This window comes from Streptomyces lydicus (assembly GCF_000717345.1).
GTDB classification, from domain to species: domain Bacteria; phylum Actinomycetota; class Actinomycetes; order Streptomycetales; family Streptomycetaceae; genus Streptomyces; species Streptomyces lydicus.
In genome coordinates, this window is the sequence record NZ_JNZA01000042.1 from 1 (window position 1) to 55,867 (window position 55,867).

53 protein-coding genes and 3 pseudogenes (1 of these 56 cut by a window edge) are annotated in these 55,867 nt (G+C 70.4%); 25 read left to right on the top strand and 31 right to left on the bottom strand.

What is annotated here, in order from left to right:
* Positions 1–409: 409 nt before the first annotated feature.
* Positions 410–1,032 (top strand): annotated as a pseudogene (locus OO62_RS38480) (hypothetical protein); the annotation flags it as partial.
* 66 nt (positions 1,033–1,098) lie between these two features.
* Here OO62_RS38480 and OO62_RS30915 read toward each other — a convergent pair.
* The gene (locus tag OO62_RS30915) at positions 1,099–1,791 is read right to left on the bottom strand and encodes a TetR/AcrR family transcriptional regulator (protein ID WP_033270965.1); all 693 of its coding nucleotides are present in this window, start codon (positions 1,789–1,791) and stop codon (positions 1,099–1,101) included.
* Between the two features lie 143 nt (positions 1,792–1,934).
* Here OO62_RS30915 and OO62_RS30920 point away from each other — a divergent pair, with 143 nt between their 5' ends.
* Positions 1,935–2,861 carry an alpha/beta fold hydrolase gene (locus OO62_RS30920; RefSeq protein WP_051733759.1) on the top strand — a complete coding sequence of 309 codons (927 nt, stop codon included), beginning with the start codon at positions 1,935–1,937 and terminating at the stop codon, positions 2,859–2,861.
* Positions 2,862–2,967: 106 nt separating this feature from the next.
* Here the strand turns inward: OO62_RS30920 and OO62_RS30925 are convergent, their stop codons facing one another.
* The 5 genes from OO62_RS30925 to OO62_RS30945 all read right to left on the bottom strand — a co-directional run bounded on the left by OO62_RS30925 (position 2,968) and on the right by OO62_RS30945 (position 7,673).
* Positions 2,968–4,341 carry a dicarboxylate/amino acid:cation symporter gene (locus tag OO62_RS30925; RefSeq protein ID WP_033270966.1) on the bottom strand — a complete coding sequence of 458 codons (1,374 nt, stop codon included), beginning with the start codon at positions 4,339–4,341 and terminating at the stop codon, positions 2,968–2,970.
* Between the two features lie 434 nt (positions 4,342–4,775).
* Positions 4,776–5,066 carry a DUF4229 domain-containing protein gene (locus OO62_RS30930; protein WP_033270967.1) on the bottom strand — a complete coding sequence of 97 codons (291 nt, stop codon included), beginning with the start codon at positions 5,064–5,066 and terminating at the stop codon, positions 4,776–4,778.
* Positions 5,067–5,200: 134 nt separating this feature from the next.
* Entirely contained in the window at positions 5,201–5,725 is a 525-nt protein-coding gene (locus tag OO62_RS30935; RefSeq protein ID WP_033270968.1) for a GNAT family N-acetyltransferase, read from the bottom strand.
* Positions 5,726–5,769: 44 nt separating this feature from the next.
* The gene (gene mqnE / locus OO62_RS30940) at positions 5,770–6,933 is read right to left on the bottom strand and encodes an aminofutalosine synthase MqnE (RefSeq protein ID WP_033270969.1); all 1,164 of its coding nucleotides are present in this window, start codon (positions 6,931–6,933) and stop codon (positions 5,770–5,772) included.
* A 278-nt stretch (positions 6,934–7,211) separates the two neighbouring features.
* A complete protein-coding gene (locus OO62_RS30945; RefSeq protein WP_033270970.1) occupies positions 7,212–7,673 on the bottom strand; it encodes an Lrp/AsnC family transcriptional regulator in 462 nt (153 codons plus the stop codon).
* Positions 7,674–7,794: 121 nt separating this feature from the next.
* On the opposite strand from OO62_RS30945, the gene OO62_RS41430 reads away from it, so the two are divergent.
* Complete coding sequence (locus tag OO62_RS41430; protein ID WP_266105133.1) at positions 7,795–7,929, top strand: hypothetical protein; 135 nt, start codon at positions 7,795–7,797, stop codon at positions 7,927–7,929.
* On the opposite strand, the gene OO62_RS30950 is transcribed toward OO62_RS41430, so the two are convergent.
* A complete protein-coding gene (locus tag OO62_RS30950) occupies positions 7,926–8,651 on the bottom strand; it encodes a UbiX family flavin prenyltransferase (RefSeq protein ID WP_051733760.1) in 726 nt (241 codons plus the stop codon). The two genes, OO62_RS41430 and OO62_RS30950, sit on opposite strands and share 4 nt — an antisense overlap.
* Before the next feature lie 184 nt (positions 8,652–8,835).
* Here OO62_RS30950 and OO62_RS30955 point away from each other — a divergent pair, with 184 nt between their 5' ends.
* Positions 8,836–9,456, top strand: a complete 621-nt coding sequence (locus OO62_RS30955; RefSeq protein WP_033270971.1) for a rhomboid family intramembrane serine protease — start codon at positions 8,836–8,838, stop codon at positions 9,454–9,456.
* A gap of 357 nt (positions 9,457–9,813) precedes the next feature.
* On the opposite strand, the gene mqnP is transcribed toward OO62_RS30955, so the two are convergent.
* Positions 9,814–10,716, bottom strand: a complete 903-nt coding sequence (mqnP, locus tag OO62_RS30960; RefSeq protein ID WP_033270972.1) for a menaquinone biosynthesis prenyltransferase MqnP — start codon at positions 10,714–10,716, stop codon at positions 9,814–9,816.
* Complete coding sequence (locus OO62_RS30965; RefSeq protein WP_033270973.1) at positions 10,713–12,173, bottom strand: menaquinone biosynthesis decarboxylase; 1,461 nt, start codon at positions 12,171–12,173, stop codon at positions 10,713–10,715. The genes mqnP and OO62_RS30965 overlap by 4 nt, the downstream gene beginning before the upstream one ends.
* Positions 12,174–12,262: 89 nt before the next feature.
* On the opposite strand from OO62_RS30965, the gene OO62_RS30970 reads away from it, so the two are divergent.
* The 6 genes from OO62_RS30970 (at position 12,263) to OO62_RS30990 (ending at position 16,948) form a co-directional block, all read left to right on the top strand.
* A complete protein-coding gene (locus OO62_RS30970) occupies positions 12,263–12,685 on the top strand; it encodes a PLD nuclease N-terminal domain-containing protein (protein ID WP_033270974.1) in 423 nt (140 codons plus the stop codon).
* Between the two features lie 28 nt (positions 12,686–12,713).
* Positions 12,714–13,256: a nucleoside deaminase gene (locus OO62_RS30975; protein ID WP_033270975.1), complete on the top strand. Its 543-nt coding sequence runs from the start codon at positions 12,714–12,716 to the stop codon at positions 13,254–13,256.
* Positions 13,257–13,282: 26 nt separating this feature from the next.
* The gene (locus OO62_RS30980; protein WP_033270976.1) at positions 13,283–13,540 is read left to right on the top strand and encodes a hypothetical protein; all 258 of its coding nucleotides are present in this window, start codon (positions 13,283–13,285) and stop codon (positions 13,538–13,540) included.
* 321 nt (positions 13,541–13,861) lie between these two features.
* The gene (locus tag OO62_RS39750) at positions 13,862–14,299 is read left to right on the top strand and encodes a hypothetical protein (protein ID WP_129322983.1); all 438 of its coding nucleotides are present in this window, start codon (positions 13,862–13,864) and stop codon (positions 14,297–14,299) included.
* Positions 14,300–14,522: 223 nt separating this feature from the next.
* Entirely contained in the window at positions 14,523–15,191 is a 669-nt protein-coding gene (locus OO62_RS30985) for a hypothetical protein (protein WP_033270977.1), read from the top strand.
* 329 nt (positions 15,192–15,520) lie between these two features.
* Positions 15,521–16,948 carry an alkaline phosphatase family protein gene (locus OO62_RS30990; RefSeq protein WP_033270978.1) on the top strand — a complete coding sequence of 476 codons (1,428 nt, stop codon included), beginning with the start codon at positions 15,521–15,523 and terminating at the stop codon, positions 16,946–16,948.
* A gap of 136 nt (positions 16,949–17,084) precedes the next feature.
* Here OO62_RS30990 and ccsB read toward each other — a convergent pair whose 3' ends face one another.
* From ccsB to hemL, 7 genes are all read right to left on the bottom strand, one after another.
* Complete coding sequence (ccsB, locus tag OO62_RS30995; RefSeq protein ID WP_033270979.1) at positions 17,085–18,167, bottom strand: c-type cytochrome biogenesis protein CcsB; 1,083 nt, start codon at positions 18,165–18,167, stop codon at positions 17,085–17,087.
* Positions 18,164–19,903 carry a cytochrome c biogenesis protein ResB gene (gene resB, locus OO62_RS31000; protein WP_033270980.1) on the bottom strand — a complete coding sequence of 580 codons (1,740 nt, stop codon included), beginning with the start codon at positions 19,901–19,903 and terminating at the stop codon, positions 18,164–18,166. Before resB ends, ccsB begins: the two co-directional genes overlap by 4 nt.
* Before the next feature lie 3 nt (positions 19,904–19,906).
* The gene (locus tag OO62_RS31005) at positions 19,907–20,674 is read right to left on the bottom strand and encodes a cytochrome c biogenesis CcdA family protein (protein ID WP_033271016.1); all 768 of its coding nucleotides are present in this window, start codon (positions 20,672–20,674) and stop codon (positions 19,907–19,909) included.
* A gap of 11 nt (positions 20,675–20,685) precedes the next feature.
* Positions 20,686–21,294 carry a TlpA family protein disulfide reductase gene (locus OO62_RS31010; protein ID WP_033270981.1) on the bottom strand — a complete coding sequence of 203 codons (609 nt, stop codon included), beginning with the start codon at positions 21,292–21,294 and terminating at the stop codon, positions 20,686–20,688.
* Between the two features lie 78 nt (positions 21,295–21,372).
* Positions 21,373–22,599, bottom strand: coding sequence for a polysaccharide deacetylase family protein (locus OO62_RS31015; protein ID WP_033270982.1), 1,227 nt, complete (start codon positions 22,597–22,599; stop codon positions 21,373–21,375).
* A 146-nt stretch (positions 22,600–22,745) separates the two neighbouring features.
* Positions 22,746–23,426, bottom strand: a complete 681-nt coding sequence (locus OO62_RS31020; RefSeq protein WP_033271017.1) for a histidine phosphatase family protein — start codon at positions 23,424–23,426, stop codon at positions 22,746–22,748.
* Positions 23,427–23,434: 8 nt separating this feature from the next.
* A complete protein-coding gene (hemL, locus tag OO62_RS31025) occupies positions 23,435–24,760 on the bottom strand; it encodes a glutamate-1-semialdehyde 2,1-aminomutase (RefSeq protein WP_033270983.1) in 1,326 nt (441 codons plus the stop codon).
* Between the two features lie 304 nt (positions 24,761–25,064).
* Here hemL and OO62_RS31030 point away from each other — a divergent pair, with 304 nt between their 5' ends.
* Entirely contained in the window at positions 25,065–25,625 is a 561-nt protein-coding gene (locus OO62_RS31030; protein ID WP_077192803.1) for a hypothetical protein, read from the top strand.
* 234 nt (positions 25,626–25,859) lie between these two features.
* Here OO62_RS31030 and OO62_RS31035 read toward each other — a convergent pair whose 3' ends face one another.
* Both OO62_RS31035 and OO62_RS31040 read right to left on the bottom strand, forming a co-directional pair.
* Complete coding sequence (locus OO62_RS31035; RefSeq protein WP_051733764.1) at positions 25,860–26,669, bottom strand: SDR family NAD(P)-dependent oxidoreductase; 810 nt, start codon at positions 26,667–26,669, stop codon at positions 25,860–25,862.
* A 158-nt stretch (positions 26,670–26,827) separates the two neighbouring features.
* Complete coding sequence (locus tag OO62_RS31040; RefSeq protein ID WP_033270985.1) at positions 26,828–27,328, bottom strand: cupin domain-containing protein; 501 nt, start codon at positions 27,326–27,328, stop codon at positions 26,828–26,830.
* Between the two features lie 144 nt (positions 27,329–27,472).
* Here OO62_RS31040 and OO62_RS31045 point away from each other — a divergent pair, with 144 nt between their 5' ends.
* Positions 27,473–27,889, top strand: coding sequence for a MazG-like family protein (locus OO62_RS31045; protein WP_063739075.1), 417 nt, complete (start codon positions 27,473–27,475; stop codon positions 27,887–27,889).
* Positions 27,890–27,938: 49 nt separating this feature from the next.
* On the opposite strand, the gene OO62_RS31050 is transcribed toward OO62_RS31045, so the two are convergent.
* The gene (locus OO62_RS31050) at positions 27,939–28,631 is read right to left on the bottom strand and encodes a TetR/AcrR family transcriptional regulator (RefSeq protein ID WP_033270986.1); all 693 of its coding nucleotides are present in this window, start codon (positions 28,629–28,631) and stop codon (positions 27,939–27,941) included.
* Positions 28,632–28,771: 140 nt separating this feature from the next.
* Between OO62_RS31050 and OO62_RS31055 the strand changes: the two genes are divergently transcribed.
* Complete coding sequence (locus tag OO62_RS31055; RefSeq protein WP_078617444.1) at positions 28,772–30,535, top strand: FAD-dependent oxidoreductase; 1,764 nt, start codon at positions 28,772–28,774, stop codon at positions 30,533–30,535.
* On the opposite strand, the gene OO62_RS31060 is transcribed toward OO62_RS31055, so the two are convergent.
* Positions 30,489–31,232: an AAA family ATPase gene (locus OO62_RS31060; RefSeq protein WP_033270987.1), complete on the bottom strand. Its 744-nt coding sequence runs from the start codon at positions 31,230–31,232 to the stop codon at positions 30,489–30,491. The two genes, OO62_RS31055 and OO62_RS31060, sit on opposite strands and share 47 nt — an antisense overlap.
* A 110-nt stretch (positions 31,233–31,342) precedes the next feature.
* Between OO62_RS31060 and OO62_RS31065 the strand changes: the two genes are divergently transcribed.
* Positions 31,343–31,678, top strand: a complete 336-nt coding sequence (locus OO62_RS31065; protein ID WP_033270988.1) for a YnfA family protein — start codon at positions 31,343–31,345, stop codon at positions 31,676–31,678.
* Positions 31,679–31,958: 280 nt separating this feature from the next.
* Complete coding sequence (locus OO62_RS31070; protein WP_033270989.1) at positions 31,959–32,708, top strand: SDR family oxidoreductase; 750 nt, start codon at positions 31,959–31,961, stop codon at positions 32,706–32,708.
* A 498-nt stretch (positions 32,709–33,206) separates the two neighbouring features.
* On the opposite strand, the pseudogene OO62_RS41805 reads toward OO62_RS31070, so the two are convergent.
* Positions 33,207–33,443, bottom strand: a pseudogene (locus tag OO62_RS41805) (amino acid permease); the annotation flags it as partial.
* Here OO62_RS41805 and OO62_RS36695 point away from each other — a divergent pair.
* Positions 33,442–33,846: a Shedu anti-phage system protein SduA domain-containing protein gene (locus tag OO62_RS36695; RefSeq protein WP_078617445.1), complete on the top strand. Its 405-nt coding sequence runs from the start codon at positions 33,442–33,444 to the stop codon at positions 33,844–33,846. The pseudogene OO62_RS41805 and the gene OO62_RS36695 overlap by 2 nt on opposite strands.
* A 141-nt stretch (positions 33,847–33,987) precedes the next feature.
* On the opposite strand, the pseudogene OO62_RS38490 reads toward OO62_RS36695, so the two are convergent.
* Positions 33,988–34,223: pseudogene (locus tag OO62_RS38490) on the bottom strand (RtcB family protein); the annotation flags it as partial.
* Between the two features lie 349 nt (positions 34,224–34,572).
* Between OO62_RS38490 and OO62_RS36700 the strand changes: the two are divergent.
* Positions 34,573–35,517 (top strand): pentapeptide repeat-containing protein, encoded by a 945-nt coding sequence (locus OO62_RS36700; protein WP_051733762.1) that lies wholly within the window; start codon positions 34,573–34,575, stop codon positions 35,515–35,517.
* A 196-nt stretch (positions 35,518–35,713) separates the two neighbouring features.
* Here OO62_RS36700 and OO62_RS31090 read toward each other — a convergent pair whose 3' ends face one another.
* Positions 35,714–36,907, bottom strand: a complete 1,194-nt coding sequence (locus tag OO62_RS31090) for an RtcB family protein (RefSeq protein WP_033270991.1) — start codon at positions 36,905–36,907, stop codon at positions 35,714–35,716.
* Positions 36,908–37,069: 162 nt separating this feature from the next.
* On the opposite strand from OO62_RS31090, the gene OO62_RS31095 reads away from it, so the two are divergent.
* From OO62_RS31095 to OO62_RS31105, 3 genes are all read left to right on the top strand, one after another.
* Positions 37,070–37,960 (top strand): hypothetical protein, encoded by an 891-nt coding sequence (locus OO62_RS31095; RefSeq protein WP_033270992.1) that lies wholly within the window; start codon positions 37,070–37,072, stop codon positions 37,958–37,960.
* 176 nt (positions 37,961–38,136) lie between these two features.
* On the top strand, positions 38,137–38,856 hold the full coding sequence (locus OO62_RS31100; RefSeq protein WP_033270993.1) for a DUF3558 family protein: 720 nt from the start codon (positions 38,137–38,139) through the stop codon (positions 38,854–38,856).
* 217 nt (positions 38,857–39,073) lie between these two features.
* Entirely contained in the window at positions 39,074–40,279 is a 1,206-nt protein-coding gene (locus OO62_RS31105; protein WP_033270994.1) for a DUF2637 domain-containing protein, read from the top strand.
* 129 nt (positions 40,280–40,408) lie between these two features.
* On the opposite strand, the gene lysS is transcribed toward OO62_RS31105, so the two are convergent.
* Positions 40,409–42,169, bottom strand: a complete 1,761-nt coding sequence (gene lysS, locus OO62_RS31110; protein WP_323135823.1) for a lysine--tRNA ligase — start codon at positions 42,167–42,169, stop codon at positions 40,409–40,411.
* Positions 42,170–42,351: 182 nt separating this feature from the next.
* On the opposite strand from lysS, the gene argS reads away from it, so the two are divergent.
* Positions 42,352–44,115, top strand: coding sequence for an arginine--tRNA ligase (gene argS / locus OO62_RS31115; protein ID WP_033270996.1), 1,764 nt, complete (start codon positions 42,352–42,354; stop codon positions 44,113–44,115).
* Positions 44,116–44,231: 116 nt separating this feature from the next.
* On the opposite strand, the gene OO62_RS38495 is transcribed toward argS, so the two are convergent.
* The 6 genes from OO62_RS38495 to OO62_RS31145 form a co-directional block, all read right to left on the bottom strand.
* Positions 44,232–44,414, bottom strand: coding sequence for a CsbD family protein (locus OO62_RS38495; RefSeq protein ID WP_033270997.1), 183 nt, complete (start codon positions 44,412–44,414; stop codon positions 44,232–44,234).
* A gap of 147 nt (positions 44,415–44,561) precedes the next feature.
* Positions 44,562–45,551: a porphobilinogen synthase gene (gene hemB, locus OO62_RS31125; protein ID WP_033270998.1), complete on the bottom strand. Its 990-nt coding sequence runs from the start codon at positions 45,549–45,551 to the stop codon at positions 44,562–44,564.
* 186 nt (positions 45,552–45,737) lie between these two features.
* The gene (locus tag OO62_RS31130) at positions 45,738–47,387 is read right to left on the bottom strand and encodes a bifunctional uroporphyrinogen-III C-methyltransferase/uroporphyrinogen-III synthase (protein ID WP_033270999.1); all 1,650 of its coding nucleotides are present in this window, start codon (positions 47,385–47,387) and stop codon (positions 45,738–45,740) included.
* Positions 47,384–48,406: a hydroxymethylbilane synthase gene (gene hemC / locus OO62_RS31135; RefSeq protein ID WP_033271000.1), complete on the bottom strand. Its 1,023-nt coding sequence runs from the start codon at positions 48,404–48,406 to the stop codon at positions 47,384–47,386. Before hemC ends, OO62_RS31130 begins: the two co-directional genes overlap by 4 nt.
* Complete coding sequence (locus tag OO62_RS31140) at positions 48,403–49,770, bottom strand: glutamyl-tRNA reductase (RefSeq protein ID WP_033271001.1); 1,368 nt, start codon at positions 49,768–49,770, stop codon at positions 48,403–48,405. The genes hemC and OO62_RS31140 overlap by 4 nt, the downstream gene beginning before the upstream one ends.
* Positions 49,767–50,561 (bottom strand): redox-sensing transcriptional repressor Rex, encoded by a 795-nt coding sequence (locus tag OO62_RS31145; protein WP_033271002.1) that lies wholly within the window; start codon positions 50,559–50,561, stop codon positions 49,767–49,769. Before OO62_RS31145 ends, OO62_RS31140 begins: the two co-directional genes overlap by 4 nt.
* 332 nt (positions 50,562–50,893) lie before the next feature.
* Here OO62_RS31145 and OO62_RS31150 point away from each other — a divergent pair, with 332 nt between their 5' ends.
* The 4 genes from OO62_RS31150 (at position 50,894) to OO62_RS31165 (ending at position 54,862) form a co-directional block, all read left to right on the top strand.
* On the top strand, positions 50,894–51,172 hold the full coding sequence (locus OO62_RS31150) for a glutaredoxin family protein (RefSeq protein ID WP_033271003.1): 279 nt from the start codon (positions 50,894–50,896) through the stop codon (positions 51,170–51,172).
* Positions 51,173–51,310: 138 nt separating this feature from the next.
* Positions 51,311–52,252 (top strand): HAD family hydrolase, encoded by a 942-nt coding sequence (locus tag OO62_RS31155; protein WP_033271004.1) that lies wholly within the window; start codon positions 51,311–51,313, stop codon positions 52,250–52,252.
* Positions 52,253–52,582: 330 nt separating this feature from the next.
* Positions 52,583–53,368, top strand: a complete 786-nt coding sequence (locus tag OO62_RS31160; RefSeq protein WP_033271005.1) for an ECF subfamily RNA polymerase sigma factor, BldN family — start codon at positions 52,583–52,585, stop codon at positions 53,366–53,368.
* Between the two features lie 282 nt (positions 53,369–53,650).
* Positions 53,651–54,862 (top strand): DUF5667 domain-containing protein, encoded by a 1,212-nt coding sequence (locus OO62_RS31165; protein WP_033271006.1) that lies wholly within the window; start codon positions 53,651–53,653, stop codon positions 54,860–54,862.
* A gap of 29 nt (positions 54,863–54,891) precedes the next feature.
* Here OO62_RS31165 and OO62_RS31170 read toward each other — a convergent pair whose 3' ends face one another.
* Positions 54,892–55,867, bottom strand: partial view of a lysophospholipid acyltransferase family protein gene (locus OO62_RS31170; RefSeq protein ID WP_033271007.1) — the 3' portion only. 17 nt of this gene lie beyond the right edge of the window; 976 of the gene's 993 nt are visible here — the last part of the coding sequence; the start codon falls outside the window, past its right edge; its stop codon occupies positions 54,892–54,894.

Below are 55,867 nucleotides of genomic sequence, written 5' to 3' on the forward strand. Positions count from 1 at the left end.
GAGTCTCGTGGGCTCGGAGATGTGTATAAGAGACAGGGCGTGGGGGCGGGTGCACTTTCCTGGTGGGACACGAGCGGCTCCTCGTTTCTCCTGTGGAGTGCGGTCTGCTCCTGCGGAGTGCGGTCTTCCCCCGCCGGTGCGCGGACTTCTCCTGAGCGCGGGCTGACTGCCTGCCGGGATCGCGGAGTTCACCCCCGAATCTCCTGACCCGGCAGTAACCTTACTGCGAAGTAAATTTACGTGAGGTGACGCAGGGAAGGGAACTCCCCTGCCGGTGACGGACGTTGAATCCGCCGGGGACGTGTTGCTGCGCAGGGCGCCGCGACTGCTGCCGGCGCTCGCCCGGGGCGTGCTGAACGGCATCGGCAAGCGGCCGCGGCCGGATGCCGTGCTGGACGTCACCGAGGTACTCGAACTGAGCGTGTACGGCGAGGAGTTGCGGGCACACCGGCGCGGCACGGAAGTGGTGGTGGTGACCGAGGCGCGGCGGGCCGGGCGGCTGGTCCGGGTGGACCGGAGCAGTTATCTGGCGCGGCACCGGACGGCGGCGGGCGCGGGCGGCCCGGATCCGGCCGAGCCGCCCGCCGATGACGCCGCGGGGCCGGTCCCGCGGCCACGGGAGTGGCGGCTGCCCGCCGACCTCGGCCGCCGGCATGCCGCCGTGTCCGGCGACTACCACCCGATCCACCTGCACCCGCTCGCCGCCCGACCGCTCGCCGCCCGACCGCTCGCCGCCCGACCGCTCGCCGCCCGACCGCTCGGCCGCTCGGCTTCCCGCGCGCCCTCGCGCACGGCATGTGGACCTTCGCCCGCTGCGCCGCCGAGGCGGTACCGCCGGGAACCGCGCCCGTACGCCTCACCGCCGCCTTTCGCGCACCGGTGCTGCTGCCGGCGACCGTCACGTACACCCGGCGGGACGCCCCGGACGGCACGGGCAGCACCCTCCAGCTGCGGGGCGGCCCCGCGGCCGGGCACCCAGAGGGCCGCGTCCACCTGTACGGGACCGTCACGTACGGGACCGTCACGCGCTGACGACGCACCACCCGGGCCCGGGCCGACCGGGCGGACGGCCCGGGCCGAAGGCGACGACCGCCCGCGTCAGCCGCGGCTCTCCCCGCCGCCGACGCCCCCCGGCGTCCACCGTTCGCCGCCCATCAGGTGGCCCAGGCCGGTCCAGGCGAAGTTCATCATCGTGGCCGCGGCGTCCTTCGCCGTCGGATGCTCCCGGTCGCCCGAAGGCCCCTCGTCCGTACGGGCGTTGGCCCACTCGGCGAGCGACTCGGCCGCGCCGACCAGGGCGTGCGCGAGGCCCGCCACCTCCCGTTCGGCCAGCTCACCGACACAGCCCGCCTCCTTCGCGGCCATGCCGATCAGCTCCGTGACAAAGGCGACGATCTCCGCCCGCATCTCGGCGACTTCGAGCGCGAAGGGCTCGCCGTGCGTGCGGGCCTGCTGGTGCAGTACGGCCCAGCCCTCCGGGTGTTCCGCGGTGTGCGCGAAGAAGCCCTGCAGGCCGCTCCACAGCTGGCGGTCGGCCGCCTCCCCCGGCTGGACGGCCGCCGTCACAGCCGCCACCAGCGCCGCCCGCTCCCGCCGGATCACCGCGCTGAACAGTTCTTCCTTCGAGTTCAGGTAGAGATAGACCAGCGGCTTGGACACCCCCGCGACCTCGGCGATCTCGTCCATCGAGGCCGCCCGATAGCCGCGCCGCGCGAAGGTCAGCACCGCGGCGTCGAGCATTTGCTGCTCCCGGACCGCCCGCGGCACCCGCTTGCTCTTCACTGCTCCCACCCTGAATACCCCTCCATCCCGCCCCTTTACTGCAAAGTAAGTTTACGATCTTCGGCCTCCCGCCCCCTCCTTTCTTGACAGCCGCACCGGCATAACGAGACGATACGTCTCGTCACGTTGTCGTAGCTTCCGGAGGTCAGACCGTGCAGCAGTTCATCGACGCCGCCCCCGGCATCCGCCTGTGGACCGAGCAGCGCGGTGCCCCCGGGGCACCCCCGCTGCTGCTGATCATGGGAGCCCAGGCCACCGGCGTCGGCTGGCCCGACGCCCTGGTCGACGCGCTGGCCGCGCACCACCGGGTCATCCGCTACGACCACCGCGACACCGGCCGCTCCACCTGGCCGTTCGAGGAGCATCCGTACCGGATCGCGGACCTCGCCGCGGACGTGATCGCGGTCCTGGACGGGCTGGGCATCGAGCGGGCGCACATCGTCGGCATGTCATTGGGCGGCATGCTGGCCCAGATGGTGCTCGCGGACCACCCCGACCGCGTACTCAGCGCCACTCTCATCGGCACCAGCGCCCTCAGCACCACCCCCTACACCCGCCCCGACGGCAGCACCGTCCCGGTCGGCGAACTGCCCGGTATCGCGCCCGAGGTCCTGGAGCTGTGGGCCCGCCCGGTCGAGGATCACGGCCCGGCCGCGGAGCTGCGCCGCCGGATCGAACACTGGCGGGTACTCGCCGGTGACCAACTCCCCTTCGACGCCGGGTTCTTCCACGCCCTCGAAGAGCGCGTCATCGAGCACACCGGGCACCACCGGACGGGTACCGCGCACGGGCGGGCCGACAGCGACGGCATGCTGCGCACCGAGCAGCTCGCACGGAATCAGGTGCCGACGCTGGTCGTCGCCGCGCCCGCCGAGCCGGTGTTCCCGCCGCCGCACCCCCAGCACCTCGCGCAGTGCGTGAACGGCGCCCACGTGGTCGAGATCCCGGGCATGGGACATGCACTGCCCCCGGCCGTCCTCGGCTCGCTGGCCGACGCGATCCTCACCCACACCGGGGCAACGGGTGCCACAGGGACCCCGGAAGCCACGAACGTCACGGGCACGGGCACGCCGGGCTGACGGTGCCCGCACACGGCGACGCCCCCACCGGCCAGTGCGTGCCTGGCCGGCGGGGGCGCCGTACGGGGTCTCGCCTGCCGCCCGGGGGCGGCGGGTGCGCCGAGGGTCAGCTCGCGGCCCCGGCGGGAACCGGCTCGGCCTGGCTGCGGCTGCCGGCCTCGCTGCCGGTCTCGCTCTCACCGATGCGGATGCTGGTGGCGCGGGCGTACGCGTCGCGGTCCAGGATCTTCTCCTTGGCGGAGACCAGGATCGGGATGACCGACTGGCCGGCGACGTTGGTGGCCGTACGCATCATGTCCAGGATCGGGTCGATGGCCATCAGCAGACCGACGCCCTCCAGGGGCAGGCCCAGCGTGGAGAGGGTCAGCGTCAGCATGACGGTCGCGCCGGTCAGGCCGGCGGTGGCGGCGGAGCCGATGACCGAGACGAACGCGATCAGGATGTAGTCACCGACGCCGAGGTGGACGCCGAAGATCTGGGCGATGAAGATCGCGGCGATCGCCGGGTAGATCGAGGCGCAGCCGTCCATCTTGGTCGTGGAGCCGAACGGCACCGCGAAGGAGGCGTACTCGCGCGGCACGCCGAGGCGCTCGGTGACCTGCTGGGTGACCGGCATGGTGCCGACCGACGAGCGGGACACGAAGGCCAGCTGGATGGCGGGCCAGGCGCCGCGGAAGAACTGCAGCGGGTTGACCTTGGCGACGGTCGACAGCAGCAGCGGGTAGACGCCGAACAGGACGATCGCGCAGCCGACGTAGATGTCGAGGGTGAACGTCGCGTACTTGCCGATGAGGTTCCAGCCGTACGTCGCGATGGCGTTGCCGATGAGGCCGACGGTGCCGATCGGGGCGAGGCGGATCACCCACCACAGGGCCTTCTGCAGCAGCTCCAGCACCGAGCGGCTGATGTTGAGGACCGGCTCGGCCTTCTCCCCCAGCTGGAGCGCGGCGATGCCGGCGACGGCCGCCATGAAGACGATCTGCAGGACGTTGAGCTCGGTGAACGGCGTGATGATGTCGGTGGGGACGATGCCGGTCAGGAAGTCGATCCAGGAGCCGGCGTGGTCGGGGAGCTTGCCGTCCTTGGGGGTCAGGCCGGTGCCCGCGCCGGGGTGGGTCAGCAGGCCGATCGCCAGGCCGATGGCCACCGCGATCAGCGAGGTGGCCATGAACCACAGCAGGGTGCGGGTGGCCAGCCGGGCGGCGTTGTTGACCTGCCGCAAGTTGGTGATCGACACGAGGATCGCGAAGAACACCAGCGGGGCGACGGCCAGCTTCAGCAGCTGGACGAAGAGATCGCCGATGTGCTGGAGCGTCGAGGTGAGCCAGCCGAGGTCACCGTTCTTGGCGATCCCTCCGAGCAGCACGCCCAGGGCGAGGCCGATCAGGATCTGGGCCCAGAACGGGACCTTGGGTATGCGGGAGGACTTCGGGGTCTGGGGGGCCTGTGAGGACTCAGAGGTCTCGGCAGACGTGGACAACGGACACACTCCGGGGACAGGTGAAACGTCGGAAAACGGCGTGGACGAGCGCCAGGAGGTCCGTACTTCCGTCAGGATCTCCGGCCGCTGGATCAGATCGGTCAGCGGCGACGACAGGCCGCGGACATACAGCGGCAAAGATCGACGTGCAGGCGCGCCACGAGCGGAACGCTCATGGGGAACGGGGGCGCGGCTGCTGTCTGCATGACGAGTACGTTAACACTTGAACTTTGAGGAACCCAAAGAAAATCTTTGGGATCGGGGGGAGTGGACCGGACGAACACACCGCCAACAACGCGACAGGCGCCCGTTCATGGAGCGGAACTCCATCAACGGGCGCCTGTGGCGCATACGGCGGCTGTGAGGCGTCTTACAGAAAAGCGGCGCCTGCCGAGAGGCGGAACGGGCTGCGCGGTCCGCGCGGGCGGACGGCCCTACTGCAGGCCGTCCTCCTGGCTGGCGCTGGCCGCGAGCCGCTCACGCTGGCGGTCGACCTTGGCGACGATCTGCTCGGACATCGCGTCACGCTGCTTGCGCAGCAGCACGAAGCTGAGCGGCGCGGAGATCACGATGGCGAGCAGCAGCAGCCACACGGTGTTGGCGGCGCCCACCGCGAGCGGGATGACGTGGACGTAAGCCAGCCCCCACACCACGGCGAAGCAGGCGACGAACAGGCCGATGCGAAGGGCGGTGTAGCGGAGCGTGGCGAACTTGGGGCTACTCACGGACGGGACCTTCTTCTCAACGGCAACCGAAAGGGTCGCCCTCCAGTCAAGCACACGGCACACGCGATCTTCCGGGCCCCCGGGCTCCGGGGCCCCGGCTCACGGGCGCCGCCGCCGGGCCGCCCCGTCGCGGCTCAGCCGAGCTCCAGCCACAGGGTGATGTCGTCGCGGAAGTCACCGTCGGCGACCTTGATCGCGCCGGGCACCCGGCCGACCTCCTTGTAGCCGCAGGCTTCGTAGAACCGGCGGGCGCCGGTGCCGCCGCGGCAGGTCAGGCGGATGGCCGTGACGCCGTCGAAGGTGCGGGCGGCCTCGGCGACGGCCGCCATCAGCTGCCGGCCGATGCCCTGCCCCTGGAGCGAGGGGTGGACCATGACGGTGTAGACCCAGATCCAGTGCTGCATCAGGCGGTGGGCGCTGGGCGCGAGGTACGCGGTCGCCAGCACCCGGCCGGCCTCGTCGCGCCCGACCAGCAGCCGCTCGCGCCCCTCGGCCAGGGCCGTCAGCTTCCTGAGCAGGTCGGGGCGTATGTCCTCGCGCGTCACCGGCGGGACGAAGCCGACCGCGCCACCCGCGTTGGACACATCGGTCCACAACTCGCACAGGCCGTCGTGGAGTTCGGGAGTGACGGCGGGGTCCAGGTCGAAACGCACGTTCATGACCCGGACCCTACGCCCGCCACTGACAGACGGCTCCGACCTGGTCAGACGCGCATCGGCTGGGGCGACTCGCGGCGCTCGGGGTCCGGGCCCGGGTACTCGCGGATGGCCTCGTAGCGGGTGTTGCGCTCGACGGGGCGGAAGCCGGCGTCGCGGATCAGCTCCAGCAGGTCGTCCCGCGTCAGCTTGTTCGGCGTGCCGTAGTTGTCCGCGTCGTGAGTGATCTTGTACTCGACGACCGAGCCGTCCATGTCGTCCGCGCCGTGCTGGAGGGCGAGCTGCGTGGTCTGCAGACCGTGCATCACCCAGAAGCACTTGACGTGCGGGACGTTGTCGAAGAGGAGACGGGAGACCGCGAAGACCTTGAGCGCCTCGGCGCCGGTGGCCATCGTCGTGCGCGCCTGGAGGCGGTTGCGGACCTTGCCGTCCTTCATGTCGACGAAGTCGTGCTGGTAGCGCAGCGGGATGAAGACCTGGAAGCCGCCGGTCTCGTCCTGGAGTTCACGCAGCCGCAGCACGTGGTCGACGCGGTGGCGGGGCTCCTCGATGTGCCCGTAGAGCATCGTCGAGGGCGTCTTGAGGCCCTTTTCGTGCGCGAGGCGGTGGATGCGCGACCAGTCCTCCCAGTGGGTGGCGTGGTCGACGATGTGCTGCCGGACCTCCCAGTCGAAGATCTCGGCGCCGCCGCCCGTGAGCGACTCCAGACCGGCGTCGATCAGCTCGTCGAGGATCTCCGAGGCGGACAGCCCCGAGATGGTCTCGAAGTGGTGGATCTCGGTGGCGGTGAACGCCTTCAGGGAGACGTTCGGCAGCGCCTTCTTCAACTCGCGCAGCGAGCGCGGGTAGTAACGCCACGGCAGGGTCGGGTGCAGACCGTTGACGATGTGCAGCTCGGTGAGGTTCTCGTTCTCCATCGCCTTGGCGAGGCGGACGGCTTCCTCGATGCGCATCGTGTACGCGTCCTTCTCCCCCGGCTTGCGCTGGAAGGAGCAGTAGGCGCACGACGCGGTGCACACGTTCGTCATGTTGAGGTGACGGTTGACGTTGAAGTGGACGACGTCGCCGTTCTTACGGGTGCGCACCTCGTGCGCGAGGCCGCCCAGCCAGGCCAGGTCGTCGGACTCGTAGAGGGCGATGCCGTCCTCGCGGGTCAGCCGCTCCCCGGCGTGGACCTTCGCCTCCAGCTCCCGCTTGAGGCCCACATCCATCGACGCAGCCATCCGGTCGCCTCCCGTCTCCGCCCTGTCGTCAGGCGTCTCTAGCCGTTTCTTCAGCCGTGTCTCTAGCCGTTTCGATGCGTAAAACGAGCTTTGCCGAGCCTACTCCCCCGCCCTGACGGCGGACGGGGCGCCCTGACGGGCGGCCGGCGGGACGCCCGGACGGACGACGGACGGGCGGCGGACGCGCCACCCACGGAGGCGGACGGGCACCCGTGGCGGGCCCGTCCGTCGCGCGTCTCCGGCCGCTGCCCGGTGGCCTGTTCGGCCTATTCGGCGGCCTCTTCGGGCAGCTCGCCGACGCGGTTCTCCCACTTGGTGGAGAGCACGATCGTGGTGCGCGTACGGGAGACGCCCTTGGTGCCGGAGAGCCGGCGGATGGTGCGCTCCAGCCCGTCCACGTCGCCCACCCGGACCTTGAGCATGTACGAGTCGTCGCCGGCGATGAACCAGCAGTCCTCGATCTCGGCGAGGTCGCGCAGCCGGCGCGCGACGTCCTCGTGGTCGGCGGCGTCCGAGAGGGAGATGCCGACCAGTGCGGTGACACCGAGGCCGAGCGACGCGGCGTCGACGGTCGCGCGGTAGCCGGTGATCACGCCGGCCGCTTCGAGGCGGTTGATCCGGTCCGTGACGCTGGGCCCGGAGAGGCCGACGAGCCGGCCGAGCTCCGCGTACGAGGCCCGCCCGTTCTCGCGAAGTGCCTGGATGAGCTGCCTATCCACCGCGTCCATGCCCTCAAGCCTTCCAATCTTTACGCATTTTCGGGTTCTGCATGTAGAATCTAAGGCATACAGGGCCTAGACCCTGCGAATCTTTCAAGCGATCAAAGACGATCTCACAGGAGTTGTCACCGTGTACTCGATCGAGATGGCCTACGCCCGCATGCGCGAGCTGCAGGACCAGGCCAATCGTTCACGTGTCCACAAGCTCGCCGCCGAGCCGCGGGCCCGGCGCCGCTTCGGCCGCGCCACCGCGAAGAAGCGCTAAGGAGCGTCCGGGGCCTCCTCGTTCCTGGAGCCTCCCCGGAGCTCCCCCTCCCAGCGCCGGTACAACCCGTGCGGCACCTCGGCCGCATCGAGCACCCGGCCCGCGACGAAGTCCACCAGATCCTGGATGTGCGTCGCCCCCGCATAGAACGCCGGAGAGGCGGGCAGCACCACGGCGCCCGCCTCGTCCAGCGCCACCAGATGCTTCAGCGTCGGCCCGTTCAGCGGCGTCTCACGCACCGCGACCACCAGCCGCCGGCGCTCCTTGAGCGTCACGCTCGCCACCCGCTGCAGCAGATCCTTCGACAGCCCGAGCGCCACCCCGGCCACACACGCCGTACTCGCCGGGACGATCAGCATCCCCTTCACCGGATACGAGCCCGACGACGGCCCCGCCGCCAGATCACCGGCGGCCCAGTAGCGCACCTGCGCCAGCTCCGCCTCCGTCACCGGAAACGTCGCGGGCTTCCCGTCCGCCCCGCGCGCCAGCCACTCCCGCAGGTCGGCACGCCAGTGCGCGTCCCGGAACGCGATCCCGGTCTCGTCCAGCAACGTCAGTCGCGACGCCCGGCTCACGATCAGGTCCACCGCCTCCCCGGCGGCGAGCAGCCCGCGCACCACGGAAGCCGCGTACGGCGTCCCGGACGCGCCGGAGATCCCCACGACCCACGGACGGCGCCGTCCGGAGTCCTGCTTGCTGGTGTCGATGTGCGGCGGCTCCACGCATCGAGCCTATCCGGCGGAACCACGGACCCCGTCACGGCCGTTCTTACCTGTGCGCCCTCCCCGGGCCCGCCGGGGGACGACAGGTCCCGCCGGGTCCCGCCGGGTCCCGCCGGGTCCCGCCGGGGGACGCCGGGCCCCGCCGAGGGGCGCCCGGGGCGAAGGACGGGAAGGACGGCCGGAGATGGCAGGACGCACGACACGACGCGCAGGACCCGCGATCTGCCTGATGCTGGGCTGGGTCGCCCTGCTCTGGCTGCTGGAGGGCGTCGACGTCGTCACCGGGGGCGCGCTGGACACCTTCGGCATACAGCCCCGCGAGCCCGCCGAACTCGTCGACGTCGTCCCCGCGGCCTTCATGCACTTCGGGTTCGGCCATCTGGCCGCCAACACCCTGCCGCTGCTGGTGCTCGGCTTCGTCGCCGCACTGCGCAGCGGGCTGCGCCGCTTCGTCGCCGTCGCCCTGCTGGTCATCCTCACCAGCGGCCTGGGCGTCTGGCTGACCGCCGCCACGCACAGCAACACCGCGGGCGCCTCCGGCGTCGTCTTCGGGCTCTTCGGCTACCTCCTGGTCCGCGGCTTCATCGAACGCAAACCCCTCGACATCGCCATCGGCCTGGCCGTCGGCCTGCTCTACGGCTCCATCCTGTGGGGCGCCCTCCCGACCACCAGCGGCATCAGCTGGCAGGCCCACCTCTTCGGCCTGGCGGGCGGAGTCCTGGCCGCCTTCCTCTTCCGGGAGCGCCGGCCCCGCCCCGGAACCCCGACCCCGACCAACCTGCAAGGAATTGATTACGCTCCGTAATCGTTGCCGGAACAAGGAGGCAGCAGGGGCGAGGCAAGGCAGACAAGCGGAACAAGGCAGACGGGAGCGAGGCAGCAAAGGTAGGAACGAGGCAGGCAGGAAGGGTAGGAGCGAAGCAGGCGAGAGCGAGTCAGGAGACCGACGGGGGCGCCCCCGCACCCACAGAGCCCAGCCCGCGGCCCCCCACACCCGCAAGCCTCAGACCGACTGCCGCACCCGCGTAGCCCAGCCCGCCGGCCCCAACCCGCAAGCCTCAGGCCGACAGCCCACCCCCGCAGCACTGGGCTGATCAGGCCGACAGCCCACCCCCGCCGCACCGGGCTGCTCAGACCGCCGGCCCGCCCCGCCGCACTGGGCTCAGACCGACAGTCCCCGCACCAGCAGATCCAGCAGGGCGCAGACGAAGAGTGCGATCCCGATGAAGCCGTTGACCTGGAAGAACGCGCGGTTGAGGCGGGTCAGGTCGTGCGGCTTGACGATCGTGTGCTCGTAGCCGAACGCCGCTGCCACGATCAGCAGGCCCAGCCAGAAGAACGCGCCCGCGCCGGTCGCCAGGGCGTACCAGACGAACAGCGCCGTCGTGACGAGGTGACAGCCGCGCGCGCCCCAGATCGCGGCCGGGATGCCGAAGCGGGCCGGGACCGACCGGACGCCGATCTCGCGGTCGGTGTCCACGTCCTGGCAGGCGTAGATCAGGTCGAAGCCGCCGATCCAGATGCCGACCGCGAGGCCGAGGATCACCGCCTCCCAGGACCAGGACCCGGTGATCGCGATCCACGCGCCGATCGGGCCCATGGCTTGGGCGAGGCCGAGGATCGCCTGCGGGAAGTTGGTGAACCGCTTGCCGTACGGATAGACCACCATCGGCACCACGGCGACGGGCGCGAGCGCCAGGCACAGCGGGTTGAGCAGGGCCGCCGCGCCGAGGAAGACGACCAGGGCGATCAGCGCGCCCGTCCAGGCGGACTTCACCGACACCGCGCCGGTGACCAGTTCGCGGTGCGCGGTGCGCGGGTTGCGGGCGTCGACCTCGCGGTCGATGATCCGGTTCGCGGCCATCGCGAAGGTGCGCAGGCCGACCATGCAGACGGTGACGAGGAGCAGCAGGAGCCAGTCGATGCGCCGGTCCCGCTGGTACATCGCGGTCAGCGAGGCGATGTAGGCGAAGGGCAGGGCGAAGACGGAGTGCTCGATCATCACCAGGCGCAGGAACGCCTTGGTGCGTCCGGGCTGCGGGATCGCTGCGGATGCGCTGGTCACGAGAGTCCGTACTCCTTCCAGCGGCGGTCCACGAGGGCCGCCGTGCGCGGGTCGGACTCGACCATGTCCGGCCAGCCCCCGTCCCTCGTGTAGCCCTCCTCGGGCCACTTCCTCGTTGCGTCGATGCCCGCCTTGCCGCCCCAGAACTGCTGGTAGGAGGCGTGGTCGAGGTGGTCGACGGGGCCCTCGACGACGGTCAGGTCGCGGGCGTAGTCGGTGTTGCCGAGCGCGCGCCAGGAGACCTCGTGGAGGTTGTGGACGTCGCAGTCGGCGTCCACCACCACGATCAGTTTGGTCAGCGACATCATGTGGGCGCCCCAGATGGCGTGCATGACCTTCTGGGCGTGCTTGGGGTACTTCTTGTCGATCGAGACGATCGCGCAGTTGTGGAAGCCGCCGGACTCGGGCAGGTGGTAGTCCACGATGTCCGGGACGATGATCTTGAGGAGCGGGAGGAAGAACCGCTCCGTCGCGCGGCCCAGCGGGCCGTCCTCGGTCGGCGGGCGGCCGACGACGATCGACTGGAGCAGCGGCCGCTTGCGCATCGTCACGCAGTCGATGGTCAGCGCCGGGAAGGGCTCCTGCGGGGTGTAGAAGCCGGTGTGGTCGCCGAACGGGCCCTCCGGCAGCATCTCGCCGGGCTCCAGCCAGCCCTCGATCACGACCTCGGCGTGCGCCGGGACCTGGAGCGGGACGGTCTTGCAGTCGACCATCTCGATCCGCTTGCCCTGGAGGAAGCCGGCGAAGAGGTATTCGTCGATGTCGCCGGGGAGCGGGGCGGTGGAGGCGTAGGTGACGGCCGGGGGGCAGCCGAAGGCGATGGCGACCGGCAGCTTCTCCCCGCGTTTGGCGGCGACCTGGTAGTGGTTGCGGCTGTCCTTGTGGATCTGCCAGTGCATGCCGATGGTGCGCTTGTCGTGGCGCTGCAGGCGGTACAGGCCGAGGTTGCGTACGCCGGTCTCGGGGTGCTTGGTGTGCGTCAGCCCGAGGTTGAAGAAGGAGCCGCCGTCCTTGGGCCAGGTGAACAGCGCGGGGAGCTGGTCCAGGTCGACGTCGTCGCCCGTGAGCACGACCTCCTGGACGGGTGCGCTCTCGCCCTTGACCTTCTTCGGCGGTACGTGCGTCATGCCGGCGAGCTTGCCGAACGCCTCGCGGATGCCGACGAAGCCGTGCGGCAGCTCGGGCTTGAGCAGGCCGCCGATCTTGCCGCTGATGTCCTCGTACGCCTTCAGGCCCAGGGCTTTGAGCAGCCGGCGGTCGGTCCCGTAGACGTTCATGGCGAGCGGCATCGCCGAGCCCTTGACGTTCTCGAAGAGCAGGGCCGGCCCGCCGGACTTCTGCACCCGGTCCACGATCTCGCCGACTTCCAGATACGGGTCGACCTCGGCCTTGATGCGCTTGAGGTCGCCTTCCCGCTCAAGTGCACGCAGGAACGAGCGGAGATCGTCATAAGCCATGCGTTCCAGTATCGGGTACGCACTACCCTGGGCGGGTCACCGGGCCCCGTCGCGAGGCCCGCCGTCGCGCACAGGGGGCCCGTTCCGCAATGCTCAGGTATCTGCCGTTCCTACTGGTGCTGGCACTGTGGATCTACGCGTTCATCGACTGCCTGAACACCCCCGAATCGCAGGTGCGCGGCCTGCCGAAGGTCATCTGGGTGATCGTCATCCTGCTCTTCGGCGAGGTGCTGATCGGTCCGGTCGCATGGCTGGTGGCGGGCAAGCACCGGCACCCGGTGGCGGGCGGCGGCTCCACCCCGTCGGAGTGGCACCGCAGCCACAGCACGGCGAAGTGGGTCGCGCCGGACGACAATCCGGAGTTCCTGCGTTCCCTCAAGGAGGAGAACAAGAAGGACGAGGCCCTGCTGAAGGACTGGGAGGCCGATCTGCGGCGCCGCGAGGAGGAGCTGCGACGCAAGCAGGGTGAGGTCTCGAACGGCCCGGACGACACCCCGCCGGCCAAGGGCTGAGACGGGCGGCAGCGCGTACGGTGCTCCCATGGACCGTACGCAGGACTGGGGACAGGACCGCGACGAGGTGCGGCTGCACGGCGGCGACGGCCACAGGGATCCGGCCGGGCATCCCCTTCATCTCCAGGAGCAGGCGCGCGCCATGCTGGCGACGGCCGTCGCCGAGGCCCGCGCAGGTCTGGCGGAGGGCGGCATCCCGATCGGTGCGGCGCTGTACGGGCCGGACGGCGCGCTGCTCGGCCGTGGCCGCAACCGCCGGGTCCAGGACGGCGATCCGTCGATGCACGCGGAGACGGCGGCGTTCCGCGCGGCCGGCCGGCAGCACAGTTACCGCGGTACGACGATGGTGACGACGCTGTCGCCCTGCTGGTACTGCAGTGGTCTGGTGCGCCAGTTCGGCATTTCGCGGGTGGTGATCGGCGAGGCCCGTACCTTCCACGGCGGACACGACTGGCTGGCCCGGCACGGGGTGCGGATCGTGCTGCTGGACGACGCCGACTGCGCGGCGATGATGCGGGACTTCATCGGCGCGTACCCGGCCCTGTGGCACGAGGACATCGGCGACGAGTGAGCCGTACGGCCCAGTCCGGAGCGGGCATGTCCCCGGCGCTTGAGCCCCATACCGTCATCCTGGCGGGCGTGGCGCACAACAACCCGCACTACGACCCGGGCTGGTCGGGTTTCTTCCTCGCGCTGGTGGTGATCGCAGGGTGCCTGATCGTCCTCGCCGGTCTGGCGGTGACGATCGCTCTCTTGCGCGTCGAAGGACGGAAACTCTGGGGCCACTACGTGATCGGCCCGGCGATCCTGGTCATCGGCCTCGCCACGGCCGCTGTCGGGTTCCAGCTGCTGTAGCCCGGAGCGGAAGGGCCACGGTCGAGGCCGGCGGAGGCGTCGGCGGGACGCTCCCGCGGGCAATCCTTCGCAGCGCCGGCACGCGGTGAAGCAGGTATCCGGCACCTGAGAGGGAGACGCCCAGGGGGCATTCGGAAGCTATTGCCACTCAATAGGCGCTTCAGCACGCTCCCGGTATGGCCGGTAACGATGACTACGGCCACACATTCCGGCAAGAAGCACGGCCCGCTGCCAATACCCTCTTCCGCACGCTGTCCGTTGCCGTAAGCGTGATAAGGGCGTTCCCTACAAAATCATCCCCAAGGGATAGGAGATAGAAATATGTCCAGGCGTGCAGATATCGACTTCACTTTTCAGGATCCAATCACCGTTTCTGCCATGATGCGCGCACTTAGCCCTACGGGATGGAGCCCCGTAGAACCTCTCGGTGTTTCATTTTTCATTGAGGAAGACGGAGACATTGACTGGGAGACAGGTGACGCGAAGGACGCGAACTTCATCGTTACCGCCCTGGACGCTCCAGAGAACACCGAGAAAGCCACAGGAGTGTCCCTCTACAACGAGTCCACAGGCCGCGGTGGAACACTCCTCTTCTTTTCAGGGAGAACACAGGTTTCCTTCACGCCGTCGATCGACCGCAAGCCGCTCAATGAGGATCTCCCCAGGATGACCGACATTGCCTGGTATCTCAATCAGCTTGTTTTTCCGCTCGTCCACATCGGGCTTTCCGGCTACGAGGCCAGGGACCTTCTGGACTAAGAGAACAGTCATCGCGCCCTACATGGCGCTTGGCTCGTTGAGTCCGCCATGGGGAGTGGATGCAGGGGCGTACCGTTCCGCCGGCGAAGGTGCGGCCGCGGGGGCAGCGATGTGGCGGATACCAGCAGCGAAGCGGTATTCGCCACCATCACCTTCACGTAGGCCAATGCAGGTCCGCAGCCACTCCGTTGGGCAAGCCGGCCGAAGCGTGGATCATAGGGCCGTGACGAAGTCGACGAAGAAGGCAACTCCGGTCGAGAGGCGAGATTTTGAGCCAAGGCTCTCCGCCTACCAAAGGGGTGTACGAGAACGGCTCCTCGCTGCCCCCGTTGTGCCTGCACCCGAACCCTGGCAATCCGTGGTCTTTGCCCCCGTCGGCGGGCTCCTCGGAATCGGCTTCGCGTCGCATCCCGAGGACCGCCGCGATCTGGTGATGGTCGTCTCACGGGACGGTCACGGCCTCTTCGATGCCGTCACTGGGGAGAGGATCGCCAGGGACCGCGAAACCGACCCCGAGGATGAGACTCCCGACTGCACTCCAGACTTGTCCTGCCCCGGCCTGGGGCCGATCACCGGAAGCCGGGTACACATAGCAGGGCTCTTCGGCGGAGGACTCCACACCACCACCGCAGACGGTTGGTGTCTGGAGGTCGTCACCCCGGCGTGGCCGAATGATCGGGTCCTGCTCTCCCGTGACGGCGGGCTGCCTCACTCCGGTCCCCACGGCGAGCGGTGGTGGCACATCTTCCACTCGAACTACTCCGAATTCCGGGCGACCGGCTTCTCGCCGTCCGGGCAGACCATCGCCGTCGCGACCAGCAGCGACATTTCACTGTGGAGACGCAGGACGGGTCACCGTACAGCCCCGGCTGGAGAAGGGTACGCAGGCTGACGGCGACGCCGAGCTCATGAAGCGAGGGGAGGCCGCGGCGGCGGCCGCGTTGCTGCCGCGGGAGCGTCCGTACCCGGCACCCGAGGGAACTCCGGGGCTTGGCCGCGTGTCCTGACGTTGCTTCACAAACGCGTAATTCCGGCCATCGAAGGGTCCGTGGGGCACTGCTTCGTGTGACGTACGGGACGTAGGGCGCTTTGGCCAACTGGCGGCCGTTCACAGCCAATTGAGGTGTCGTTCAGATGCCTCCCCCTGCCCGGGAAACTCTCCCGCCGCCACAGTCAAGTCGGCCCACTGAGGGCTCACGCGACTCAGGGAGAGTGGCACATATGCCCGACATGACCCGACGCAGACTCCTCGGCTCCGCGGCCGGCGCGGTCGGTGGCGCCGCCGTGCTGTCACTGCTGCCGCCCAGTGTCCAAAAGGCCGTCGCCGCCGGACCGGCACGTCACGGCTCACTGCACGACATCGAGCACGTCGTCATGCTCATGCAGGAGAACCGCTCGTTCGACCACTACTTCGGCACGCTCAGCGGCGTCCGCGGCTTCGCCGACCCGGACGCGCTGACGCTGCCGGACGGCCGGTCGGTCTTCCATCAGCCGGACGCGCAGAACCCGGACGGCTATCTGCTGCCGTTCCGTCTGAACACCCACACCTCCAGCGCGCAGGCCATCCCGTCCACCAGCCACGCCTGGTCGGTGCAGCACGAGGCGTGGAACGGCGGCAAGATGGACCGCTGGCTGCCGGCGCACCGCAAGGCCGACGGGGTCAACGGGCCGTACGTGATGGGCTATCACACCCGCGAGGACATCCCCTTCCAGTTCGCCCTGGCCGAGGCGTTCACGCTGTGCGACAACTACTTCTGCTCGGTCTTCGGCCCGACCTGGCCGAACCGGCTGTACTGGATGACCGGCACCATCGACCCGGGCGGCAAGCTGGGCGGTCCGGTGCTGAACAACACCGCGCCGAAGCCGTACCGCTGGACGACGTACGCGGAGCGGCTGGAGGCGGCCGGCATCAGCTGGAAGGTGTACCAGGAGGAGGACGACTACGGCTGCAATCTGCTGGAGCAGTTCCAGACGTTCCGGGACTCCAAGCCGGGTGAGCCGCTGTACGAGCGGGGGATGCGGTCGCAGCCGGCCGGCACGTTCGAGGAGGACGCCCGCAACGACCGGCTGCCGGCCGTGTCCTGGCTGATCCCCACCAGCCACCAGTCGGAGCACCCGGACTATCTGCCGGCGGCCGGCGCCGATTACGTGGCGCAGAAGATCGAGGCGATCGCCTCGAACCCGAAGGTGTGGGCGAAGACGGTCTTCATCCTGAACTACGACGAGAACGACGGCCTGTTCGATCATGTGCCGCCGCCGGTGCCGCCGGCGGGCACGAAGGACGAGTTCGTGGGGGGCCTGCCGATCGGCGGCGGTTTCCGGGTGCCGTGTCTGATCGTCTCGCCGTGGACGGTGGGCGGCTGGGCGGCCGGGGACGCGTTCGACCACACGTCGGTGCTGCAGTTCCTGGAGCGCTGGACGGGTGTGGAGGAGCCGAACATCAGCGACTGGCGGCGGGACGCGTTCGGTGATCTGACGTCGGCGTTCGGGTTCCGGCATGCGGCGTACCGGCCGCCGCGGCTGCCGGACGACACGGCCGAGAAGCTGGCGGAGGCGCAGTGGGAGGTGGCGCATCTGCCGAAGCCGACGTTGCCGGGGGCGGGGCAGCAGCCGCCGCGTCAGGAGCGCGGGCGGCGCAAGCGGCGCTGAGCGCGCGCGGAGCGGAGCGGCGCCGGGGGCGCGGGCCGGGGCGCGCCGCGGTGGGAAAACGACGGTGCCGTACGGGGCAGGGCCCGGTCGGGGCCCGGCCTGCCGTACGGCACCGGGGTGGTGAGCGGCCGGTGGGTCAGACTCCGGCGTAGGAGTGCAGGCCGGTCACGAAGATGTTCACGCCGTAGTAGTTGAACAGGTAGCAGGCGAAGGCGATCAGGCCGAGCCAGGCGGCCTTGCGGCCCTTCCAGCCGGCGGTGGCGCGGGCGTGCAGGTAGCAGGCGTAGGCGACCCAGGTGATGAAGGACCAGACCTCCTTGGGGTCCCAGCCCCAGTAGCGGCCCCAGGCGGCCTCGGCCCAGATGGCGCCCGCGATGATGGTGAACGTCCACAGCGGGAAGACGGTGGCGTTGACGCGGTAGGCGAACTTGTCCAGCGAGGCGGCGGAGGGCAGCCGTTCCAGGACGGAGGCGGCGAAGGCGCCGGGCTGCTTGCCGGCCGGGTCGGCGAGCTTGGCCTCGTAGCGGTCGCGGAAGAGGAACAGCAGGGTGGCGACCGCGCCGAGGTAGAGCACCGCGCCGGAGAGGATGGCGCAGCTGACGTGGATCCACAGCCAGTACGAGTGCAGCGCGGGCACCAGCTGGTCGCTGGCGGTGTAGAGCACCGTGACGGCGAGGCCGAGGTCGAGCAGGACCGTGGTGATCAGGGGCAGGCCGATCCAGCGGACGTTCTTCCTGAGGGTGAGCAGCAGCAGGTAGACGCCGACCGCGACCGCGGCGAAGGTCGTGGAGAACTCGTACATGTTGCCCCAGGGGGCGCGCTGTACGGACAGGGCGCGGGTGACGACGCCGCCGACGTGCAGTGCCCAGGCCAGGACGGTCAGGGAGATGGCGATCCGGCCGTAGAGGTCGCCCTTCTCGGTGCCGCCGGCGGCGCCGGGGCCGTCGGGGACGTCGCGGCTGCCGGCGGCGGTCTTGGTGATGACCTTGGGGCGTTCGAGGACGGCGGTGCCGCCGCCCTGCCGGTCCGCCCGGGCGGGGGCCGCGGCGGTGGCCTGGGCGGTCAGCGCGGCGGCGGTGCGGCCGACCTTGCTGCGGCTGCCGAACACCCACTCGGCCATGTGCGCGACGAAGGCGAGCGTGTAGATCGCCATTGCCGAATAGACCAGGACATTGCTGTTGTGTGCCAGCGTCTCGTTGGCTGCGGCAGCGATGTTCACGCGCGCGCTCCTTCGGAGGGTTCAGCAGGGCCGTCGGAGTCGGTGGGCTCCACGGTGTCTTCGGGGTGCGGGGCGAGGGGTGCGTCGGGCTCCAGGGCCGCGGCGAGGGCGCCGAGCTCCTCGGGCAGGCGGGGGGACTCGCTGCGGCCGAGGCCGGCGATCTCGACGACGGTGGCGCCGCTGCCGTCGTCGGCCGGCTCGGCGCGGACCCAGACGCGGCGCCGCTGGATGAACAGCGAGCCGGCCAGGCCGAGCAGGGCGGCGACCGCGCCGGTGAGGGCGAGGCCGTTGCCCGGCTGGTGGCTGATCTTGAAGCTGGCCCAGGTCTTGATGCCGTTGAAGGTGATGCTGCCGTCGCCGCCGGGCAGCGTCATCGTCTGGCCGGGCTGCATCATCTGGGCGACGGCCCGGCCGCCGACCTTGTACTGCTTGAGGTTCTTCATCTGCAGTTGGTAGACGTTCTGCGGCAGTCCGGAGTCGACGCCCAGGTCGCCGTGGTAGGCGGTCAGCACCAGCCGCGGATTGTCCAGGGCGGGGAACTGGGAGAACATCGAGCCGGAGCCCTTGCCGCCGAAGGTCGGCACGAAGAAGCCCTGGAAGCCGAGCTGGTTGCGCTTGCCGTCCTTGGTGCGCGCGCCCGGCACCTTCACCACGCCGGTGGAGGTGAAGTTCTTGCTGTCCTGCGGCAGGAAGGGCACCGCGCCCTTGTAGACGACCTTGCCGCGGCCGTCCTTGACGGTGACCTGCGGGGAGTAGCCGTGCGAGAGCAGGTAGACGCGGTTCCCGGCGATGTCGAGGGGGCTGTTCACCTCGATGGAGGTCTTGTGCTCCTTGCCGTCGGCGCCGGAGAAGTAGCGGACGTCGGCGCGGAAGATGCGCGGGGTGCCCTTCTGGGGTCCGGTGCGCTCGTAGGTGGCGACGAACTTGTCGAGGGTGAAGCCGAAGGGCTCCATGGTGTCGGTGTCGAAGAAGGCACCGGACTTGAAGTCGTCGTACTGGGTGAGGCTGTTGGCGAAGCCGTCGCCTTCGGTGATCAGCTTGCCGCCCTCGGACTTCCACAGGCTGCCGACGGCGAACGCCACCAGCATCACGATCAGCGCGACGTGGAAGACGAGGTTGCCGACCTCGCGCAGGTAGCCCTTCTCGGCGGCGACCGCGGTGCCGGAGCGGTGGGCGCGGAAGCGGCGCTTCTTCAGCAGCCGGCCGGCCGCGTCGAGGACGTCGTCGGGTGCGGCGTCGGTGCGCCAGGTGGTGTAGGCGGGCAGCCGGGTCAGCCGGCGTGGGGCGGCCGGCGGGCGGCCGCGGAGCTGTCCGACGAACTGCCAGGTTCGCGGGACGATGCAGCCGATCAGTGAGATGAACAGCAGCAGGTAGATCGCGGAGAACCACACCGAGCTGTAGACGTGGAACATCCCGAGCTTGTCGTAGATGCCGCCGAGGCTGGGGTGGTCGGTTTTGAACTGGTCGACCTTGACGGGGTCGATGCTGGTCTGCGGGATCAGCGAGCCGGGGATGGCGCCGATCGACAGCAGGAAGAGCAGCAGCAGCGCCACCCGCATCGAGGTCAGCTGCCGCCAGAACCAGCGCACCCAGCCGAGGGGGCCGAGCGAGGGGAGGGTGACGTCTTCTCTGGGCGCGGTGGAGAGCTGGGACCCGGCCGCGCCGAGATCGTTGCCCGCGTCGCCGGCGGCCGGTCCGCTCTCCGGGTCGCGGGGGGTGTCGGTCTTGGTGGACATCAGTCAGATCCCAACGGTGGTGCTTTGCGCCCAGCTCTGAAGTCCGGACATCCAACTGTCCCAGAGGCCGGTGACGAGGAGGACGCCGAGGGCGACCATCATGCCGCCGCCGATCCGCATCACCCACGTGTAGTGCCGCTTGACCCAGCCGAACGCGCCGAGCACCCGCCGGAAGGCGAGGGCGACGGCGATGAAGGGCAGGCCCAGGCCGAGGCAGTAGACGACGGTGAGCAGGGCGCCGCGGGCGGCGCTGGCCTCGTAGAGGGAGAGGGTGTTGACGGCGGTGAGGGTGGGGCCCAGGCACGGCGTCCAGCCGACGCCGAAGAGCACCCCGAGCACCGGCGCGCCGACGAGTCCCATGGTGGGCTTCTTGTGGAAGCGCAGCTCGCGCTGGCCGAAGCGTTTGAGCACGCCGGCGAAGGCGAGACCGAGCAGGATCATCAGCACGCCCAGCGCGCGCGAGATGACGTCCTTGTACTGCTGCAGGTTCTGCCCGAAGAAGCCGAAGAGCGCGCCGCCGGAGACGAAGACGGCGGTGAAGCCGAGGACGAAGAGGGAGGCGCCGGCGAGCATCCGGCCGCGGCGGGCCTCGGCGAGGTCGGTGCCGGTGACGCCGGTGACGTACGACATGTAGCCGGGGACCAGCGGCAGGACGCAGGGGGAGAAGAAGGAGACCAGTCCGCCGAGCAGGGCGACGGGCACGGCGGCGAGCAGGGCGCCGGTCATGACGGTCTGGTTCTCCGCGGCGGCGGCGAGCGGTACGAGGTGCATCGCGGGGCCGGTCACTTCTCGGCGATCAGCGGGGCGACCATTTTGCGCAGATCGTCCTCGGTGAGCGGGCCGATCGAGCGGGCAGCGATCTTGCCGTGCCGGTCGATGGCGATCGTGGAGGGGATGGACTGCGGGTTGAGGCTGCCCTTGGGGAAGCGCAGCATCAGCCGGCCGGTGGGGTCGAACAGGCTCGGGTAGGGCACCTTGTGCTCTTCCTCGAAGCTGGTGGCCTGCGACTTCTCGGAGTCGCGGGTGTTGATCCCGATGAACTGGACGCCCTTGCCGTCGGTGTCGTGGGCGACCTTGGCGAAGTTGTCCGCCTCGGCGATGCAGGGGCCGCACCACGATCCCCAGACGTTGAGGATGACGACCTTGCCCTTGTAGTCGGCGACGTCCAGCTTCTTGCCGGTGGTGGTCTCGCCGGACAGGTCTGGCGCGGGCTGCCGGTCGCCCTGCTTGACGGTGTCGACGCCGTTCTTGCCCTGGACGAAGCGGGTCTGGGCCGAGCCGCCGGAGGCGCCGTCCCCGCAGGCGCTCAGCGTCAGCGAGGCGGCCGCCGCCCCTGCGGCGAGCAGGGTGATCCGGCGGCGCGTGCGGCGGCGTGGGGCGCGGCTAGTCATGTGAAAAGTTTCGCATGGGCCTTTTCCGGATCTTCCGCGCCCCCCTGGGGTGGCTTTGTCCGGGGCCGGAGCGGCACGTCAGGCCGCTGTGAGGTACGTCTTCCAGCCTTCGTGCGGGCGCCGGCCGACGGGGACCTGCTGGAGCTTGCGCAGCACCTCGGGGTCCTGGGCGTCCAGCCAGTCGGCAAACTGCCGGAAGGACACCAGATGGACATCGCGGTTCTGCTCGTTGGCAATGTGCTTGACGGCGTCCTCGACGGCGTCCATATAGATGCCGCCGTTCCACTGCTCGAAGTGGTTGCCGATGAAGAAGGGCGCGCGGTTGGTCTCGTAGGCCCGGCGGAAACCGGAGATATAGGCGTCGGTGGCCTGCCGGCGCCAGCCCGGGTAGTTGACCGGCGGCGCCTTGGTGGAGTTCTTCGACTGGTTGGCGAGGATGTTGTAGTCCATCGAGAGCACCTCGAAAGAGTGCCCGGGGAAGGGAATCTGCTGGAGCGGGAAGTCCCAGATCCCCATCTTTTTCTTGGGCCACATCTGAAGGCCGCCGGGGGAGCTGGCGTCATAGCGCCAGCCGAGTTCGCGGGCGGTCGGCAGGAGGTTTTCCTGGCCGAGCAGACACGGCGTACGGCTACCGACCAATTCCTGTCGGTAGTCGAAGGGCAGCGGTTCCAGATCGGTGAATCCGGTGTTGGTCCGCCACTTTGTGACGAAGTCCATGGCCTGGTCGATCTCGGACTGCCACTGGCGGGGGCTCCAGTGTTTGACCGAGGTCGGGGCGTCGCCGCAGAAGTGGCCGTTGAAGTGGGTGCCGATCTCGTGGCCGTCGAGCCACGCCTGGCGCACGTACTTCAGCGTCTCCTTGATGTGGTCGTCGCTGAGGTAGCCGATGGCGGAGGCGCCGCGCCGGTTGTTCGGCGGCTCGTAGAGGTGCTTCTGGGATTCCGGGAGGAGATAGAGACCGGAGAGGAAGAAGGTCATGGCCGCGCCGTGGTCCTTGGCGAGCTTGAGAAAGCGCGGGAAGAGGCCGTTGCCGACCTCTCCCGCGCCGTCCCAGGAGAAGACCACGAACTGCGGAGGGGTCTGTCCGGGCTCCATCCGTTCGGGTGCTTTCGGCTGGTGGGGCTGTGCGCCGTAATTCGCTGTGGAACCGTCACCGATGAGCTTGGGGCGGGCCTGGACGGAGTTCTTGACCTTCTGCTTGTCCGCCCCCGCGTCCGAGTCCGACGAGGAGCAGCCGGCGACGCCCAGCGCCGCGGCTGCCCCAACTCCCATACCCAGCAGGTTTCGCCGGCTGATCGCGCGCATACCCTCGTCCCCATCCGTGCTCGCCGAACTCAATGTCCATATAAACGGACAACCGAGAAGAGGGCATGTCGAGCGAGGGGGTTCCGAGTTAATCGATCGGATATCTCATTTTGCTTGTGTTTGACGTTCCGCCAGGTGACACGATGTCAGGCCCCGAAAGCCTTGGCCTTTCCCTTGACCGGTTTGGCGCCCGCCAGAAGGTGGGAGGGAACCAGATCGCGCGCCGGCTCGCTGTACCCCACCGAGATGATCTTGTCGCCGTGGAACGTGAACGACGTCAGCGAGGCCAGCGTGCACTGCCGCTTCCGCGGGTCGTGCCACAGCCGCCGCCGCTCCGCGAAGCTGCGCACGATCCAGATCGGCAGCTGATGGCTGACCGCCACCGCCTCGTGGCCGCGCGCCGCGTCCCGGGCCGCCCCGAGCGCCGCCATCATCCGTACGACCTGCTCGATGTACGGCTCGCCCCACGACGGCCGGAACGGGTTCGTCAGGTACTTCCAGTTGCCCGGCTTCTTCAGCGCGCCGTCACCGACCCCGAAGGTCTTGCCCTCGAAGACGTTGGCCGCCTCGATCAGCCGCTCGTCGGTGGCCAGCTCCAGGTTGTGCGCGCCGGCGATCGGCGTCGCGGTCTCCTGCGCACGCTCCAGCGGCGAGGACACGACATGGGTGATGTCGCGCTCCGCGAGGTGCTCGGCGACCCGGTCGGCCATCTTCCGGCCCAGGTCGGAGAGGTGGTAGCCGGGGCGGCGGCCGTAGAGCACGCCGTCGGGGTTGTGCACCTCGCCGTGCCGCATCAGATGGACGACGGTGATTTCTTCGCTGCTCATGTCACCCATCATTCCGTCGCTTCGGCGGCGGCCCGCGCGGCGGCCGGCAGGGCGGCCGCGATCCGCTCGACGGCCTGCGTGTCGTGCGCGGTCGAGACGAACCACGACTCGAAGGCGGACGGCGGGAGGTAGACGCCCTGCGCCAGCATCGAGTGGAAGAAGGCGGTGAAGCGGAAGGACTCCTGCGCCTTGGCCTCGTCGTAGTTCGTGACGTCCGCACCGGTGAAGAAGACCGAGAACATGTTGCCCGCGACCTGGAGGCGGTGCGCGACGCCCTCCTTCGCCAGCGCCTCGGTGACCAGCGCGCGCAGCTCGGCGGAGACCGCGTCGACCTTCTCGTACGCGGCGTCGTCCAGCAGCCGCAGCTGCGCGACACCGGCCGCGGTGGCGATCGGGTTCCCGGACAGGGTGCCGGCCTGGTAGACGGGGCCGGCCGGCGCGAGGTGCGCCATGACGTCCGCGCGGCCGCCGAAGGCCGCGGCCGGGAAGCCGCCGCCCATCACCTTGCCGAAGGTCATCAGATCCGGACGTACACCATCAATGCCGTACCAACCGGACTTGCTGACGCGGAAGCCGGTCATCACCTCGTCGGAGATGTACAGCGCGCCGTTGTCGGAGCAGATGTCCTTCAGGCCCTGGTTGAAGCCGGGCAGCGGCGGCACCACGCCCATGTTGCCGGGCGACGCCTCGGTGATCACACAGGCGATCTCGCCGGGGTGCGCGGCGAACGCGGTGCGCACCGCCTCCAGGTCGTTGTACGGCAGCACGATCGTGTCGCCGGCCTGCGCGCCCGTCACGCCCGGCGTGTCGGGCAGCCCGAAGGTCGCCACGCCGGAGCCGGCGGCGGCCAGCAGCGCGTCCACGTGCCCGTGGTAGCAGCCCGCGAACTTGACCACCTTGGGGCGGCCGGTGAAACCGCGCGCCAGCCGGATCGCCGACATCGTCGCCTCGGTGCCGCTGGAGACCAGCCGCACCTGCTCGACCGGCTCGATCCGGGCCACGATCTCCTCGGCCAGCTCGACCTCGCCGGCACCGGGCGTCCCGAAGGACGTACCGCGGGAGACGGCCTCCTGGACGGCCGCGATCACCTCGGGGTGGGAGTGGCCGAGGATCATCGGACCCCATGAGCACACGAGGTCGACGTACTCACGGCCGTCGGCGTCGGTGAGGTACGGACCGGCACCGGACACCATGAACCGGGGCGTACCGCCCACGGCCCGGAACGCCCGCACCGGGGAATTGACGCCGCCCGGCGTCACCGCGGACGCGCGCTCGAACAGCGACTGCGAAACAGGGGCTTCATACGGAAAAGACACTGTGATCCTGACCTGCATAAACGGGGAGGGCGGCGACGCACGGACACGGCCCGGCTGACAACGGTGCGGGAATCCCCGCTTGGACCACCCAAGGTGCCGCGCGGTTCCCGTTCGATCCTTTTTTGATTCCTCTCGCTTTCGACCGGGCGTCAGCCCCCACTCGTCTGCGAAACTGGGGCGACGTACGAGTAAGTCACGCAAGCAATGGTCTCAGAGGCGCACGGGGGCGTGCGGCCGGGCGTTTCATGCGCCGGCGACGGGGGAGGTCTCTGAGACGATGATCGGGTTGCGCGGCTGGGGCTGCGAGTGGTCGGGTGGAGATATGCATCGCGGTGGCGAACTGGGCGAGGGAACCGAGGACCGGGGTCCCGGGCGCGCCCAGCGCGGCCGTCACCGGCGCGAGGACACCGAGGGCATCAAGGGTGGGGACATCAGGGGCGGCCGCATGGGGGTGACGTACAAGTACTTCGGCGCGCCGAACGGTGCGACCGCGGCCCGCGTCCCGATCTCCATGCGCCCCGAGGAGCTCGGCGGTGACGAGCTCGGCATGGGCGGCATGTTCACCAAGATCAAGCCGGAGACGATGGCCGCGATGGTCCTCACCGGTATAGAGGGCATACCGCTCCATAAGGTTCCGCCGCTCGAACTCGTCGTCCTGCACCCCGACTACGCCGTCGTCAAACTGCCCATGACCGTGGTCGACCCGCTGCGCGGCGTCGGCGAGGAGTCGGTCGGCGCGGCGGCGTTCATCTGGTCCACCGTCCCCGACCGCGGCGGCCCGCGCGACGCCTTCACCGTCTACCAGCTCCTGCACGAATGGCAGGACTTCAGCCACCGGCTGCACGAGGCGGGCCATCAGGCGTACTGCCTGGTGTGGCCGTAACGGTTCAGCTGCCGGCGCCCTGAGGGAACGGTTCGGCGCGGCCGGGTGCGCCCGGGGCGGGCCGCGCGCCGAGTGGGGTGGGTCACTCCCCGGGACGGCGGGCGGGCGTTCATCGGCGGGCGGCGTACGGCACACCTGAGGCGACGTACGGCCCCGAGCGGGGCGGCGTACGGCACAGGTGGGAGACGTACGGCCACGAGCGGGGCGGCGCAGGGCATTCGTGGGGCGGTTGGCTCACCAGGTGGGGCGGGCCGAGACGCCGCCGTCCACGACGAGATCGTGCCCGGTGATCCACGACGCCATCGGCGAGGCGAGGAACACACAGGCGTCGCCCACGTCCTCCGGCCGCCCCAGCCGGCCGGCGGGCGCCGCGGCCTGCCAGCGCCGCACCCCCTCCGGCCAGTCCTCCGCCAGGCCCGGACGCCCGATCAGGCCCGGCGAGACACTGTTGACGCGGATGCCCCACGCCCCGTACTCCAGCGCCGCCGAGCGCGCGTGCATCACCACCGCCGCCTTCGACGCGCAGTAGTGGGCGTGCAGCGGGGCCGGACGGTCCGCCTCGATCGAGGCGATATGGGTCACCGAACCGCCGCCGGCGTCCCGCATCACCTCGGCCGCGGCCTGGGTGCAGGCGAAGACGGAGTGCACGTTGACGTCCGCCACCGCCCGCCAGTCGGCGAGCGACATCCCTGCCAGTTCCTGCGTCGGCTGGACGCCCGCGTTGTTCACCAGGGCGGTCAGCCGACCGCGCCAGCGGGCCGCCTCCGCGACCAGCCGGTGGCACTCCTCCTCGACGGCCAGATCCGCCCGCAGCGCCAGCGCGCTCCCGCCGTCCTCCTCGATCCGCGCCACCACGGCCCGCGCCGCCTCGGCGCCCGTCCGGTGGTGCACCACCACCGCGGCCCCCGCAGCCGCGAACCGCAGGGCGACCCCCCGCCCGATGCCCCCGGCGGCCCCGGTGACGAGGACGACTTGCCCGGTGAGGTCGGGGAGGCCGCTGAGGGAGCCGGCTCCGGTCGGACCGGCCCCGTCGCCGTTCCCGATCCCGTCCTCGTTCCCGTTCCCGTTCTCGTCCTCGTTCTCGTTCCCGTTCCCGTACGTGTTCCTGTCCGCGTGCCCGTCCACGTGCCCGTACGCATTCCCGTCTCCGGAACTCCCCGCCCTTCCGGCGGCGTTGAGGTCACGAGGGGTCTGATCCTCTGTCATGGTCGGCTCAGCGCGGTGATCCGCGCTGCCTCCTGGGGAAAGCGCGCGGCCAGTTCGGCGGCGTCCCCGTGCTCGTAGTCCTGGTAGGTGAATCCGGGCGCCATCGTGCAGCCGAAGAGGCTCCAGGCACCGCCGTCGGCGACCTCGGCGGCCATCCAGGTGCCGGCCGGCACCGTGAACTGGACGTGCTGCCCGCCCAGGACGTCCGGCCCCAGCAGCGCCGTACGGGCCGGGCGGCCCTCGCAGAGCAGCAGCAGGCTGAGCGGGTCGCCCCCGTAGAAGTGCCAGATCTCGTCGGCCGGCAGCCGGTGGAGGGCGGAGAAGTCGCCGGGTTCGGCGGTCAGCAGCATCACGATCGCCGTTCCCTCGGGACGTCCGTCGGGGCGCGGCGGACCCGCCCACGTCTGCCGGAACCTGCCTCCCTCACGGGGCAGCGGCTCCAGCCCGTAGAACGCGATCAGCGCCTCGGGGAGCGGGGCGCGGGGGTGCTCGTCCATCGGTGGTGTCCTCTCCGCCTCGTCCGCCGTCCGCCGTGGCGCGGCCGGTGGTGAGATCCGTGGTGAGGTCGGCGTCGCGCTCGGTGGCGCGCTCGGTGATCCACCCTAGGGACAAGGAGGCGCGACGGCGGGCACAATCGGGCCATGTCCGATACCTCGGCCGACGAGCCGTCAGCTGTGTGGCACACCGTCGACGATCTGGTGCGCTGGCTCGACCGGGAGAGCGCGCTGCCGGTGGAGCAGGAGCGGTTGCTGCGCATCCTGAAGCTCTCGGAGGAGGCGGGCGAGGTCGCCCAGGCCGTCATCGGGGCCACCGGCCAGAACCCGCGCAAGGGCCGCACCCACAGCTGGGACGACGTCCACAGCGAGCTGTGCGATGTGATCGTCACCGCGATGGTGGCGCTGCGGACGCTGACGCCGGAGGCGCGGCGGGTGTTCGAGGGGCATCTGGAGCGGGTGGCGGAACGGGTTCCGGCGGCGCCCGGAGGAGAAGTGCCCGCGCGGGCCGTACGGGGAGTGCCGGCGCCGGCCGTGGGAGAGGTTCCGGCACCGCCCGCTTGAGGGTGGCTGCGCTGCCGGTCCGGGGCCGGGGCCGGTGGTCCGTGGTGCGTCAGGGCAGGTCGGCCGTCAGGTAGCGCTGAATGGTGGGGGCCAGCCAGGCGACGACCTCGTCGTGGCTGAGGGCGACGGCCGGCGGGATGTGCAGGACGTAGCGGCACAGGGCCATGCCCAGTACCTGGGAGGCGATCAGCCCGGAACGGAGCTCGGCCTCCTCGGGCACCGGGCACACCGCGGAGAGGACCGGCTCGATCTGCTCGGCGAAGACCTTCCGCATCCGCTGGGCGCCCGCGTCGTTCGTGACGCCGACGCGCATCATGCCGGTCATCGTCTCGTCGGACTCCCAGCGCTCCAGGAAGTGGCGGACGAGCCGGGCGCCGAGCTCGTCGTGCGGGACGTGGGTGAGGTCGGGGGCGTGCACTTCGATCTCCGACGCGGCCGCGAAGAGGCCCGCCTTGTTGCCGTAGTAGCGCATCACCATCGACGGGTCGATGCCCGCTTCCTTGGCGATGGCGCGGATCGTGGCGCGCTCGTACCCGTCGGCGGCGAAGCGGTCCCGGGCGGCGGCCAGGATCGCGGCCCGGGTCGCGGCGGAGCGCGGGGGACGGGTCCCGCCGGCTTCGCGGGGTGCCGTGGCGGCGGTGTCCGCCGCGTCGGCCGGTGCGGACGCGGCGGCGGCAGTCGTCGCGTCGGCGGGGGTGTCCGACGCGGGATCGGTGCTGGTGGCGTGGGCGGGGTCTGGCATGTCAACGACTGTAGGCCAACAACTGTTGACACGCCAGCGCGGCGCGTCCTACGCTTGCCAACAAGCGTTGACCAACATGCGTTGACCAACAAATGTGGGCATCGTGCACCGGCCCCGGCAAGCCATAGGAGGCAGCAGCCATGGACGCCATGAACCCCCGGTCCGACAAGGGCGACACCAAGGAACGGGCGGCCGACGAGTCCCGCGACGCGGACGTCCTCGTCGTCGGGGCCGGTCCGACCGGCCTGTTGCTGGCCGGGGACCTGGCCGAGGCCGGTCTTTCCGTCACCCTCCTCGAGCGCCGGCCCGACACGACGAGCAACCTCACCCGCGCCTTGGCGGTGCATGCCCGCACGCTGGAGCAGCTCGACGCCCGCGGACTCGCCGACGAGCTGGTGGCCGGCGGGCACCGCATCACCCGCCTCCGGCTGTTCGGCCGGGCCGACCTCGACCCGTCCCAGCTCCCCTCCCGCTTCCCGTTCGTGCTGATCACGCCCCAGTTCGAGGTCGAGCGCCTGCTGGACCGCCGGGCCCGCAAGGCCGGAGTGGTGTTCCGGTACGACTCCGAGGTGACCGGTCTGGAGCAGGACGCGGACGGGGTGACGGTCCACCTCCGCGGCGCCGGGGGCACCACCAGCGTCCGTGCCGCGTATGTCGTCGGCACCGACGGCGTGCGCAGCACGATCCGCGAGGCCATCGGCCTGCCTTTCCCCGGCAAGTCCGTGATCCGCTCCGTGGTCCTCGCCGACGTCCGGTTGGCGCAGGAGCCGGAGTCCCCCTTCACCGTCGGTGCCACGGAGGACGCCTTCGGCCTGATCGGCTCGTTCGGCGACGGCTGGTACCGCGTCATCGGCTGGAACCGCCACCGCCAGGCCGACGACGACACCCCCGCCGACCTCGCCGAGGTCCAGGAGGTCGCCCGCCTCGCGCTCGGCAAGGACTACGGCATCCATGACGCCCGCTGGATCTCGCGCTTCCACAGCGATGAGCGCCAGGCCCCCGAGTACCGCGTCGGCCGGGTCTTCCTCGCCGGGGACGCCGCCCACGTGCACTCCCCCGCCGGCGGCCAGGGCATGAACACCGGCCTGCAGGACGCCGCCAACCTCGGCTGGAAGCTGGCGGCGGTGATCCAGGGCCGTGCCCCGGCGGCCCTGCTGGACAGCTATCAGGCCGAGCGTCACCCCGTCGGCAAGATGGTGCTGCGCAGCAGCGGCGCCATCATCCGGCTCGCCCTGGTGCACCACGCGCCGGGCCGCGCCGCCCGCGCGGTCGCCGCCCAGCTCGTCAACCGGCTACGGCCACTGTCCCGCCGTGCGGTGCGCAACCTCTCCGGCATCGGTATCGCCTATCCGGCCGGGCCCGGTGCCCACCGGCTCGCCGGCCACCGCGCGCCCGACATCCAGCTGGCCGACGGCAGCCGCCTCTACGAACTCCTGCGCCAGGGCCGGTTCGTCCTCATCACCCCGGCCGGCGAACCCGCCGTCGCCCAATGCCCGGCGAACAGCGGGGATGCCCCGTCGCACCCCGCTCCCGCACACCCCGATGCCTCGCACCCCACCCCCTCGCGCGCCGATGCCCTGCGCCCCGCCGACGGCCGCCTGATACACGCCGTCTGGCGTGGCGACCGCCGCACGGCCCTGCTCGTCCGGCCCGACGGCTATGTCGCCTGGGCCACCGACGCCACAGCCCCCGCGGAGCGCGCCGCGGCCCTGCGCACCGCCCTCCTCCACTGGACCGGCTCCACGCCCGACGGGACCTCCCCCGCGGACACCACCTCGCCCCGCTCCTTCGCTGCCTCCGCCGCCGCTGCCGACACCTCCACCACTCCCACCGCCACTCCCACCGGCGTCTCGGCTGTCATCCCGGCGCCAGCACATGACGCAGATAGGCCCGCGGATCGGTGAGGTAACGCCGCCAGTGGTCCACCAGCCCCAGTTCCGCCCACTCCACCGCGCGCATGCCGTGCTCGCCCACCTCGACGATCTCCGCACCGGGCAGCGCGGTCAGCAGCGGGGAGTGCGTGGCGCAGATGATCTGTGCCCCACCTTTTCCCGACTCGTCCATCAGGCCGACCAGTTCGAGACAGGAGGAGAAGGACAGCGCCGCCTCCGGCTCGTCCATGACGTACAGCCCCCGCTGCGCGAAGCGTTCACGGAAGGCCAGCAGGAAGCCCTCCCCATGGCTCATCCCGTCCGGGTCCCGGGACAGTCGCTTCGACCTCCGCTCGCCGTTCAGCGCCTCCAGCGCCGTCTCGGCCCGCAGGAAGAATCCCTGCCGGCGGGTTCGCGGCCCGCGCACCATGCGGCGGCCCTCCCGCGTCGGGTCGAACCGCATCCGGCCGCCGAGCACCGACGCCTCCCGGGAGCTGGCGTATTTGTAGCCCGCCGACCCGCCGTACGAATCCAGCCCGAAGCCCTCCGCCAGCGCCTCGGCCAGCGTCGACTTCCCCGAACCGTTCTCGCCCACCAGGAAGGTCACCGGCGCGCGGAACGTCAGCCCTTCCTCGATCAGTTGGCGTACGCACGGCACCGTCCAGGGCCAGCCGTCCCCGGCCGTGCCCTCCCCGTGCGGAAGATCCACGTAGGCCCGTTCGATCAGCATGTCCTCGAAGCTCTCACACGCCACTGACGCCCGCGTCCGACCCGACGCCCCGCACGCACCCCCCCACCACCCATTCCCTCGGCCCCGCCCCTCCTCCCTACGCTGGGCCCATGCTCATCGCCCGCTCCGCCGCCCTCTTCGTCGTCGCCGCCCTCTTCGAGATCGGCGGTGCCTGGCTGGTCTGGCAGGGCGTCCGGGAGCACAAGGGCTGGGCTTGGATCGGCGCCGGGGTCCTCGCGCTGGGCGTGTACGGATTCGTCGCCACCCTCCAGCCGGACGCCGCATTCGGCCGCATCCTCGCCGCGTACGGCGGTGTCTTCGTCGCGGGGTCGCTCGCCTGGGGAATGGTCGCCGACGGCTACCGTCCCGACCGCTGGGACGTCATCGGCGCGCTGATCTGCCTGGCCGGCATGGCAGTGATCATGTACGCCCCCAGGGGCCGCTGACGCCCGCCGCGAGGGCACGCGACGGGCCCGGTGCCGGCACCCAGGCACCGCCGACCACACCCACCCCCGGACACCGCCGACCACCGCGCCCCAAACACCGCTGACCACACCCGCCCCCAGACACCGCCGGTCACACCCACCCCAGGCGCCTTCGACAGCCACATCCCGCATACCCCCGAGGCCGCGGGCCGGGCCCGCATATCCTGGCCGCGTACCACCCTCCCCACTCGCCCCATGCTCCTCAGGAGCAGGGGACCGTCACCGTCTTGAGGAGTGCACGATGACCGCCGAGGCCCGTACCGCCGTCGTCACCGGAGCGAGCAGCGGGATCGGTGCCGCGACCGCCCGGGCGCTGGCCGCCGCCGGCTACCGCGTGGTGCTCACCGCCCGCCGCAAGGACCGCATCGAGGCGCTCGCCGCCGAGCTGCCCGGCGCCCGGGCCCACGCTCTCGACGTCACCGACCGCGCCGCCGTCGACGCCTTCGCGTCCTCCCTCGACCGCTGTGACGTGCTGGTCAACAACGCCGGCGGCGCCTACGGTGCCGAGCCGGTCGCCACCGGCGACCCCGCCGACTGGCGCGCCATGTACGAGGTCAACGTCCTCGGCGTGCTCCACATGACCCAGGCGCTGCTGCCGCCGCTCACCGCGTCCGGTGACGGCACCGTCGTCGTGCTCTCCTCCACCGCCGGCCACGGCACGTACGAGGGCGGCGGTGGCTACGTCGCCGCCAAGCACGGCGCCCATGTCCTCGCCGAAACCCTCCGGCTGGAGCTGTGCGGCGAGCCGGTCCGCGTCATCGAGGTGGCGCCGGGCATGGTCAAGACCGACGAGTTCGCCACCACCCGCTTCCGTGGTGACACCACCAAGGCCGCCAAGGTCTACGAGGGGGTGGACCAGCCGCTCAGCGCGGAGGACGTCGCCGACACCATCACCTGGGCGATCACCCGCCCCGCCCACGTCAATGTCGACCTCCTGGTGGTCCGCCCCCGCGCCCAGGCGTCCAACACCAAGGTCCACCGCACCACTTGATCCCGGCAGACGCGACCGGCGCCGCGCGAAGCCAGGCCCAAAGAGGCGGCGCAGCGCGGCGTTCGGCAGCCCCCTGCCCCTCCGGCCCCACGGTCGCGAGGGCAGTGCGACAGGGCGACACGACGGCAGGGCGACAGTGACCCGCGAAGGCGACCTTTCGACCAGTGCTTGTGAGCGCTCACGTCTCCCGGCTCGGTCTCCAGAGCCTCGCGGTCGAGTTTCAGCATGACGAGGAAGAACAGGCCGCCTACGAGGAGCAGACCGACCACGATCAGGGCGGGGGCGAGCGCCTCGGTGGTCGAGACCAGCACGAACAGCGAGGCGACCGACCACACCAGCGCGCAGACCGCGACCGGCGCCTCGAACCACCCGAGGTCGAACGCGCCCTTCTTGCGTTCCAGTCGGCGGCGCACCCGCCAGGTAGAGGACGGTGGTCGAGCCGTAGATGATCGCCGGGAGGATCGTCGACGCGGTGATCAGCTGCAGCAGTGCGACGCCCGGCAGCGCGACCATCAGGACGATTCCCACGGCGAAGATCAGGATCGTCGCCGGGACCGGTGTGCGGGTGCGCGGGCTGACCCGCCGCATCAGCCGGTGGGCGGGGAACCGGGCATCGCGTGACATCGCGAAGACGATGCGCGAGCACGCGGTCATCACCACCATGCCAGCGCCGAAGAAGAACGTGATCGCGATCAGGAGCGTTCTCTCCATCGCCGGCCCCAGCTGATCACGCATGATCGCCGCCACCGGCGATTCGCTGGCGGCGGGACATCTTCGAGCTGAAGCGCCCAGACATGGGGTGATCCTCTACGACAGCACTCATCGGAACTGGTATTGGTCCGCAAACACGGCCAAGGCCATCGGCCAATGTCATCGGTACCTCGACACACTGCATCGAGCAGCTCAGCAGGGCTTGCCCGACCGACCGGAGATCACTACCTACCACCCGCGGGCCGTCGTAATCGGCCGATCTCATGATTGGGACAAGACCAGGCTGCACGCACTGCACGGGCTCAACAGCAGGATGCACGGCATCACAGTGATGACGTACGACCAGCTCCTGGCCCAATGTGTCTCTCTCCTCGATCAGCTCTCCTCTCAAGAGGCTGAAGAGGTGGCAGACGACCTGTCTGCCTGAGCAGACGCCGAAGACACGCCTGCACGAGTCGTGCTGCGCCATTGCCAGTCCCACGCCTTGCTGACTCACGTGCCCTGAGGCGAGAGAGGCCCCTGCATCGTTGCCGGTCCGGGGGCCCTTGACCGCATGCAGCCCCGAAGATCAGCCCTTCCCACAGATGACCTGCTTGAGCTTGGCAACTACCTGCACCAGATCCCGCTGCTGCTCCACCGCCTGACCGATCGGCTTGTATACACCCGGGATCTCATCTACGACGCCAGAGTCCTTGCGGCACTCCATCCCCGCGTCTGCTCCTCCAGGTCCCGCGCCGAGTACTTCCGTTTGGCGGCGTTCCGGCTCATCCTCCGACCGGCGCCGCGCGAGGCCGAGTTAAAGGACACGAGGTGCGCGTTATGCAGGGCGTGGAGACCCAAGCCCCCGGCTCGCACCCGGCTGGCGGTTCAAGCGCCAGGGTTACGGCTGGCCAGAAACCGCCACCCGTTCGATCGATGGTTCATCGTCCGTGCTTTGTGGTGTGAGCCTCACGGTGGGGCCTGTGAACCCCGTTCGTGCGCCTTGGCGGAGTGGCGCCGTGACTGCTTCGACCCTGTGGCGTGCCATGGGGAAGTGACCAGGAACCTTGGCGTTGGACGGCTCCGGCGGATCGCAGATCGGCGTGCTGCCGGGCGACGTCGGCGGCGACGGAACTCGCGTTTCGCGGCGGATGGTCCTACGGGCAGCAATCGCATGCAGTGGGTCGGATTGCTGGCAGTGAGCTTGCCGGGGGTCGCTGCGCTGGCCGCATTGCTGTTCACCTGGAGGCAGGTGGGGCAGACCAGCATAGAACTACGAATCAGTGAGCAGGGACAGATCACCAACCGGTACAACGCCGCGATCAACAACTTGGGATCACAGTCCATCGATGTACGCCTCGGGGGAATGTACGCCCTGCAGCGCATCATGCAGGATTCCACGCGCGACCATCCCACGGTCGTATCGGTCCTGTCCGCGTACGTACGTCAGCACGCCCCTCTTCCGGCCAGTGGGGCCAACAAGTCTCAGGCCACGTCAGAAGGGAAATCGCCAGATGCGGATATTCAGGCGGTCATAAACGTATTGGCTCATCGCCGACCCGCCTTCGACAAGGGGACAACGGTCGATCTGAGTCGCACCGATCTGAGCGGGCTGAAGTCCATGGGCACCGGCACCATCAACTTCCGCGAAGCGGACCTGACAGGGGCAGACCTCCGTGGCGCGGACCTTTCCAATGCAGACCTGAGCCTAGCGTCGCTGTTCGGCGCGAACCTCACGCAGGCAACCCTGTTGGGAACGAATCTCCGTGGTGCCCACCTGAACAATGCGATCTTGACCAAGACCAGCGTCTGCGGCACCGACACGTTCACCGACCCTGAGACTGGGAAGGCTACGTACTTCTGCCCGGATCTGACTAGTGCGGACTTGGGTGAAGCAAAACTGAATGGCGCAAGCCTGGCCCACACGAAACTGACCGGCGCGTACTTGACCCACGCGGATCTGACCGACGCGGACCTCACCGGCGCGGATCTAACCGACGCGGATCTAACCGACGCAGACCTCAGGAACGCGAACTTCACTGGCGCACGGCTCAGAGGAGTGACGCTAAACGGAGCGAAGGTGGAAGGGGCCCGAGGACTGCCGTCATCGAGTCGCTAGAGATGTTTATCTAGACTAGAACTCAGGGGCCGCCAGGAACGGACGGCGGTACATGGGCGGCGCCCCGGACATAGACACCGCGCTGACATGCCCAAAGCCACGGACCAGAAGGTTGCAGGAATATGCCTCTCCCTTCAGCAAAAAGCCCCAGACCGCATCCAGTCCAGGGCTTTGTCGATCACGTGCAGTGCTGGCCTCAGCCCTTCACGCAGACGACCTGCTTGAGGTGGGCGACGACCTCCACCAGGTCCCGCTGCTGCTCCATGACCTTCTCGATCGGCTTGTAGGCGCCCGGGATCTCGTCGATCACGCCGGAGTCCTTGCGGCACTCCACACCCCGCGTCTGCTCCTCCAGGTCACGCGTCGAGAAGCGCTTCTTGGCGGCGTTCCGGCTCATCTTGCGGCCGGCACCGTGCGAGGCCGAGTTGAAGGACGCGGCGTTCCCGAGGCCCTTGACGATGTACGAGCCGGTGCCCATCGAGCCGGGGATGATGCCGTACTCGCCGCTGCCCGCCCGGATGGCACCCTTACGGGTCACCAGGAGGTCCATGCCCTCGTACCGCTCCTCCGCCACGTAGTTGTGGTGGCAGGAGATGACCTGGTCGAAGGTGACCTTGGCCTTCTTGAACTCCCGGCGGATCACGTCCTGGGTCAGGGCCATCATGATCTCGCGGTTGTGCTTGGCGTACTCCTGCGCCCAGAACAGGTCGTTGCGGTAGGCCGCCATCTGCGGGGTGTCCGCGATGAAGACGGCGAGGTCGCGGTCGACCAGGCCCTGGTTCTGCGGCAGCTTCTGGGCCACGCCCATGTGGTACTCGGCCAGCTCCTTGCCGATGTTGCGCGACCCGGAGTGCAGCATGATCCACACGGACTGGTCGGCGTCGACGCAGAATTCCCAGAAGTGGTTGCCGCCACCGAGCGAGCCCATCTGCTTCACGGCCCGCTCCCGGCGGAACCTGACCGCTTCCGCGACCCCGTCGAACCGCGTCCAGAAGTCGTCCCAGCCGGCCGTCGGGACGCCGTGCAGCCGCCCGGGGTCGACCGGATCGTCGTGCATCCCCCGCCCCACCGGGAGCACCTGCTCGATCTTCGAGCGGAGCCGGGAGAGGTCGCCGGGCAGGTCGTTGGCGGTCAGCGAGGTCTTCACCGCGCTCATTCCGCAGCCGATGTCGACGCCGACCGCCGCCGGGCAGACCGCGCCGCGCATCGCGATCACCGAGCCGACCGTGGCGCCCTTGCCGTAGTGCACGTCCGGCATCACGGCCAGGCCCTTGATCCACGGGAGGGTGGCGACATTGCGCAGCTGCTGCATGGCGACGTCCTCGACCGTGGCCGGATCCGTCCACATCCGGATCGGTACCTGTGCGCCGGGCACCTCGACGTACGACATAACTTCCTCATTCCCCCGAAAACATGAAAAACGCAAAAGCCGGACAAGATGCCTGATCTTGGACGCCGGACCGGCGTATGCGGCAACGCGTGCGGTAGACATTGTGTCCATCGGCCGCCACTCGGCGGCAACCGCATTTCGCAGGGGAAGGAGCCGCGAACGATGGCACGGAAGTCGTTCGTACCCGGGGCCGCACTGGTGGCAGCCGCGGCACTGGCCGCCGGCCTCGCCGGCTGCAGCGGTGGCTCCAGCAGCGGCGCCGGGGCCGCGGACGCCAAGAGCGGGGACGCCGCCGCCGCGACGCAGGCCGCCGAACCGGGCCGCTACCAGACCCTCCCGGAAGCCTGTGGGCTGCCCTCACGCAGCACGCTGCACGCCATGCTGCCCGGCGACGGACAGCGCCTGTCGAGCGCCGACGCCGAGAAGCTCTACGCCGGTCAGGCCGACATCACCTACGACACCGACCGCCGGGTCGGCTGCCACTGGACCCGCGAGACCACCGAGGGCACCCGCCACCTGAGCCTCGACATCCAGCGCGTGGTCTCCTACGACGCCTCCGTCAGCGATGACGACAAGGCGCAGGGGATCTACGACGGCAAGGAACTCGCCGCGCAGATCCCGTCCGCCGGCGCGGACTCCGGCGCGCCCACCCCGTCCCCCTCCGCGAAGGACAAGGGCAAGGGCACCGCGGCGGACGGCGTGGCGAACGCGGCCGGCAAGCCGAGCGGCAAGGCCACCGCGGCGGGCAAGGGCGGCAAGGCGACGCCGGGCGCCCCGTCGTCCGCGACCGGCACCGGCGCGGACGCGGGCGGATCGACCGCCCCGCGGGTGCTGGACGGCCTCGGGGACGCGGCGTTCCTGGACGACAAGCTGGCCACCGCGGACTCCGGTGTGCACCGCGACGTGACTGTGGTCTTTCGCACGTCGAATGTGATCGTGACGCTCACTTACGACCAGTGGTCCACGGACAAGGCGATGTTGCCGGAGAGCCAGGAACTGCAGGACAAGGCCCGTTCGCTGGCCGGGGAGCTGGTGGACAGCCTCAGCGAATAGTCCGCATCAGGGCAATTGCCCGATGCGGGCTGACAGTTCCCTATGTCCCATTCATTCGTCATGCGCATCGACACGAAACGGTCACCCACCCCGCCACCCCGCGTACCGTGCCGTCTAGCCGTACCGATGAACGTACCGATGCCCCGGTACCGATGACGACGAACAGCGAAGGAACCATGCACCGTTCAGCCAAGCGCCTCGCCAGCCTCCTCACCTGCGCAGCAGTACCGGTGCTGCTCGTCGCCGGCTGCTCCGGCTCGGACAGCGACAGCGCCGGTGCCGCCTCCTCGTCCGCGTCCTCCAGCAGCAGCTCGAGCGCGCCGTCGCCGACCGTCGCGCCCGCGAAGTACAAGACGCTGCCCAACCCGTGCGCGGCGTTCTCCAAGGACACCCTCAAGAAGATGCTGCCGAAGGTGAAGGACGCCTCCGGCGACCAGGGCAAGTCCACGGACAACGCGGCGCACGGCACCTGCTCCTGGAACAGCTCCGACGAGCACGGTGTCGACGGGACCCAGTTCCGCTGGCTGGACATCGGCTACCAGCGCTACGACTCGGACCCCGGCGTCGGCTCGGCCGAGAAGCGCGCCACGGAGTTCTACGCCAAGCAGATAGCCGACGCGAAGGCCACCAAGGGCGCCAAGAAGCTGGAGACGGTCAAGACCGCCGGCACCGGCGACGAGGCGACCGCGATCACCTACGACGTGAAGAAGGAGGGCAACGACTTCAAGAACACGACGCTCGTCGCCCGCGCCTCCAACATCGTCGTCACGATCAACTACAACGGGGCGGGCCTGGCCGGTGCCGACACCCCCAAGGGCGCCGACCTGCTGAAGCAGGCCCAGGCCGCCGCCAAGGAGGCGGTCGCCGCCGCCACGAACCCGAAGGCCAAGTCCTGACGCCGCACGCCTGCTGAACGCCCCGGGCACCTCAGCCGGCAGAGGGCCCGCACCGATGTACACGACGTACGGTGCGGGCCCTCGCGGCTGTCGCAGCTGCGCGAGGTCACTGCCGCCGGCTCGCCTCTGTGCGCCCCTCCGTCCATACCGGCACACGCGCGCGCGGACGCATGTGCCAGGCTGTCGCCCGCAACAGACCGACTAGGAGGGGTTCTGGGTGGCCGCGCCACTGAAGCTGACACGCACACACCGGATACTCATCGGAGTTGTCGTCGCCGGCGCGGTGGTCATCGCCGGCATCGGCTTCGCCGGCTCCTACGCGGCCGTGCGCGAACTGGCCGTCAAGAAGGGCTTCGGCACCTTCTCCTTCTTCCTCCCCATCGGCATCGACGCGGGCATCTGTGTCCTGCTCGCCCTGGATCTGCTGCTGACGTGGATCCGCATGCCCTTCCCCCTGCTGCGGCAGACGGCGTGGCTGCTGACCGTCGCGACCGTGGCGTTCAATGCCGCGGCGGCGTCCGATCCGTTGGGCATGGGCATGCATGCCGTCATCCCGGTGCTGTTCGTCGTCACCGTCGAGGCCGCCCGGCACGCGGTCGGGCGGATCGCCGACATCACCGCGGACAAGCACATGGACGGGGTGCGCATCACGCGCTGGCTGCTGTCCCCGGTCCCCACGTTCCTGTTGTGGCGACGGATGAAGCTGTGGGAACTGCGGTCGTACGACGCGGTGATCAAGCTGGAGCAGGAACGGCTCGTGTACCAGGCACGCCTGCGTTCGCGCTTCGGACGGAGCTGGCGGCGCAAGGCTCCCGTGGAGTCCCTGATGCCGCTGCGCCTCGCCCGGTACGGGGTGCCGCTGGCGGAGACCGCCCCCGCGGGGCTCGCCGCAGCGGGCATCGAACCGCAGGTGCTGCCGACGCCGCGGCAGTCCGCGCCGCCCGCGCTGGAGCCGCAGGCCGAGGAGGTCCCGAGCCAGTGGTTCGCGGCGCCGCAGAACGTCCCGTATCGGGGGAGTTACGACCCGACGTACATCCCGGAGCAGGAGCATCAGCCCCCGCACGACGCGCACCAGCGGGTCTCGACGCACGAGCAGGCCCCGGTACCGGCGCCGCGCGTACCGGAGCCCGGGCCTCAGGTCCCGGTGCCGACCGGTGCGGGCGGGACGCGCCCCCTCGGCAAGGGCACCCCGGAGCCGGCCCCCCAGCCGGCGCAGACCCCGGCCGGGGCCCCGACCGATGAGGACCTCTACCAGGTGTTCCGCCGCTCGATAGAGGGCGAGGGCATGCCGACCCGGGGCGCTTTCGCGGCGAACCTGGAGGCGCAGTACGGCACCCGCCTGCAGGAACGGGAGCTGAACCGCTACATGGACCAGTTCAGCAACCGGCTCAACGCGGAACTCATGGAAGAGCACATCGCGTAGGACACCTGCCGGCGCACGAGCAGAGGCGGGGCGTTCACCGCAAGCCTCCGCACGACAACTTCGGCCCCGGGGATCCTCTCCCCGGGGCCGAAGCCGTTCTCGCCCGTGCTCGCCGCCGCCGGCGGGTGGTCAGCCGCCGAGCAGCTTGCGCACCCGGTCGGCGCCGACGGCCAGCAGCAGGGTGGGCAGGCGCGGTCCGGTGTCCCGGCCGACGAGCAGGTGGTACAGCAGCGCGAAGAACGTCCGCTGCGCCACCTTGATCTCCGGCGGCAGTTCCTTCGGCGTCGCGTCGGCGGCGAAGCCCGCCTGGACCTTCGGCACGCCGTAGACGAGGTGGGTCAGCCCGTCCAGCGACCAGTGCGAGTCGAGGCCCTCCAGCAGCAGCCGGATCGAGTCGCGGGCGGTGTCGTCGAGGGACTTCAACAGCTCGGCGTCCGGCTCGTCCCGCACGATGGTGCGCTGGTCGGCCGGGACCTGGGTGGTGATCCAGTACTCGGCCCGGTCGAGCCGGGGCCGGGTCTCGTCGAGCGAGGTGACCGGGTTGGCCGGGTCCAGCTCGCCGAGGATGCGCAGGGTCTGCTCGTCGTGGCCGGCGGTGACGTCCACGACCGAGGCCAGCGTGCGGTACGGGAGCGGGCGCGGGGTCGTGGGCAGCGGACCGGCGGCGGTGCCGACGGCCCGGAGGTAGGCGGCCTCGTCCGCGGGCTGCGCGGCGCCGTCCGTGACCTTGGCGGCCAGCTTGTCCCACTCGTCGTAGAGCCGCTGGATCTCCTGGTCGAAGGCGATCTTGAAGGACTGGTTGGGCTTGCGGCGGGCGTAGAGCCAGCGCAGCAGCGGCGCCTCCATGATCTTCAGCGCGTCGCCCGGGGTGGGCACGCCGCCCTTGGACGAGGACATCTTGGCCATGCCGCTGATGCCGACGAAGGCGTACATCGGACCGATGGGCTGCTCGCCGTCGAAGACCTCACGGACAATCTGCCCGCCGACAACGTAGGACGAGCCGGGCGAGGAGTGGTCCACGCCGGACGGCTCGAAGATCACGCCCTCGTAGGCCCAGCGCATCGGCCAGTCGACCTTCCAGACCAGCTTGCCGCGGTTGAACTCGCTCAGCCGGACAGTCTCGGCGAAGCCGCACTCCGAGCAGGTGTAGGCGAGTTCGGTGGTCTCCTCGTCGTACGAGGTGACGGTGGTGAGGTCCTTGTCGCACCCGCCGCAGTACGGCTTGTACGGGAAGTAGCCGGCCGAGCCGGAGCTGCCGTCGTCCTCACCGGCCGCGCCGGAACCCTCGGCGGCCTCCAGCTCGGCCTCGTCGACCGGCTTCTGCGACTTCTTCGCGGGCGCCTTCTTCGTGCGGTACTGGCCGAGGATCGCGTCGATCTGCCCGCGGTGCTTCATCGCGTGCAGGATCTGCTCGCGATAGGTGCCGGCGGTGTACTGCTCGGTCTGGCTGATGCCGTCGTACTCGACGCCCATCTCGGCGAGCGCGTCGGCCATGGCGGCCTTGAAGTGCTCGGCCCAGTTCGGGTACGAGGAGCCGGCCGGCGCCGGTACCGAGGTCAGCGGCTTGCCGATGTGCTCGGCCCAGGACTCGTCGACGCCGGGGACGCCGGCCGGCACCTTGCGGTAGCGGTCGTAGTCGTCCCAGGAGATCAGGTGGCGGACGTTGTACCCGCGGCGGCGGATCTCGTCGGCGACCAGGTGCGGCGTCATGACCTCGCGGAGGTTGCCGAGGTGGATGGGGCCGGAGGGGCTCAGGCCGGAGGCGCAGACGATCACCGGTGCGGAGGCACCTGATGCCACTTTGCCGGCGGCGCGGCGCTCCGCCTCGGCAATGACCTCGTCCGCGAACCTGGAGACCCAGTCGGTCTCGGTGCTCTGCTGAGCCACGATCGGCCCTTCCTCTTCCTGGTGCTTCCCGTTTGCGCCGTCCTGCGCGCGCGACGCACAAAAGCCTGACGGTGCCATTCTCCCAGACGCCCGCCGTTCGAAAATTCAGTGGTGCCGCCGTGGGATACTCATTGGCAAACCCATTCCCTTTCGAAGACACCTCCGTCTACAGAAAGTGCAGCCTCATGGCCTCGGTCCCTTCCCTCGCAGCTTCGGTCCAACAGCGCGTCGCGGACGCCCTCTCGGCAGCCCTGCCGGAGGCCGGCGCCGCCGACCCGCTGCTGCGACGCAGCGACCGGGCCGACTTCCAGGCGAACGGCATGCTGGCGCTGGCCAAGAAGCTCAAGGGCAACCCGCGGGAGCTGGCGGCCAAGGTCGTGGAGGCCATCGGCCAGGACGGCATGCTGCAGGAGATCGAGGTCTCCGGCCCCGGCTTCCTCAACATCACGATCGCCGACCGGGCGATCACCGAGACGCTCGCCGCGCGCGCCGCCGACGACCGGCTCGGCGTGCCGCTGAAGGAGAACCCGGGCGTCACGGTCATCGACTACGCCCAGCCGAACGTGGCGAAGGAGATGCACGTCGGGCACCTGCGCTCGGCGGTCATCGGCGACGCCCTGCGGCACATGCTGGACTTCACCGGCGAAAAGACGGTCGGCCGGCACCACATCGGCGACTGGGGCACCCAGTTCGGCATGCTCATCCAGTACCTGATCGAGAACCCCGGCGAGCTGGCCCCGGCGGCCGACGTCGACGGCGAGCAGGCGATGAGCAACCTGAACCGGGTCTACAAGGCGTCGCGTGCGGTCTTCGACTCCGACGAGGCGTTCAAGGAGCGGGCCCGCAAGCGGGTCGTGGCGCTGCAGGGCGGGGACAAGGAAACCCTCGACCTGTGGCAGCGGTTCGTGGACGAGTCGAAGGTCTACTTCTACTCGGTCTTCGAGAAGCTGGACATGGAGATCCGCGACGACGAGATCGTCGGCGAGTCCGCGTACAACGACATGATGGCCGAGACGGCGCGGCTCCTGGAGGAGTCCGGTGTCGCGGTGCGCTCCGAGGGCGCGCTGGTGGTCTTCTTCGACGAGATCCGCGGCAAGGACGACCAGCCGGTGCCGCTGATCGTGCAGAAGGCGGACGGCGGCTTCGGCTACGCGGCGTCCGACCTGTCGGCGATCCGCAACCGCGTCGTCGACCTCCAGGCCACGACGCTTCTGTACGTCGTGGACGTGCGGCAGTCGCTGCACTTCCGGATGGTCTTCGAGACGGCCCGCCGGGCGGGCTGGCTGAAGGACGGCGTCACCGCGCACAACATGGGCTACGGCACGGTGCTCGGCGCGGACGGCAAGCCGTTCAAGACGCGTGAGGGCGAGACCGTCCGCCTTGAGGACCTGCTCGACGAGGCGGTCGAGCGGGCGACGGCCGTCGTGCGCGAGAAGGGCGAGCCGATCGGCCTGACCGAGCAGGAGATCACCGAGAACGGTGCGCAGGTCGGCATCGGCGCGGTGAAGTACGCGGACCTGTCCACGTCACCGAGCCGGGACTACAAGTTCGACCTGGACCAGATGGTGTCGCTGAACGGCGACACGTCCGTCTACCTCCAGTACGCCTACGCCCGGATCCGGTCGATCTTCCGCAAGGCCGGCGACGCGCGTCCGGCGGCGCACCCGGAGCTGGCGCTGGCCCCCGCGGAGCGGGCGCTGGGTCTGCACCTCGACCAGTTCGGCGAGACCGTCACCGAGGCCGCCGCGACGTACGAGCCGCACAAGCTCGCCGCGTACCTCTACAGCCTCGCCTCGCTGTTCACGACCTTCTACGACCAGTGCCCGGTCCTGAAGGCCGAGGGCGGCCCGGAGCAGGTCGCCAACCGTCTGTTCCTGTGCGAGCTGACGGCCCGCACGCTCCACCAGGGCATGGCGCTGCTCGGCATCCGCACCCCCGAGCGCCTCTAGGTCGTTCCCCGTACCGCCGCCGGGCTTGTCCGCCGTGGCGCCCGGCGGCGGTACGGGACTCTCGGCTGCGGTGCCGGCCCCGGGGGGTCAAAGCCGGGCGCGTGCGGGGCAGGCACTCAGTGCCACGGCTTGTGCAACCGGTGCTTGGCCTTCTCCTTCGCGTCCAGCCCGTGGCCGGCCGCCTTCTCGGCCTTGCCCTCGGCCTCCAGCTTGCGGTTGTGGGTCGCCTTCCCGACGACCTCCTTCATGGCGCCGATGGCCTGGGCGCCCTTGGCCCGCATGGTGTCCTTGGTAGTCACGGTGACTCGCTCTCACTCGGTCGCGGCCTTCGTTGACACCGGGTCCGTGCCCCCCATACGGCGGACAAAACCTGACAACCACAACAAAGCTCCCGCCCCGGTGATCCGGGACGGGAGCTCGGTGTCAGGGGCGGTGCGCCCGGCGGCTCACAGCGCCCGCGCGACCTCGGTCGCCCAGTACGTGAGGATCATGTTCGCGCCGGCCCGCTTGATGCCGGTCAGGGACTCCATGATCGCCTTGTCGCGGTCGATCCAGCCCTTCTCGGCGGCCGCCTCGATCATCGCGTACTCACCGGAGATCTGGTACGCGGCGACCGGCACGTCCACCGCGTCCGCGATCTTCGCCAGCACGTCCAGATACGGCAGCGCCGGCTTGACCATGACCATGTCGGCGCCCTCCTCCAGGTCGAGCGCCAGCTCGCGCAGCGACTCGCGGAGGTTGGCGGGGTCCTGCTGGTAGGTCTTGCGGTCGCCCTTCAGCGACGAACCGACGGCCTCGCGGAAGGGACCGTAGAACGCCGAGGAGTACTTCGCGGTGTAGGCGAGGATCGACACGTCCTCGTGGCCGGTCTGGTCCAGGGCGTCGCGGATGACGCCGACCTGGCCGTCCATCATGCCGCTGGGGCCCACGACGTGGACGCCCGCGTCGGCCTGGACCTGCGCCATCTCCGCGTACCGCTCCAGCGTCGCGTCGTTGTCGACCCGGCCCTCGGAGTCCAGCACACCGCAGTGGCCGTGATCGGTGTACTCGTCCAGGCACAGGTCGGACATGATGACGAGGTCGTCGCCGACCTCGGCCCGCACGTCGCGGATGGCCTGCTGGAGGATGCCGTCGGGGTCCGTACCGGCCGTCCCCGCCGCGTCCTTCTTCTCGTCCAGCGGCACTCCGAACAGCATGATCCCGGCGACGCCCGCCTCCACCGCCTCGACGGCGGCCTTGCGCAGGGTGTCGCGGGTGTGCTGGACGACGCCCGGCATGGCGCCGATCGGCACCGGCTCGCTCACGCCCTCCCGCACGAACGCGGGGAGGATCAGGTCGGCCGGGTGCAGCCGGTACTCCGCGACCATCCGCCGCATGGCGGGCATGGTGCGCAGCCGCCGCGGCCGCGCACCGGGGAAGCTTCCGTACTTCGTCATAGCGCCCACGCTACGCCCGCCGTGCACCCGCCTTTGCCGACGCGTCGTCGGCAGGCGCGGCGGAGCGCAGGCCCCCTTCGCGGTGCGCCGTCCGGCGGCCGGGGCCGGGCCGCACTCCGCCCGGAACACGGCAAGCAGAAGGGCGCCCCGGCAAGAGGCGCCCTTCGAAACCGTCCGAACCGCTGCTCAGCTCCGCGCTCTCCGGCGCGAACCGGGCCGGCGCTCGCTGGGACGGGTGACCGGGTCCCCGGCCTCCAGCGCGGCATCGCGCCGCGCCGCCCCGAAGTCCGCGAGCGCTTCGGCCAGCTTGTGCACCGAGGGCTCGGGCGACATCACGTCCACGCGCAGCCCGTGCTCCTCGGCGGTCTTGGCGGTGGCCGGGCCGATGCAGGCGATCACGGTCACGTTGTGCGGCTTGCCGGCGATCCCGACGAGGTTCCGCACGGTCGACGAGGACGTGAACAGCACGGCGTCGAAGCCGCCGCCCTTGATGGCTTCCCGCGTCTCGGCCGGCGGCGGCGACGCCCGCACGGTCCGGTAGGCGGTGACGTCGTCGACCTCCCAGCCCAGCTCGATCAGCCCGGCGACCAGGGTCTCGGTGGCGATGTCGGCGCGCGGCAGGAACACCCGGTCGATCGGGTCGAAGACCGGGTCGTAGGGCGGCCAGTCCTCCAGCAGACCGGCGGCGGACTGCTCACCGGACGGCACCAGGTCGGGCTTCACACCGAAGGCGACCAGCGCCTTGGCGGTCTGCTCGCCGACCGCGGCGACCTTGATCCCGGCGAACGCCCGGGCGTCCAGGCCGTACTCCTCGAACTTCTCCCGCACCGCCTTGACCGCGTTGACCGAGGTGAAGGCGATCCACTCGTAGCGGCCGGTGACCAGGCCCTTGACGGCCCGCTCCATCTGCTGCGGGGTGCGCGGCGGCTCCACGGCGATGGTCGGCACCTCGTGCGGCACCGCGCCGTAGGAGACGAGCTGGTCGGAGAGCGACGCGGCCTGCTCCTTCGTCCGCGGTACGAGCACCCGCCAGCCGAACAGCGGCTTGGACTCGAACCACGACAGGCGGTCCCGCTGGGCCGCGGCACTGCGCTCACCGACCACGGCTATGACCGGCTGCCCGCCGTCGGGCGACGGCAGCACCTTGGCGGCCTTGAGCACCTGGGCGACCGAGCCGAGAGTGGCGGTCCAGGTGCGCTGCCGGGTGGTGGTGCCGGCGACGGTGACGGTCATCGGGGTGTCCGGCTTGCGGCCCGCGGAGACCAGCTCGCCGGCGGCCGCGGCCACCGCGTCGAGGGTGGTGGAGACCACCGCGGTGGCGTCGCTGGTGCCCAGCTCGGTCCAGCAGCGGTCGTCGGCCGTACGGGCGTCGACGAAGCGCACGTCGGTGCCCTCGGCGTCGCGCAGCGGCACACCGGCGTACGCGGGCACGCCGACGGCCGCGGCGATGCCGGGCACGACCTCGAAGACGATGCCCTCGGAGGCGCAGGCCAGCATCTCCTCGGCGACGTTTCCGTCCAGGCCGGGGTCGCCGGTCACCGCACGGACGACCCGCTTGCCCGCGCGGGCGGCCGCCATGACAAGATTGGCAGTGTCCCTAAGGGTGGGGATGTCGGCGGGGATTGACGCCTCGTCAGCTGACGCCTGCAGTGGTGTGTCCACCTGCGCACGGGCGTGCACACGCACGACGTCCAGCACCTGCGGGTCGGCGATCAGTACGTCCGCGGAGGCCAGCGCCTCCACGGCACGCAACGTCAACAGACCCGGGTCACCCGGCCCGGCACCCAGGAAGGTGACCTGACCGGAGGCGGAGTGGTTAGGGGCGGTGGGGTTCAAAGTGCTCGCTCCCCCATAAGACCGGCCGCACCCTTGGCGAGCATCTCGGCGGCGAGTTCACGACCCAGGTTCAGCGGGGTCGAGACGTCGTCGGGAGAAGCGGGTACGTGCCCGGTGGTGGACAAGTGCACCAGTGTGCTGCCGTCGGTCGTGCCGACGACACCACGCAGATGCAATTCGGTGACAGCCTGCTCGTCGGCCTTGGGGCCTCCCCTGTTCGGGGAAAGGTCGGCCAGCGCTCCAACGGGTGCGGAGCAGCCGGCCTCCAGGGCGGCGAGCAGGGATCGCTCGGCGGTCACGGCGGCCCGGGTGTCCGGGTCATCGAGGTCCGCGAGCCGGGCGGCGAGGGCGGTGCCGTGCACAGGGTGCACCGCGAGGCACTCGATCGCCAGTGCCCCTTGGCCCGGGGCGGGCAGAACCACGTCGGGCGACAGCAGCTGTGTCGCCTCGTCCAAACGGCCGAGTCGGGTGAGCCCGGCGGCGGCCAGTACGACCGCGTCCAGTTCACCCTTCTCGACGAAGCCGATGCGGGTGTCGATGTTCCCGCGTATCGGCACGGTCTCTATGCGCCGGCCCAGCGCGCGGGCCCAGGCGTTGAGCTGCGCCATCCGGCGGGGCGAGCCGGTGCCGATGCGGGCGGTGCGCTCCGGATCGGCGGTCAGCTCCTCGAAGGTGAGCCCGTCCCTGGCGATCAGCGCGTCGCGGGGGTCTTCCCGTACGGGGATCGCGGCCAGGGTGAGGGTCTCGGGCTGCGCGGTGGGCAGGTCCTTGAGCGAGTGGACGGCGAAGTCGATGTCCCCCGCGAGCAGCGCGTCGCGCAGCGCGGAGACGAACACGCCGGTGCCGCCGATCTGCGCGAGGTGCTCTCGGGAGGTGTCGCCGTAGGTGGTGATCTCCACCAATTCGACGGGGCGGCCGGTCAGCTCGCGCACCGCCTCGGCGACCAGTCCGGACTGGGCCATGGCGAGCGCGCTGCGCCGCGTACCCAACCTCAGTGGTCTAGTGGTGCTGTCGTTCATGCCCGCTCCCGTGCATCGTGGCTTTCGCCGCGCGTGTCGGCCCGGCTGACGGCGGCAACCGTCTGCGGGTCGAGGTCGAAGAGTTCCCGCAGCGCGTCGGCGTACCCGGCACCGCCGGGCTCGCTGGCGAGCTGCTTGACCCGCACGGTGGGCGCGTGCAGGAGTTTGTCGACGACGCGGCGCACGGTCTGGGTGATCTCGGCGCGCTGCTTGTCGTCCAGGTCGGGGAGGCGGCCGTCGAGCCGGGCGATCTCGCCGGCGACGACGTCCGCGGCCATGGTGCGCAGGGCGACCACGGTGGGGGTGATGTGCGCGGCGCGCTGGGCGGCGCCGAAGGCGGCGACCTCCTCGGAGACGACGCCCCGCACCTTGTCCACGTCGGCCGCCATCGGAGCGTCCGCGGAGGCGTCGGCCAGCGACTCGATGTCGACGAGGTGCGCGCCCTCGATCCGGTGGACCGCGGCGTCTATGTCGCGCGGCATCGCCAGGTCGAGCAGCGCCAGGGGCGCCTCGCGGCCGGCGAGCGCCTCGGCGACCGCGGCGCCGTCGAGCACCAGACCGGTCGCGCCGGTGCAGGACACCACGATGTCGGCGACCGCCAGCTCGTGCTCGACGCAGCTCATCGCCGCCGCGCGGGCGCGCAGCCCGGTCGCGGCGCCGGGCCCGCCGGGCTCGGTGAGGATCTGCACGAGCCGCTCGGCGCGCGCGACGGTGCGGTTGGCGACGGCCAGCTCGCCGATGCCGTTGCGCACGAGCGTGGTGGCGGCCAGCGACGACATCGAGCCGGCGCCGATGACCAGCGCCCGCTTGCCGTGGGCCCACGCCGCGACGTCCTGCCCGGCGGCGAGCTGTTCCAGGCCGAAGGTGACCAGGGACTGCCCGGCCTTGTCGATGCCGGTCTCGCTGTGGGCGCGCTTGCCGACCCGCAGCGCCTGCTGGAACAGGTCGTTCAGCAGCCGGCCCGCGGTGTGCAGTTCCTGCGCGACGGCCAGCGCGTCCTTGATCTGGCCGAGGATCTGGCCCTCGCCGACGACCATCGAGTCCAGGCCGCAGGCCACCGAGAAGAGGTGGTGGACGGCGCGGTCCTCGTAGTGGACGTAGAGATAAGGGGTGAGCTCGTCCAGGTCGACGCCGCTGTGGCGGGCCAGGAGGGTGGACAGCTCGGCGACACCGGCGTGGAACTTGTCCACGTCGGCGTAGAGCTCGATGCGGTTGCAGGTGGAGAGCACCGCGGACTCGGTGACCGGCTCGGCCGACACCGCGTCCTGCAGCAGCTTGCCGCGCGCCTCCGGGGCGAGCGCGGCCCGCTCCAGGACGCTCACCGGCGCACTGCGGTGGCTCAGTCCGACGACCAGAAGGCTCATGCCGGCATCACGGCGGGCACATCCCCGTCAGGTCCCTTGCGCTCGCCCGCGACGGCGGCCTCGGCCGCGGCCGCGACGGCGGCGGGCCGGCCGGACGTGGTCGGTGCGCCGCCCTCGGGCCCGGTCTCCTCGCCCGCCTTGCGCTGCTCGTGGAAGGCGAGGATCTGCAGCTCTATCGACAGGTCGACCTTGCGTACGTCGACCCCGTCGGGGACGGTCAGCACGGTCGGCGCGAAGTTGAGGATCGAGGTGACGCCGGCGGCGACCAGCCGGTCGCAGACCTGCTGGGCGGCCCCGGCCGGCGTGGCGATGACGCCGATCGAGACGCCGTTGCTCTCGATGATGTGTTCCAGCTCGTCGGTGTGCTGGACGGCGATGCCCGCGACGGGCTTGCCGGCCATCGCCGGGTCGGCGTCGATCAGCGCGGCGACCCGGAAGCCCCTGGAGGCGAACCCGCCGTAGTTGGCGAGCGCGGCGCCGAGGTTACCGATACCGACGATGACGACCGGCCAGTCCTGGGTCAGCCCCAGCTCGCGCGAGATCTGGTAGACGAGGTATTCCACGTCGTAGCCGACGCCGCGGGTCCCGTAGGAGCCCAGGTAGGAGAAGTCCTTGCGGAGTTTGGCGGAATTGACCCCCGCCGCGGCCGCGAGCTCTTCGGAGGAGACCGTGGGTACCGAACGCTCGGAGAGCGCGGTCAGAGCACGCAGGTACAGCGGAAGCCTGGCGACGGTGGCCTCGGGAATCCCTCGGCTTCGGGTCGCCGGTCGGTGAGTTCGGCCAGTTGCCACGGTGCTCCTGCGGGTAGAGCGGGGCTGCGGGCGCCCGTACGGAACCCGACCGCCCTGTCTACTGCAGGCTATGTCTTTGTGAACGCGTGCACAAAGATGGTGTCCGGTTTGTCCGGCCAAAGTGATGGGGGTCACGCGGCTTTTACGGGCCTCCGCGGAACCAACTCCCACGTCACACCGTTCACTCGCGCCGCTCGCAACACACGGCAGCACTGACGGGAGCACGCGTCCTCACTCCTCACCGCCATACCCCCGGAAATCTGCAAATCGCCCACCGATGGTAAGCGACCTCGGCCCTCCGGAACGCCGTCCCGACCCGGCACAATGGCTCCATGGCCCCCCTCTTCAGCCGCAGCCCCCGCAAGAGCCCCGCCGACCGGATGGTGACCCTCGTCGGCAAGCCGGGCTGCCACCTGTGCGACGACGCGCAGGCGGTGATCGAGAAGGTGTGCGCCGAGACCGGCGCGTCGTGGGAGAAGAAGGACATCACCGAGGACGCCGAGCTCCACCGCAAGTACTGGGAGCAGATTCCGGTCGTCCTCGTCGACGGCGCCCAGCACGACTTCTGGCGGGTGGACCCCAAGCGGCTGCGTACGGCCCTGGGCGCCTGAGCCCGGTCCCCACCCCCCGGACCTGGCCGTAATCCAACCGTCCGCCGCTCCAGCCCTTCCGGACACGCGCCCGTAACCGGAAGCCCCGAACAAACTGGCTACGCTAGCGGCATGTCGCCCGCTCGCCGATCCGGCTGGATGCCCTCCGGGGCGCTCTTCGACCTGGGCTGGATCCCTCGTCGCCGCCGACCCGCCACGGCCCGCAGTGTGCTGGCCGGCGAGGCCGCGGCCGAGGCCGCCCGCAAGTCCTCGCAGGAGGCGCCGCCGGTCGAGGAGACCCCGGCCGAGCCCGAGTTCCCGGTCGTCGGGGACACCGCGGCCGCCGCCTTCTTCGACCTCGACAACACCGTCATGCAGGGCGCCGCGCTGTTCCACTTCGGCCGCGGCCTGTACAAGCGGCACTTCTTCCACAAGCGCGACCTGGCCCGCTTCGCCTGGCAGCAGATCTACTTCCGGCTGGCCGGCTCGGAGAACCCCGAGCACATGGCGGACGTCCGCAACAGCGCCCTGTCCATCGTCCAGGGCCATCGCGTCGCCGAGCTGATGTCCATCGGCGAGGAGATCTACGACGAGTACATGGCCGAGCGCGTCTGGCCGGGCACCCGCGCGCTCGCCCAGGCCCACCTCGACGCCGGCCAGAAGGTCTGGCTGGTGACCGCGGCCCCCGTGGAGACCGCGACGATCATCGCCCGCCGGCTCGGCCTGACCGGCGCGCTGGGCACCGTCGCCGAGTCCGTCGGCGGTGTCTACACCGGCAAGCTGGTCGGCGAGCCGCTGCACGGCCCGGCCAAGGCCGAGGCGGTCCGCGCCCTGGCGGCGGCCGAGGGCCTGGACCTGTCGCACTGCGCCGCCTACAGCGACTCGGCCAACGACATCCCGATGCTCTCCCTGGTCGGACACCCGTACGCCATCAACCCCGACAGCCGGCTGCGCAAGCACGCCCGGGAGCAGGGCTGGCGGCTGCGCGACTACCGCACCGGCCGCAAGGCGGCCAAGATCGGCATCCCGGCGGCGGCCGGCGTGGGAGCCCTCGCAGGGGGCGCCGCGGCCGCCGTCGCCCTCCAGCGCCGACGCCGCTGACCAGGACTGATCGCGCCACGGCGCGGCGAGCCATCCCCGGTCCCTACCCCCTGGAGCGCCCCGTCAGTCCCCTTGCTGACGGTCAGCCACAACACGCCCTCCAACCAGGCAGATTGCGTTCCCTTCCGATCAAAAGTTACTCAGTAATCGATACTTGATCTGCCACCAACCCGGCACGGAACGTAAGTAATCGATGATTTGAGCAACTGGGTGTAGCGCTGCCTGTACGAAGCGTTATTCTCCTCAGACGCAATCCGGAACCCACACGTCCCTACGACGAGTGAACGGTCCCGCACTGCACGTGATGGAAGCTCTGCCTCTGGGAGTCCCGTGTACCCACACGTCGGGGTTGACGCCTCGGGCCTGGCTACGCTGCGTACGACACTCGTCGACCACCTGCGCAGTTTTGTCCCCACCGCGTACGCCGTCCCCGCATTCGCCTCAGCCGTCCCCGCTGCCGGCCCCTGCTACGCCCTGGCCGACGGGAGCGCCGCGGTCGGCAAGGCCGCCGGCAGAACCCGCCGCGCCGGCGCCGGCACCACCACCGCCCGGCGCCCCGCCGACAGCGACAGCCGTCGCATGATGGACCTCGTCGAACGCGCCCAGGCCGGCGAGGCCGAGGCTTTCGGCCGCCTGTACGACCAGTACGCCGACACGGTTTACCGCTACATCTACTACCGCGTCGGCGGCCGCGCCACGGCCGAGGACCTCACCAGCGAGACCTTTCTGCGCGCCCTGCGCCGCATCGGCACCTTCACCTGGCAGGGCCGTGATTTCGGTGCCTGGCTGGTGACCATCGCCCGCAACCTGGTCGCCGATCACTTCAAGTCCTCGCGCTTCCGCCTGGAAGTCACCACCGGAGAGATGCTCGACGCCAACGAGGTCGAGCGCAGCCCCGAGGACTCGGTCCTCGAATCCCTCTCCAACGCCGCCCTCCTGGAGGCGGTACGCAAGCTCAACCCCCAACAGCAGGAATGCGTCACGCTGCGCTTCCTGCAGGGCCTCTCGGTCGCCGAGACCGCCCGCGTCATGGGCAAGAACGAGGGCGCGATCAAGACCCTCCAGTACCGGGCCGTCCGCACCCTGGCGCGCCTCCTCCCCGAAGACGCCCGCTGACCCCCACCCACCCCCCGTACGCCGCTTCTCCGACCGCCCGCACGCCGTGCCTCACTCACGCTTGGTGATCACCCATGTCCGGTCGGTCAGATCATCGTGAGTGCGTAACCCGAGTGCCGCGCCGCTCGTTGTGCGGGATGCAGGCTCCATGCGGTCACGCCATGCCCGCTGCCTCTCACTCGATCGAGTGGCCGCGGACACCGGCGTGCAACCGTCCGGCCCGTCTGGATAGTCAAAGCCAGTCCGGGGAGTCGAGCGGGATGACGAGAGGAGGTGCCGCCCGTGATCGCGAATGTCTCGGTGCACCGGCGGGCCAACGCCTTCGCCCAGGCCCTGGAGGAGCAGGTCCTCGAGGGCGCGGCGGCCGAGGAGCAGGTCGGTATGCCGGCGCAAGTGCCGGGCGAAGCACGGCTGTTGGCGGTCGCCGACGGCCTCGGGAAACTCCCGAGGCCGGAAATGGCTGCCGAGGTCAAGACTGTCCAGCGCGCCCAGCTCCTCGCCGCGATGGAGTCCGCCTTCTCCGAAGGCACTTCGTCCGGCGGCGCCAGGGTGCCCGAGCAGCGTGAACACCGGGGCGCGCACCGCGCCGCGAAATCGATCGGCCGGCTGCGGCCGCGCTCCCGGCTCTCCAAGGGGCTGGCAGCGGGCGGCCTGACGGTCGGCGTCGCCGCCGGAGCCTTCAGCGGCGTCGCCGCGGCCAGCTCCGACGCCCTCCCCGGCGACTCCCTCTACGGCCTCAAGCGCGGCATGGAGGACCTCAGGCTCGGCATGACCGACGACGACGCCGACCGCGGCCGGCTCTTCCTGGACCAGGCTTCCACCCGCATGATGGAGGCCCGTCGCCTGATGGAGCGCGGCCGGGTCGCCGATCTCGACCACGAGGCGCTCGGGGAGGTCCGCCGGGCGCTGTCCGGCGTCACCCACGACGCGGGCGAGGGCCACAGGCTGCTGCACCAGGCGTACGAGCGTGACGGCTCGCTCGGCCCCATCCAGGCGCTGAACTCCTTCACCAAGGCCCACCGTGGCACCTGGTCACAGCTGCGCGACAAGCTCCCGGTGCAGCTCATGGACGTCCGGGACCAGGTCAGTTCGGTCTTCGACGCCATAGACCAAGAGGTCGGTCCGCTCCGCTCGATGCTGCCGCCCAGCCCGGACGGCACGCGTCACCACCGCAACACGCCCGCCTCCGCGGGCACCGGGTCCGGCTCGGACGGGCGACCGGCACCGGCCGGCAGCACGTCCGCCTCCGGCAGGCACGCGGCCGGCTCGCACGGCCCCCGCCCGTCGGCCTCACCGTCCCGGGACGACGGCCTGCTCGGCGGCAACACGGGCGGCCTGCTCGACCCGTCGTCCAGGAGCGGCAGCCCGTCACCGCACGAGCACCGCCACGGCAGCGGCCGGGACTCCACCGGCCACCCCGATGTCACCCTGCCGCCGCTGCTGCCGGGTCTGCTGCCGGAACTGGGCATCAACGGCGAGGACCTGCCGAAGTAGTTCCCGCCCGCGGCGCTCGGTGCTGCACGTCAGAAGAACACCGAGCGCCGCTGCACCAGCAGCTTGTAGAGGGTGTGCTGGATCGTCTCGCGGACCTGGTCCGTCAGGTTGAACATCAGCATCGGGTCGTCCGCCGCCTCCGACGGATAGCCGTCCGTCGGGATCGGCTCGCCGAACTGGATCGTCCACTTCGTCGGCAGCGGCACCGCGCCCAGCGGCCCCAGCCACGGGAACGTCGGCGTGATCGGGAAGTACGGCAGCCCCAGCACCCGCGCCAGCGTCTTGGCGTTGCCGACCATCGGGTAGATCTCCTCCGCGCCCACGATCGAGCACGGCACGATCGGCACTCCGGCCTTCAGCGCCGTCGAGACGAAGCCGCCCCGCCCGAAGCGCTGGAGCTTGTAGCGGTCCGCGAAGGGCTTGCCGATGCCCTTGAAGCCCTCCGGCATCACCCCGACGATCTCACCGCGCTCCAGCAGCCGCTGGGCGTCCTCCGCGCAGGCGAGGGTGTGGCCGGCCTTGCGCGCCAGCTCGTTTATCACCGGCAGGACGAACACCAAATCGGCCGCCAGCAGCCGCAGGTGACGCTGTGCCGGGTGGTTGTCGTGCACCGCGACCTGGAGCATCAGGCCGTCCAGCGGCAGCGTCCCGGAGTGGTTGGAGACGACCAGCGCGCCGCCGCTCGCGGGGATGTTCTCGATGCCCTTGACCTCGACCCGGAAGTACTTCTCGTACACCGGCCGCAGCAGCGACATCAGGACCTGGTCGGTCAGCTCCTCGTCGTAGCCGAAGTCGTCGACCTCGTAGTCACCGGTGATCCGCCGGCGGAGGAACGCGAGGCCGCCCGCGATCCGCTCGTCGAGGGACCGCGGGCCCGGCCGCGGGGGCGTCGCCGGCGGGTGCTCGGTCCGTGCCTCCGGTACGGGCGCCAGCGCCGTATCGCGCCCCGTGCGCCCGGCCCGCCTGGCCTTCCTGCGCGCCCGAGGCTCCTCGCCGAAGGGAATG

Bases quoted from the DNA above. Each gene is read 5' to 3' on its own strand.
- OO62_RS30935 (WP_033270968.1), bottom strand. From the start codon at position 5,725: ATGAACGTGCGTTTCGACCTGGACCCCGCCGTCACTCCCGAACTCCAC.
- OO62_RS36695 (WP_078617445.1), top strand. From the start codon at position 33,442: ATGATCGCCGCCACCGGCGATTCGCTGGCGGCGGGACATCTTCGAGCT.
- OO62_RS36700 (WP_051733762.1), top strand. From the start codon at position 34,573: ATGCAGTGGGTCGGATTGCTGGCAGTGAGCTTGCCGGGGGTCGCTGCG.
- OO62_RS31040 (WP_033270985.1), bottom strand. From the start codon at position 27,328: ATGGACGAGCACCCCCGCGCCCCGCTCCCCGAGGCGCTGATCGCGTTC.
- OO62_RS31090 (WP_033270991.1), bottom strand. From the start codon at position 36,907: ATGTCGTACGTCGAGGTGCCCGGCGCACAGGTACCGATCCGGATGTGG.
- hemB (WP_033270998.1), bottom strand. From the start codon at position 45,551: ATGACGAAGTACGGAAGCTTCCCCGGTGCGCGGCCGCGGCGGCTGCGC.
- OO62_RS30970 (WP_033270974.1), top strand. From the start codon at position 12,263: ATGCTCAGGTATCTGCCGTTCCTACTGGTGCTGGCACTGTGGATCTAC.
- OO62_RS30975 (WP_033270975.1), top strand. From the start codon at position 12,714: ATGGACCGTACGCAGGACTGGGGACAGGACCGCGACGAGGTGCGGCTG.
- OO62_RS31020 (WP_033271017.1), bottom strand. From the start codon at position 23,426: ATGAGCAGCGAAGAAATCACCGTCGTCCATCTGATGCGGCACGGCGAG.
- OO62_RS31150 (WP_033271003.1), top strand. From the start codon at position 50,894: ATGGCCCCCCTCTTCAGCCGCAGCCCCCGCAAGAGCCCCGCCGACCGG.
- OO62_RS31065 (WP_033270988.1), top strand. From the start codon at position 31,343: ATGCTCATCGCCCGCTCCGCCGCCCTCTTCGTCGTCGCCGCCCTCTTC.
- OO62_RS31005 (WP_033271016.1), bottom strand. From the start codon at position 20,674: ATGCACCTCGTACCGCTCGCCGCCGCCGCGGAGAACCAGACCGTCATG.
- OO62_RS31140 (WP_033271001.1), bottom strand. From the start codon at position 49,770: ATGAGCCTTCTGGTCGTCGGACTGAGCCACCGCAGTGCGCCGGTGAGC.
- OO62_RS30990 (WP_033270978.1), top strand. From the start codon at position 15,521: ATGCCCGACATGACCCGACGCAGACTCCTCGGCTCCGCGGCCGGCGCG.
- OO62_RS31155 (WP_033271004.1), top strand. From the start codon at position 51,311: ATGCCCTCCGGGGCGCTCTTCGACCTGGGCTGGATCCCTCGTCGCCGC.
- OO62_RS31055 (WP_078617444.1), top strand. From the start codon at position 28,772: ATGGACGCCATGAACCCCCGGTCCGACAAGGGCGACACCAAGGAACGG.
- OO62_RS39750 (WP_129322983.1), top strand. From the start codon at position 13,862: ATGTCCAGGCGTGCAGATATCGACTTCACTTTTCAGGATCCAATCACC.
- argS (WP_033270996.1), top strand. From the start codon at position 42,352: ATGGCCTCGGTCCCTTCCCTCGCAGCTTCGGTCCAACAGCGCGTCGCG.
- OO62_RS31010 (WP_033270981.1), bottom strand. From the start codon at position 21,294: ATGACTAGCCGCGCCCCACGCCGCCGCACGCGCCGCCGGATCACCCTG.
- OO62_RS31015 (WP_033270982.1), bottom strand. From the start codon at position 22,599: ATGCGCGCGATCAGCCGGCGAAACCTGCTGGGTATGGGAGTTGGGGCA.
- OO62_RS30955 (WP_033270971.1), top strand. From the start codon at position 8,836: ATGGCAGGACGCACGACACGACGCGCAGGACCCGCGATCTGCCTGATG.
- mqnE (WP_033270969.1), bottom strand. From the start codon at position 6,933: ATGGATGTGGGCCTCAAGCGGGAGCTGGAGGCGAAGGTCCACGCCGGG.
- OO62_RS31095 (WP_033270992.1), top strand. From the start codon at position 37,070: ATGGCACGGAAGTCGTTCGTACCCGGGGCCGCACTGGTGGCAGCCGCG.
- OO62_RS31050 (WP_033270986.1), bottom strand. From the start codon at position 28,631: ATGCCAGACCCCGCCCACGCCACCAGCACCGATCCCGCGTCGGACACC.
- OO62_RS31060 (WP_033270987.1), bottom strand. From the start codon at position 31,232: ATGCTGATCGAACGGGCCTACGTGGATCTTCCGCACGGGGAGGGCACG.
- OO62_RS30980 (WP_033270976.1), top strand. From the start codon at position 13,283: ATGTCCCCGGCGCTTGAGCCCCATACCGTCATCCTGGCGGGCGTGGCG.
- OO62_RS30945 (WP_033270970.1), bottom strand. From the start codon at position 7,673: ATGGACGCGGTGGATAGGCAGCTCATCCAGGCACTTCGCGAGAACGGG.
- OO62_RS31045 (WP_063739075.1), top strand. From the start codon at position 27,473: ATGTCCGATACCTCGGCCGACGAGCCGTCAGCTGTGTGGCACACCGTC.
- hemC (WP_033271000.1), bottom strand. From the start codon at position 48,406: ATGAACGACAGCACCACTAGACCACTGAGGTTGGGTACGCGGCGCAGC.
- OO62_RS30965 (WP_033270973.1), bottom strand. From the start codon at position 12,173: ATGGCTTATGACGATCTCCGCTCGTTCCTGCGTGCACTTGAGCGGGAA.
- resB (WP_033270980.1), bottom strand. From the start codon at position 19,903: ATGTCCACCAAGACCGACACCCCCCGCGACCCGGAGAGCGGACCGGCC.
- OO62_RS31070 (WP_033270989.1), top strand. From the start codon at position 31,959: ATGACCGCCGAGGCCCGTACCGCCGTCGTCACCGGAGCGAGCAGCGGG.
- hemL (WP_033270983.1), bottom strand. From the start codon at position 24,760: ATGCAGGTCAGGATCACAGTGTCTTTTCCGTATGAAGCCCCTGTTTCG.
- OO62_RS31030 (WP_077192803.1), top strand. From the start codon at position 25,065: ATGCATCGCGGTGGCGAACTGGGCGAGGGAACCGAGGACCGGGGTCCC.
- OO62_RS31100 (WP_033270993.1), top strand. From the start codon at position 38,137: ATGCACCGTTCAGCCAAGCGCCTCGCCAGCCTCCTCACCTGCGCAGCA.